The 55,777-nt window shown below is 66.5% G+C and carries 53 protein-coding genes and 1 other RNA gene (2 of these 54 only partly in view); 34 read left to right on the top strand and 20 right to left on the bottom strand.

Annotation, left to right across the window (positions count from 1 at the left end; all coding sequences use genetic code 11):
• Both ACOAPY_RS19835 and pilT read right to left on the bottom strand, forming a co-directional pair.
• Nucleotides 1–491, bottom strand: partial view of a PilT/PilU family type 4a pilus ATPase gene (locus ACOAPY_RS19835; RefSeq protein ID WP_076581171.1) — the start only. The gene continues 655 nt to the left of window position 1, outside the view; 491 of the gene's 1,146 nt are visible here — the first part of the coding sequence; its start codon is at nt 489–491; its stop codon lies off the left edge, out of view.
• A gap of 57 nt (nt 492–548) precedes the next feature.
• Complete coding sequence (gene pilT / locus ACOAPY_RS19840; protein ID WP_076581173.1) at nt 549–1,583, bottom strand: type IV pilus twitching motility protein PilT; 1,035 nt, start codon at nt 1,581–1,583, stop codon at nt 549–551.
• 72 nt (nt 1,584–1,655) lie between these two features.
• Here pilT and ACOAPY_RS19845 point away from each other — a divergent pair, with 72 nt between their 5' ends.
• The 13 genes from ACOAPY_RS19845 to ACOAPY_RS19905 all read left to right on the top strand — a co-directional run bounded on the left by ACOAPY_RS19845 (nt 1,656) and on the right by ACOAPY_RS19905 (nt 11,496).
• The gene (locus tag ACOAPY_RS19845; protein ID WP_465154455.1) at nt 1,656–2,348 is read left to right on the top strand and encodes a YggS family pyridoxal phosphate-dependent enzyme; all 693 of its coding nucleotides are present in this window, start codon (nt 1,656–1,658) and stop codon (nt 2,346–2,348) included.
• 13 nt (nt 2,349–2,361) lie between these two features.
• A complete protein-coding gene (gene proC, locus ACOAPY_RS19850; RefSeq protein WP_465154456.1) occupies nt 2,362–3,180 on the top strand; it encodes a pyrroline-5-carboxylate reductase in 819 nt (272 codons plus the stop codon).
• Nucleotides 3,181–3,189: 9 nt separating this feature from the next.
• Nucleotides 3,190–3,783, top strand: coding sequence for a YggT family protein (locus ACOAPY_RS19855; protein ID WP_076581180.1), 594 nt, complete (start codon nt 3,190–3,192; stop codon nt 3,781–3,783).
• A gap of 1 nt (nt 3,784) precedes the next feature.
• Nucleotides 3,785–4,081 carry a DUF167 domain-containing protein gene (locus tag ACOAPY_RS19860; RefSeq protein WP_076581182.1) on the top strand — a complete coding sequence of 99 codons (297 nt, stop codon included), beginning with the start codon at nt 3,785–3,787 and terminating at the stop codon, nt 4,079–4,081.
• A gap of 146 nt (nt 4,082–4,227) precedes the next feature.
• Entirely contained in the window at nt 4,228–6,216 is a 1,989-nt protein-coding gene (locus ACOAPY_RS19865) for a dynamin family protein (RefSeq protein WP_465154457.1), read from the top strand.
• A 99-nt stretch (nt 6,217–6,315) separates the two neighbouring features.
• On the top strand, nt 6,316–7,455 hold the full coding sequence (metX, locus tag ACOAPY_RS19870; protein ID WP_465154458.1) for a homoserine O-succinyltransferase MetX: 1,140 nt from the start codon (nt 6,316–6,318) through the stop codon (nt 7,453–7,455).
• 1 nt (nt 7,456) lies between these two features.
• A complete protein-coding gene (gene metW, locus ACOAPY_RS19875; RefSeq protein ID WP_465154459.1) occupies nt 7,457–8,077 on the top strand; it encodes a methionine biosynthesis protein MetW in 621 nt (206 codons plus the stop codon).
• Nucleotides 8,078–8,092: 15 nt separating this feature from the next.
• A complete protein-coding gene (locus tag ACOAPY_RS19880) occupies nt 8,093–8,512 on the top strand; it encodes a DUF4426 domain-containing protein (RefSeq protein WP_465154460.1) in 420 nt (139 codons plus the stop codon).
• Complete coding sequence (gene rdgB, locus ACOAPY_RS19885; RefSeq protein ID WP_465154461.1) at nt 8,509–9,105, top strand: RdgB/HAM1 family non-canonical purine NTP pyrophosphatase; 597 nt, start codon at nt 8,509–8,511, stop codon at nt 9,103–9,105. The genes ACOAPY_RS19880 and rdgB overlap by 4 nt, the downstream gene beginning before the upstream one ends.
• Entirely contained in the window at nt 9,102–10,262 is a 1,161-nt protein-coding gene (hemW, locus tag ACOAPY_RS19890) for a radical SAM family heme chaperone HemW (protein WP_465154462.1), read from the top strand. Before rdgB ends, hemW begins: the two co-directional genes overlap by 4 nt.
• An 82-nt stretch (nt 10,263–10,344) precedes the next feature.
• Entirely contained in the window at nt 10,345–10,668 is a 324-nt protein-coding gene (locus tag ACOAPY_RS19895; protein ID WP_021699017.1) for a DUF3392 domain-containing protein, read from the top strand.
• A 33-nt stretch (nt 10,669–10,701) separates the two neighbouring features.
• On the top strand, nt 10,702–10,956 hold the full coding sequence (locus ACOAPY_RS19900; protein ID WP_021699018.1) for a hypothetical protein: 255 nt from the start codon (nt 10,702–10,704) through the stop codon (nt 10,954–10,956).
• Nucleotides 10,957–11,094: 138 nt separating this feature from the next.
• On the top strand, nt 11,095–11,496 hold the full coding sequence (locus ACOAPY_RS19905; protein ID WP_465154463.1) for a hypothetical protein: 402 nt from the start codon (nt 11,095–11,097) through the stop codon (nt 11,494–11,496).
• Between the two features lie 62 nt (nt 11,497–11,558).
• Here ACOAPY_RS19905 and ACOAPY_RS19910 read toward each other — a convergent pair whose 3' ends face one another.
• The 3 genes from ACOAPY_RS19910 to ACOAPY_RS19920 form a co-directional block, all read right to left on the bottom strand.
• Nucleotides 11,559–13,100 (bottom strand): phosphoenolpyruvate carboxykinase, encoded by a 1,542-nt coding sequence (locus tag ACOAPY_RS19910; RefSeq protein WP_076581200.1) that lies wholly within the window; start codon nt 13,098–13,100, stop codon nt 11,559–11,561.
• Between the two features lie 158 nt (nt 13,101–13,258).
• Nucleotides 13,259–14,152, bottom strand: coding sequence for an Hsp33 family molecular chaperone HslO (hslO, locus tag ACOAPY_RS19915; RefSeq protein WP_021699021.1), 894 nt, complete (start codon nt 14,150–14,152; stop codon nt 13,259–13,261).
• A 135-nt stretch (nt 14,153–14,287) separates the two neighbouring features.
• Nucleotides 14,288–14,671 carry an RNA-binding S4 domain-containing protein gene (locus ACOAPY_RS19920; protein ID WP_061905619.1) on the bottom strand — a complete coding sequence of 128 codons (384 nt, stop codon included), beginning with the start codon at nt 14,669–14,671 and terminating at the stop codon, nt 14,288–14,290.
• A gap of 99 nt (nt 14,672–14,770) precedes the next feature.
• Between ACOAPY_RS19920 and rimB the strand changes: the two genes are divergently transcribed.
• Both rimB and rimK read left to right on the top strand, forming a co-directional pair.
• Nucleotides 14,771–15,241 (top strand): retropepsin-like aspartic endopeptidase RimB, encoded by a 471-nt coding sequence (rimB, locus tag ACOAPY_RS19925; RefSeq protein ID WP_465154464.1) that lies wholly within the window; start codon nt 14,771–14,773, stop codon nt 15,239–15,241.
• Nucleotides 15,238–16,143: a 30S ribosomal protein S6--L-glutamate ligase gene (gene rimK, locus ACOAPY_RS19930; RefSeq protein ID WP_076581204.1), complete on the top strand. Its 906-nt coding sequence runs from the start codon at nt 15,238–15,240 to the stop codon at nt 16,141–16,143. The genes rimB and rimK overlap by 4 nt, the downstream gene beginning before the upstream one ends.
• Nucleotides 16,144–16,181: 38 nt before the next feature.
• Here the strand turns inward: rimK and ACOAPY_RS19935 are convergent, their stop codons facing one another.
• Both ACOAPY_RS19935 and ompR read right to left on the bottom strand, forming a co-directional pair.
• Complete coding sequence (locus tag ACOAPY_RS19935; RefSeq protein WP_465154465.1) at nt 16,182–17,495, bottom strand: ATP-binding protein; 1,314 nt, start codon at nt 17,493–17,495, stop codon at nt 16,182–16,184.
• Nucleotides 17,496–17,592: 97 nt separating this feature from the next.
• On the bottom strand, nt 17,593–18,327 hold the full coding sequence (gene ompR, locus ACOAPY_RS19940) for an osmolarity response regulator transcription factor OmpR (protein ID WP_076427357.1): 735 nt from the start codon (nt 18,325–18,327) through the stop codon (nt 17,593–17,595).
• Nucleotides 18,328–18,499: 172 nt separating this feature from the next.
• Here ompR and ACOAPY_RS19945 point away from each other — a divergent pair, with 172 nt between their 5' ends.
• The 4 genes from ACOAPY_RS19945 to rmf all read left to right on the top strand — a co-directional run bounded on the left by ACOAPY_RS19945 (nt 18,500) and on the right by rmf (nt 23,303).
• Nucleotides 18,500–20,815: a Tex family protein gene (locus ACOAPY_RS19945; protein WP_465154466.1), complete on the top strand. Its 2,316-nt coding sequence runs from the start codon at nt 18,500–18,502 to the stop codon at nt 20,813–20,815.
• A 3-nt stretch (nt 20,816–20,818) separates the two neighbouring features.
• Entirely contained in the window at nt 20,819–21,205 is a 387-nt protein-coding gene (locus ACOAPY_RS19950) for a PaaI family thioesterase (protein ID WP_021699029.1), read from the top strand.
• Between the two features lie 170 nt (nt 21,206–21,375).
• Entirely contained in the window at nt 21,376–22,962 is a 1,587-nt protein-coding gene (gene gshA / locus ACOAPY_RS19955) for a glutamate--cysteine ligase (RefSeq protein WP_465154467.1), read from the top strand.
• Nucleotides 22,963–23,105: 143 nt separating this feature from the next.
• A complete protein-coding gene (rmf, locus tag ACOAPY_RS19960; protein WP_076581862.1) occupies nt 23,106–23,303 on the top strand; it encodes a ribosome modulation factor in 198 nt (65 codons plus the stop codon).
• A 79-nt stretch (nt 23,304–23,382) separates the two neighbouring features.
• Here the strand turns inward: rmf and argA are convergent, their stop codons facing one another.
• Nucleotides 23,383–24,681, bottom strand: a complete 1,299-nt coding sequence (gene argA, locus ACOAPY_RS19965) for an amino-acid N-acetyltransferase (RefSeq protein ID WP_076427349.1) — start codon at nt 24,679–24,681, stop codon at nt 23,383–23,385.
• 113 nt (nt 24,682–24,794) lie between these two features.
• Entirely contained in the window at nt 24,795–25,934 is a 1,140-nt protein-coding gene (gene argE, locus ACOAPY_RS19970) for an acetylornithine deacetylase (RefSeq protein WP_465154468.1), read from the bottom strand.
• Nucleotides 25,935–26,101: 167 nt separating this feature from the next.
• On the opposite strand from argE, the gene ACOAPY_RS19975 reads away from it, so the two are divergent.
• The 6 genes from ACOAPY_RS19975 (at nt 26,102) to ACOAPY_RS20000 (ending at nt 33,923) form a co-directional block, all read left to right on the top strand.
• Nucleotides 26,102–27,574, top strand: coding sequence for an inorganic phosphate transporter (locus tag ACOAPY_RS19975; RefSeq protein ID WP_465154469.1), 1,473 nt, complete (start codon nt 26,102–26,104; stop codon nt 27,572–27,574).
• 393 nt (nt 27,575–27,967) lie between these two features.
• A complete protein-coding gene (locus ACOAPY_RS19980) occupies nt 27,968–29,332 on the top strand; it encodes a CYTH domain-containing protein (protein ID WP_465154470.1) in 1,365 nt (454 codons plus the stop codon).
• 91 nt (nt 29,333–29,423) lie between these two features.
• Nucleotides 29,424–31,208 (top strand): type IV pilus assembly ATPase TfpB, encoded by a 1,785-nt coding sequence (gene tfpB / locus ACOAPY_RS19985; protein ID WP_076581225.1) that lies wholly within the window; start codon nt 29,424–29,426, stop codon nt 31,206–31,208.
• 70 nt (nt 31,209–31,278) lie between these two features.
• Nucleotides 31,279–32,205 (top strand): SPFH domain-containing protein, encoded by a 927-nt coding sequence (locus ACOAPY_RS19990; RefSeq protein WP_465154471.1) that lies wholly within the window; start codon nt 31,279–31,281, stop codon nt 32,203–32,205.
• Nucleotides 32,202–32,648, top strand: a complete 447-nt coding sequence (locus tag ACOAPY_RS19995) for an NfeD family protein (protein ID WP_465154472.1) — start codon at nt 32,202–32,204, stop codon at nt 32,646–32,648. The genes ACOAPY_RS19990 and ACOAPY_RS19995 overlap by 4 nt, the downstream gene beginning before the upstream one ends.
• Before the next feature lie 3 nt (nt 32,649–32,651).
• Nucleotides 32,652–33,923, top strand: coding sequence for an esterase/lipase family protein (locus ACOAPY_RS20000; protein ID WP_465154473.1), 1,272 nt, complete (start codon nt 32,652–32,654; stop codon nt 33,921–33,923).
• Nucleotides 33,924–33,978: 55 nt separating this feature from the next.
• On the opposite strand, the gene gcvP is transcribed toward ACOAPY_RS20000, so the two are convergent.
• The 10 genes from gcvP to ACOAPY_RS20050 all read right to left on the bottom strand — a co-directional run bounded on the left by gcvP (nt 33,979) and on the right by ACOAPY_RS20050 (nt 46,308).
• Nucleotides 33,979–36,852 carry an aminomethyl-transferring glycine dehydrogenase gene (gene gcvP / locus ACOAPY_RS20005; RefSeq protein WP_465154474.1) on the bottom strand — a complete coding sequence of 958 codons (2,874 nt, stop codon included), beginning with the start codon at nt 36,850–36,852 and terminating at the stop codon, nt 33,979–33,981.
• Nucleotides 36,853–36,954: 102 nt separating this feature from the next.
• A complete protein-coding gene (gcvH, locus tag ACOAPY_RS20010) occupies nt 36,955–37,344 on the bottom strand; it encodes a glycine cleavage system protein GcvH (protein WP_061903037.1) in 390 nt (129 codons plus the stop codon).
• 83 nt (nt 37,345–37,427) lie between these two features.
• Nucleotides 37,428–38,510: a glycine cleavage system aminomethyltransferase GcvT gene (gcvT, locus tag ACOAPY_RS20015; RefSeq protein ID WP_465154475.1), complete on the bottom strand. Its 1,083-nt coding sequence runs from the start codon at nt 38,508–38,510 to the stop codon at nt 37,428–37,430.
• 104 nt (nt 38,511–38,614) lie between these two features.
• The gene (locus tag ACOAPY_RS20020) at nt 38,615–40,234 is read right to left on the bottom strand and encodes an ABC transporter permease (protein WP_465154476.1); all 1,620 of its coding nucleotides are present in this window, start codon (nt 40,232–40,234) and stop codon (nt 38,615–38,617) included.
• Nucleotides 40,235–40,411: 177 nt separating this feature from the next.
• Entirely contained in the window at nt 40,412–41,413 is a 1,002-nt protein-coding gene (locus ACOAPY_RS20025; RefSeq protein WP_465154477.1) for an extracellular solute-binding protein, read from the bottom strand.
• A gap of 101 nt (nt 41,414–41,514) precedes the next feature.
• The gene (locus ACOAPY_RS20030) at nt 41,515–42,732 is read right to left on the bottom strand and encodes a 2-octaprenyl-3-methyl-6-methoxy-1,4-benzoquinol hydroxylase (protein ID WP_465154478.1); all 1,218 of its coding nucleotides are present in this window, start codon (nt 42,730–42,732) and stop codon (nt 41,515–41,517) included.
• Nucleotides 42,733–42,741: 9 nt separating this feature from the next.
• Nucleotides 42,742–43,224: a DUF4442 domain-containing protein gene (locus tag ACOAPY_RS20035; RefSeq protein ID WP_021699046.1), complete on the bottom strand. Its 483-nt coding sequence runs from the start codon at nt 43,222–43,224 to the stop codon at nt 42,742–42,744.
• Nucleotides 43,221–44,405, bottom strand: coding sequence for a 2-octaprenyl-6-methoxyphenyl hydroxylase (gene ubiH, locus ACOAPY_RS20040; RefSeq protein WP_465154479.1), 1,185 nt, complete (start codon nt 44,403–44,405; stop codon nt 43,221–43,223). The genes ACOAPY_RS20035 and ubiH overlap by 4 nt, the downstream gene beginning before the upstream one ends.
• A 3-nt stretch (nt 44,406–44,408) precedes the next feature.
• Nucleotides 44,409–45,743 (bottom strand): Xaa-Pro aminopeptidase, encoded by a 1,335-nt coding sequence (gene pepP, locus ACOAPY_RS20045; protein WP_465154480.1) that lies wholly within the window; start codon nt 45,741–45,743, stop codon nt 44,409–44,411.
• A gap of 10 nt (nt 45,744–45,753) precedes the next feature.
• On the bottom strand, nt 45,754–46,308 hold the full coding sequence (locus tag ACOAPY_RS20050; protein WP_280001242.1) for a YecA/YgfB family protein: 555 nt from the start codon (nt 46,306–46,308) through the stop codon (nt 45,754–45,756).
• A 133-nt stretch (nt 46,309–46,441) separates the two neighbouring features.
• Here ACOAPY_RS20050 and ACOAPY_RS20055 point away from each other — a divergent pair, with 133 nt between their 5' ends.
• From ACOAPY_RS20055 to ACOAPY_RS20095, 9 genes are all read left to right on the top strand, one after another.
• Nucleotides 46,442–46,651, top strand: a complete 210-nt coding sequence (locus ACOAPY_RS20055) for a TIGR02449 family protein (protein WP_021699050.1) — start codon at nt 46,442–46,444, stop codon at nt 46,649–46,651.
• Nucleotides 46,648–46,962: a cell division protein ZapA gene (locus ACOAPY_RS20060; protein WP_278959019.1), complete on the top strand. Its 315-nt coding sequence runs from the start codon at nt 46,648–46,650 to the stop codon at nt 46,960–46,962. Before ACOAPY_RS20055 ends, ACOAPY_RS20060 begins: the two co-directional genes overlap by 4 nt.
• 34 nt (nt 46,963–46,996) lie before the next feature.
• Nucleotides 46,997–47,175, top strand: a non-coding RNA gene (gene ssrS / locus ACOAPY_RS20065) — 6S RNA.
• A gap of 8 nt (nt 47,176–47,183) precedes the next feature.
• On the top strand, nt 47,184–47,783 hold the full coding sequence (locus ACOAPY_RS20070) for a 5-formyltetrahydrofolate cyclo-ligase (RefSeq protein ID WP_465154481.1): 600 nt from the start codon (nt 47,184–47,186) through the stop codon (nt 47,781–47,783).
• Nucleotides 47,784–48,148: 365 nt separating this feature from the next.
• The gene (locus tag ACOAPY_RS20075; RefSeq protein ID WP_465154483.1) at nt 48,149–48,598 is read left to right on the top strand and encodes an EVE domain-containing protein; all 450 of its coding nucleotides are present in this window, start codon (nt 48,149–48,151) and stop codon (nt 48,596–48,598) included.
• 50 nt (nt 48,599–48,648) lie between these two features.
• Nucleotides 48,649–50,508 (top strand): diguanylate cyclase, encoded by a 1,860-nt coding sequence (locus ACOAPY_RS20080; RefSeq protein WP_465154484.1) that lies wholly within the window; start codon nt 48,649–48,651, stop codon nt 50,506–50,508.
• A 91-nt stretch (nt 50,509–50,599) separates the two neighbouring features.
• A complete protein-coding gene (locus ACOAPY_RS20085; protein ID WP_465156881.1) occupies nt 50,600–51,664 on the top strand; it encodes an HlyD family secretion protein in 1,065 nt (354 codons plus the stop codon).
• A complete protein-coding gene (gene rbbA / locus ACOAPY_RS20090; protein ID WP_465154485.1) occupies nt 51,661–54,363 on the top strand; it encodes a ribosome-associated ATPase/putative transporter RbbA in 2,703 nt (900 codons plus the stop codon). The genes ACOAPY_RS20085 and rbbA overlap by 4 nt, the downstream gene beginning before the upstream one ends.
• Nucleotides 54,363–55,487, top strand: coding sequence for an ABC transporter permease (locus ACOAPY_RS20095; protein WP_465154486.1), 1,125 nt, complete (start codon nt 54,363–54,365; stop codon nt 55,485–55,487). The genes rbbA and ACOAPY_RS20095 overlap by 1 nt, the downstream gene beginning before the upstream one ends.
• A 35-nt stretch (nt 55,488–55,522) precedes the next feature.
• Here ACOAPY_RS20095 and ACOAPY_RS20100 read toward each other — a convergent pair whose 3' ends face one another.
• Nucleotides 55,523–55,777, bottom strand: partial view of a flagellar basal body-associated protein FliL gene (locus ACOAPY_RS20100; RefSeq protein WP_021699058.1) — the 3' portion only. It continues 153 nt past the right edge of the window; the window shows 255 of its 408 coding nt (coding positions 154–408); the start codon falls outside the window, past its right edge; it ends in the stop codon at nt 55,523–55,525.

Here is a 55,777-nt window from a genome sequence, read left to right on the forward strand (position 1 = left end):
TACTCGATCGGGTCTTCGATGGAGATGATATGGCCGCTGGTGTTCTTATTGCGGTAGCCGATCATCGCCGCCAGCGAGGTGGACTTGCCGGTACCGGTGGCACCAACGAACAGCACCAGGCCGCGCTTGGTCAGCGCCAGCTTCTTCAGCACCTCGGGCAGCTTGAGGTCGTCGATGGTCGGAATATTGGTCTCGATACGGCGCAGCACCATGCCAGCCAGGTTGCGCTGGTAGAAGGCGCTGACGCGGAAACGGCCGATACCACGGGCGCTGATGGCGAAGTTGCACTCGTGCTTCTCGGCGAACTCGCGGCGCTGCTGCTCGTTCATCACCGAGTGCACCGTCTCGCGGGTCTGCTCCGGCGACATGGGATTCTTGGTCACCGGCATGATCTTGCCATTGACCTTCATCGAAGGAGGCACGCCGGCGGTGATGAACAGGTCGGAACCACCCTTCTCCACCATCAGACGCAGCAGCTTTTCAAATTCCATCTTTCCCGCCCGTGTGTTTCGTGTGCGGCCGCCGCAAACGCGGCGGCATCGTTGTTGTTAGAAGTTTTCCGGCGTCTTGGCCTTCTCGCGCGCGGACTCGCGGCTGATCAGGCCCTTGCTCAGCAGGTTCTTCAGGCAGGCGTCGAGGGTCTGCATGCCCAGCGAACCGCCGGTCTGGATCGCCGAGTACATCTGCGCCACCTTGTCCTCGCGGATCAGGTTACGGATGGCCGGCGTGCCGATCATGATCTCGTGGGCCGCCACCCGACCACCGCCGACCTTCTTCAGCAGGGTCTGCGAAATCACCGCCTGCAGCGACTCTGACAGCATGGAACGGACCATGGATTTCTCCTCGGCCGGGAACACGTCGACCACGCGGTCGATGGTCTTGGCGGCGGAGGTGGTGTGCAGGGTGCCGAATACCAGGTGGCCGGTTTCCGCGGCGGTCAGCGCCAGGCGGATGGTCTCCAGGTCACGCATCTCGCCGACCAGGATGATGTCCGGGTCTTCCCGCAGTGCCGAGCGCAGGGCTTCGGAGAAGCCGTGGGTATCGCGGTGCACTTCGCGCTGGTTGACCAGGCACTTCTTCGACTCGTGAACGAATTCGATCGGGTCTTCGATGGTGAGGATGTGGTGATACTTGTTGTTGTTCAGGTAGTCGAGCATGGCCGCCAGGGTGGTCGACTTGCCCGAACCGGTCGGACCGGTCACCAGCACCAGGCCGCGCGGCACGTCGGTGATCTTCTTGAACACCTCGCCCATGCCGAGGTCTTCCATGCTCAGGACCTTGGAGGGAATGGTCCGGAACACGGCGCCGGCGCCACGGTTCTGGTTGAAGGCGTTGACCCGGAAGCGCGCCACGCCCGGCACTTCGAAGGAGAAGTCGGTCTCGAGGAACTCTTCGTAATCCTTGCGCTGCTTGTCGTTCATGATGTCGTAGATCAACGCGTGGACCTGTTTGTGGTCCATCGGCGGCAGGTTGATCCGTCGTACGTCACCGTCGACGCGAATCATCGGCGGCAGGCCCGCCGAGAGGTGCAGGTCCGACGCGCCCTGCTTGGCGCTGAAGGCGAGCAGCTCGGTAATATCCATGGGACTCCCCAATCGAATGCAAGCGGGTAGAATGCCGCAGACCCCTGACGGGCGGGCTATAGAGCGCAAGTAATGTCCACCATAGCAGAGAATATTGCAAAGGTTCGCGAGCGTATCCGTGAGGCGGCGCAAGCCTCGCAGCGTGATTCGCAGAGCGTCGGCCTGCTCGCCGTGAGCAAGACCAAACCCGCCGCTGCGGTGCGCGAGGCTCACGCCGCCGGGCAACGCGACTTCGGCGAGAACTACCTGCAGGAAGCCCTGGCCAAGCAGGCCGAGCTGAGCGACCTGGATCTGGTCTGGCACTTCATCGGCCCCATCCAGTCGAACAAGACCAAGCTGATCGCCGAGCATTTCCAGTGGGTGCATTCGGTGGACCGCCTGAAGATCGCCCAGCGCCTGTCCGAGCAACGTCCGGCGCACCTGCCGCCGCTGAACATCTGCCTGCAGGTGAACGTCAGCGGCGAGGCCAGCAAATCCGGCTGCACGCCGGAAGAACTCCCCGCGCTGGCACAGGCGGTTACACAACTGCCCGGGCTGCGCCTGCGCGGATTGATGACAATCCCCGAACCGAGCGATGACCCGCAGGCTCAGCGCGCGCCCCTGGCGCGCCTGCGCCAGCTGCGTGATGAGCTGCACGCCGACCTCGACACACTCTCCATGGGCATGAGCCAAGACCTGGAAGCGGCCATCGCCGAAGGTGCCACCTGGGTCCGCATCGGCACCGCGCTGTTCGGTGCCCGCGACTACGGCTCGCCCTCCCTATAAAGGAAGCATCTGCATGACCCACCCGCGCATCACCTTCATCGGCGCCGGCAACATGGCCACCAGCCTGATCGGCGGCCTGCTCGCCCAGGGCATTCCGGCCAGTCACATTCGCGCCAGCGACCCGGGCGCCGAGCAGCGCGCCAAGGTGACCGCCGAGTTCGGCATCGAACTGTTCGAAAGCAACGCCGAAGCCATTGCCGGCGCCGACGTGGTGGTGCTGGCCACCAAGCCGCAAGTGCTCAAGGGCGTGAGCCAGGCCCTGGCCCCCAGCCTGCAACCGGGCCAGCTGATCGTCTCCATTGCCGCGGGCATCACCTGCGCCAGCCTCGCCAGCTGGCTCGGCGATGTCGCCATCGTGCGCTGCATGCCCAACACCCCGGCGCTGCTGCGCCAGGGCGTCAGCGGCCTGTATGCCAACGCGAAAGTCTCCGCCGCCCAGCGCCTGCAAGCCGAACAGCTGCTGTCTGCCGTCGGCCTGGCGCTGTGGCTGGACGAGGAGCAACTGATCGACGCGGTCACCGCCGTCTCCGGCAGCGGCCCGGCCTACTTCTTCCTGCTGATCGAGGCGATGACCGCCGCCGGCGAGAAGCTCGGCCTGCCGCGCGCCACCGCCGCCCAGCTGACCCTGCAAACCGCGCTGGGCGCCGCGCGCATGGCCACCGAGAGCGACGTGGAAGCCGCCGAGCTGCGCCGCCGCGTCACCTCGCCCAACGGCACCACCGAAGCGGCGATCAAGACATTCCAGGCCGGCGGCTTCGAAGCTCTGGTACAACAGGCACTGGACGCCGCCGCCCGGCGCTCCGCCGAACTCGCCGAACAACTGGGTCAATAAGGAACGTCCATGTCCGGATTCGCTGAAGCCCTCATCTATATCGTGCAGACGCTGGGCAGCCTGTACCTGCTGATCGTCCTGTTGCGCTTCATCCTGCAACTGGTACGCGCCGACTTCTACAACCCGCTCAGCCAGTTCACCGTGAAAGCCACCCAGCCGCTGCTCAAGCCGCTGCGGCGGATCATCCCCGGCTTCGGCGGCCTCGACCTGGCCTCGCTGGCGCTGGCAATCCTGGTACAACTGGTGCTGATGGTGGTGGTCATCCTGATCGCCGGCGCCAACCCGGCCAGCGTCGGCCTGCAGCTGCTGGTGTGGGCGATCATTGCGGTGACCTCGCTGTTCCTGAAGATCTTCTTCTTCGCCATGATCATCAGCGTGATCCTCTCCTGGGTCGCGCCCGGCAGTTACAACCCCGGCGCGCAGCTGGTCAACCAGATCTGCGAACCGCTGCTGGCGCCCTTCCGTCGCCTGCTGCCGAACCTCGGCGGCCTGGATATTTCGCCGATCTTCGCCTTCATCGCACTGAACCTGATCGACCGCTTCGTGATCGGCAACCTGGCCATGATGAGCGGCATGCCGGCCGTGCTCAGTCCCTTCATCTGAGGTGGGCTGGTTCCGCTGGGACGGCGAGGATCTGCTTCTCGACTGCCACCTGCAGCCGAAGGCGAGCAAGGATGAATTCGCCGGCCTGCATGGCGAGCGTCTGAAGATCCGCCTCACCGCGCCGCCGGTCGAAGGCAAGGCCAACGCCCAGCTGCTGGCCTTCCTGGCCGGCGCCTTCGGCGTGGCCAAGAGCCAGGTCAGCCTGGAAAGCGGTGAACTGAACCGGCAGAAGCGGGTGCGCATCCGTGCTCCGCGCCGGCTGCCGGAACTGCCAGGGCTGACCACTCGGTCGCCCTGAGTGACCAGCTGGCCGAAGTTGTGAAGCGCGCCGATTGACGAGCACGCGCCTCACCGCATAATGCAGGCATCTCCGGCAAAGTCATGGGCATTGTCCGGCCAAACACCCCGACCCACGCAGGATGCGCACCCGAGAGGAGAGCCAGGATGAGCATGGAACGTCTCAGCCAGCAGGTAGATGCCTATGTCGCCTGGAAGCGCGAGCTGATGCGCGAGATCACGCGCTATCGCAGCTGGCTGGCGCACAACAGGCTCGGTTCGGACGCGATGGACGCCCGCCTGGAGCGTGCCCTCAAGCTGCTGCGTACCGACCACATCACCCTGGCCTTCGTCGGCGAGTTCTCCAGTGGCAAGACCGAGCTGATCAACAGCCTGTTCTTCTCCGAATACGGCCAGCGCATGCTGCCGTCGCATGCCGGGCGCACCACCATGTGCCCCACCGAGCTGTTCTTCGACCCGCGCTCGGAGCGCTCCTACATCCGCCTGCTACCCATCGAGACGCGCATGACCGACGCCAGCGTGGCGCAGTTCAAGCGTATTCCGCGGCACTGGGTGAACATCCCGCTCGACGCGAGCGACCCGGACAACATGGCCCTGGCCTTCGCCCAGGTGGCCAAGACCAAACCCATGCCGGTGGAACAGGCGATCCAGCTCGGCTTCCTGCCGGACATGCTGGAGCCGGCCGGCAAGCCCGGCCAGGTGCTGGTGCCGGCCTGGCGACATGCCATGGTCAACTTCGATCATCCACTGCTGCGCCAGGGTCTGCGCATCCTCGACACGCCGGGCCTCAACGCGCTGGGCAGCGAGCCCGAGCTGACCCTGTCGATGCTGCCGAGCGCCCAGGCGATCCTCTTCCTGCTGGCCGCCGACACCGGCGTCACCGCCAGCGACATGGCGATCTGGAACGAGCACATTCGCCAACTCGATGACGACACCCAGGCCAGCCTGTTCGCCGTGCTGAACAAGATCGACGTGCTGTGGGACGACCTGGCCGGCGAGGAGTACGTGCAGAAGGCCATCGGCCTGGTGCGCAACAGCACCGCCAAGCAACTCGGCATCCCGGCCGCCAGCGTACTACCGCTGTCGGCCAAGCAGGCACTGATCGCCAAGGTGCGCAAGGACGAGGAACTGCTCGCGCGCAGCCAGCTGGCCGACCTGGAACAGCTGCTGTGCGAGCGCATCGTCGCGCAGAAGGAACGCCTGCTCGAAGAGCGCGTGGTCAACCAGGTGCTGGCCCTGCTCAACAACAGCCAGCATGTGCTCAACCTGCGTCTGGAGAAGGTCCGCGAGCAGCAGGCGCTGCTCAGTCACCACCAGCACGACAACGGCCAGCTGCTGTTCGAGCTGACCGCCAAGACCAAGGAAGACCACGCCCTGCACCACAAGCGCCTGCTGGGCCTGAAGACCAACCAGCGCCTGCTCAAGCGCCAGGGCGACCTGCTGCGCATCGCTGTGCGCCCGGAGCGCCTGGAGGAACACCTGACCCAGGTGCGCCAGGGCCTCAGTGGCAGCTGGACCACCCTCGGCATCAACCAGGCCATCGTACAGTTCTTCCGCAGCGTCGAGCACGACCTCGGCAACCTGGCCCAGGAAGCCGAGATGGCCAACAAGATGGTCGCCGCCATCTACCGCCGGCACAACGAGGAAAATCCGCTGCACGGAGTCGATGCGCCGCAGTTCAACAGCCAGCGCTACCAGCGCGAGCTCAAGCAGCTGCGCAACAAGGCCGACCAGTTCCGCCTGCAGCTCAAGACCCTGCTCACCGAGCAGCGCAGCCTGACCAAGCGCTTCTTCGCCACCCTGGTGCAGGAAGTCATGGGCCTGCACCAGCGTCTGCGCGCCGAGGCCGAGCAGTGGGCGGGCGATGCCCTGATGCCGCTGATGCAGCACACCCTGGAACACAAGCAGATGCTGGAAACCCACATGCTGCGCCTCAAGGCCCTGGCCCAGGAAACCCAGCAGGCGCGCCAGCGCGGCCAACAGCTGGCCGGTTACCTGGCCACGCTGGAAACCCAGCTGGCCCAGGCTGGCGAGATGCTTCGCGTGCTGCGTCGCCCGGCGCCGATCCAGCGCCAGGGCAAGGTGGTCAGCCTGCCAACGGCGGCACGCTCGCAGGGCGGCGCCGATAGCGCCTGAAAGCCTCTGGATTCAGGCACTTGACCACGGCCCCCGCGCTTGCTGCCGGGGGCCGTGCTCTTTAGACTGCTGCACTTTCCTGGATCGAGAGCAGGGTCGATGCCGACTGTTTTCCCCGCCGACTCCGTTGGCCTGGTCACCCCCCAGACCGCCCGCTTCAGCGAACCGCTGGCGCTGGTCTGCGGCCGCAGCCTGGCCGACTACCAGCTGGTCTACGAGACCTACGGCACGCTCAATGCCACAGCCAGCAACGCCGTGCTGATCTGCCATGCACTTTCCGGTCACCACCATGCCGCCGGCTTCCACAGCGTCGACGAGCGCAAGCCCGGCTGGTGGGACAGCTGCATCGGCCCCGGCAAGCCGATCGACACCGACAAGTTCTTCGTCGTCAGCCTCAACAATCTGGGCGGCTGCAACGGCTCCACCGGCCCCTCCAGCCTCAATCCGGCGACCGGCAAACCCTTCGGGGCCGACTTCCCGGTGATGACGGTAGAAGACTGGGTGCACAGCCAGGCGCGCCTGGCCGACCTGCTGGGCATCACCCAGTGGGCCGCCGTGGTGGGCGGCAGCCTCGGTGGCATGCAAGCACTGCAGTGGACCATCAGCTACCCCGAGCGCGTGCGCCACTGCCTGTGCATCGCCTCGGCGCCCAAGCTGTCGGCACAGAACATCGCCTTCAACGAGGTGGCGCGACAGGCCATCCTCACCGACCCGGAGTTCCACGGCGGGCACTTCCAGGAACAGGGCGTGATCCCCAAGCGTGGCCTGATGCTGGCGCGCATGGTCGGCCACATCACCTACCTGTCGGACGACGCCATGGGCGAGAAATTCGGCCGCGAGCTGAAGACCGACAAGCTCAACTACGACTTCCACAGCGTCGAGTTCCAGGTCGAGAGCTACCTGCGCTATCAGGGCGAGGAGTTCTCCGGGCGCTTCGACGCCAACACCTACCTGCTGATGACCAAGGCGCTCGACTACTTCGACCCGGCCGCCGCTCACGAGGGCGACCTGGCCAGGACCCTGAGCACGGCCAAGGCCGACTTCTGCCTGATGTCCTTCACCACCGACTGGCGCTTCTCGCCGGCGCGCTCGCGGGAGATCGTCGATGCGCTATTGGCCGCCAAGAAGAACGTCTGCTACCTGGAGATCGACGCGCCGCAGGGCCACGACGCCTTCCTCATGCCGATCCCGCGCTACCTGCAGGCCTTCGGCGCCTACATGAAACGGATCGAGGTCTGATATGCGAGCGGATCTGGAAATCATCCAGGACTGGATAGCCCCGGGCAGCCGCGTGCTCGACCTCGGCTGCGGCGACGGTGCGCTGCTCGAACACCTGCGTGACCACAAGCAGGTCGGCGGCTACGGCCTGGAGATCGACGCAGAGAAGATCGCCCGCTGCATCGAGCGCGGCGTCAACGTGATCGAGCAGAACCTCGACGAGGGGCTGGGCAACTTTGCCGACAACAGCTTCGACGTGGTGGTGATGACCCAGTCGCTGCAGGCCCTGAAGTACCCGGACAAGGTGCTGGCGGAGATGCTGCGCGTCGGCAAGACCTGCATCATCACCTTCCCCAACTTCGGCCATTGGCGCTGCCGCTGGTACCTCACCACCAAGGGCCGCATGCCGGTTTCCGACTTCCTGCCCTACACCTGGTACAACACGCCGAACATCCACTTCTGCACCTTCGAGGACTTCGAGCGCCTCTGCCACGAACTCGGCGCGCGGGTCGAGGAGCGCCTGGCAGTGGACCACGAACACCGCCACAACCTGGGCAGCCGACTCTGGCCTAATCTGTTGGGTGAGATCGGCATCTATCGTGTCAGCGGGGCCGGCCTGTCCGGCCACCGCGTCGCCATCTAATCCGGAGGTTCCGCCATGCGCCGCTTCGTATCCCTGGTTTTCTGCCTGCTGCTCGCCCTGCCCGCGGTTGCCGAGCGTAAACAGACCTTCGGCGAGCTGGACGTGCACTACAGCGTGTTCAACTCCAGCTTCCTGCAGCCCGATGTGGCCGCCGCCGCCGGGTTGACCCGCAGCAAGACCGTCGGTGTGCTCAACATCGCCGCACTGAGAGACGGCAAGGGCCAGGCCGCCAAGGTCAGCGGCACCCTGAAGAACCTGCTGGGCCAGACCAGCGAGCTGAAGTTCAAACAGGTGCTGGAAAGCGGCGCCGTGTACTACCTCGCCGAGTTCCCGCTGCGCCAGCGCGAGATGCTGACCTTCAGCGTCCAGGTGCAGATCGGCGACGCAGCCCCGCACACCCTTACCTTCAACCAGGAAGTCTTCCCGGACGAATGATGCTGCTCACAGAACTCGTACTCGCCAGCCACAACGCCGGCAAGCTCAAGGAACTCCAGGCCATGCTCGGCGAGCATGTGCGCGTGCGCTCAATCGGCGAATTCTCCAGCGTCGAGCCAGAGGAAACCGGCTTGTCGTTCGTCGAGAACGCCATCCTCAAGGCACGCAATGCCGCTCGCGTCTCCGGCCTGCCGGCGCTGGCCGACGACTCCGGTCTGGCCGTGGACTTCCTCGGCGGCGCCCCCGGCATCTACTCGGCGCGCTATGCCGATGGCCAGGGTGACGCCGCCAACAACGCCAAGCTGCTGGACGCCCTGAAGGATGTCCCGGACGGCGAGCGCGGCGCCCAGTTCGTCTGCGCCCTGGCCCTGGTACGACATGCCGACGACCCACTGCCGATTCTGTGCGAAGGCCTCTGGCATGGCAGCATCCTGCACGAAGCGCGTGGCGAACAGGGCTTCGGTTACGACCCGCTGTTCTGGGTACCGGAGCGCCAGTGTTCCAGCGCCGAACTGGCCAGCGACGAGAAGAACCGCATCAGCCACCGCGCCCGCGCCATGGCCCTGCTCAAACAGCGCCTGGGCCTGCAATGAACGACACCACCGGCGGCGGCTTCGTGCTGCCGCCTCTCGCGCTATACATCCACATTCCCTGGTGCGTGCGCAAATGCCCCTACTGCGATTTCAACTCGCATGCCGCCGGGCCTAGCCTGCCGGAAGAGGAATACGTCGACGCCCTGCTGGCCGACCTCGACCAGGACCTGGGCCACGTGCACGGCCGCGAGCTGACCTCGATCTTCTTCGGCGGCGGCACCCCCAGCCTGTTCTCGGCCAAGGCACTCGGCCGGCTGCTGCAGGGCGTGCAGCAGCGCGTGCCGTTCGCCAGCGATATCGAGATCACCCTGGAAGCCAACCCGGGCACCTTCGAGCAGGCCAAGTTCCGCGACTACCGCAGCCTGGGCATCAACCGCCTGTCGATCGGCGTGCAGAGCTTCCAGGAAGCCAAGCTCAAGGCCCTGGGGCGTATCCACAATGGCGATGAGGCGATCCGCGCCGCCGATATGGCGCGCGCCGCCGGCTTCGACAACTTCAACCTCGACCTGATGCACGGCCTGCCCGAGCAGAGCATCGAGGACGCCCTGTACGACCTGCGCACCGCCATCGCCCAGGGGCCGACGCACCTGTCCTGGTACCAACTGACCATGGAGCCCAACACGGTATTCTGGAGCCAGCCGCCGCAGCTGCCCGAAGACGACCTGCTGTGGGACATCCAGGAAGCCGGCCAGGCCCTGCTGGCCACCGAAGGCTTCGCGCAGTACGAGGTCTCCGCCTATGCCCAGGCTGGCCGCCAGGCGCGGCATAACCTCAACTACTGGACCTTTGGTGACTTCCTCGGCATCGGCGCCGGCGCCCACGCCAAGCTGAGCGCCCCGGACGGGCGCATCGTCCGCACCTGGAAGACCCGCCTGCCCAAGGACTACCTCGACCCGGCCAAGGCTTTCCAGGCCGGCGAGCGCGTGCTGGATGCCGGGGAGCTGCCTTTCGAGTTCCTGATGAACGTGCTGCGCCTGAGCGACGGCGCGCCCGCCGCACTGTTCGAACAACGCACCGGCCTGCCGCTGGCCAGCCTGGAGCAGGCAAGACGCGAGGCCGAGGCGCGCCAGCTGCTGCAGGCCGACCCGCAGCGCCTGGTCGCCACCCGTGAAGGCCAGTTGTTCCTCAACGACCTGCTGCAGCACTTCCTGCCCTGAACCACAGCATGCACCAGCTCTCGGCAGCCCCGTCGACAGACGGTAAACTGCCCGCGCCCGATCATCACAACAAGGACCACCGATGGATCTCGTACTCGACCTGATCGCCACCCTCTCGCGCTGGTGCCGTGGCAACCTGTACGACATCTCCCTGGCCATCATGGCCACGCTCTTCGTCCTGTTCGGGCCCGGCATCAACGCCTGGGTGCAGAAGTCCATCAGCGGCCTCAACTTCGTCCTGCGCACCCTGATCTTCGTGCTGGTCTGCGCCATCGGCTACGGCCTCGCCATCGTCTTCCTCACGCCCTGGCTGGCCAAGGGCCTGGGCTACTTCAACAACTTCACCCTGTCGCCGGTCCTGCTACTAGTCTTCTTCCTGATCGGCGTGCTGGCCGATCGCAGCTAGCGGCGCCCAGCGGGGCGCCCGTCAAGGAGCCCCATGAAGCCACTCAAGCATCTCTATCTGTACTTCCAGGATGGCCAGCGCCTGGCCCTGCGCTTTCCCAAGCAGAGCGAGGACCCGGCCGCCGTCGCCCGTGCCCTGCGCAAACAGCTGGAATCGCCCTTCCTGAGCATCGAGGTGGATGGCGACCTGCTGATGATTCCGCGCGAAAGCATCAAGTACCTGCAGGTCTGCCCGATGCCAGCCGCCCTGCCGGAGCTGACCATCCAGGGCGCCGAGGTCATCGACTAGCGCGCCCGCCGCCAGCCAGCCGAGCGGCCCCGGGACTAAGCCACCCTAAAGCCGCTTGGCTATCGCCAATCAATCTAATGCCCGGAGCCAAACGGGGATTAAATTGAACCTAGGCAAGTGCAGGGAGAAACGTCACCTATGCAGATCAATGGCTACAGCGGCAACCTGCCTCTCTCGACTCAGGTCATCAACAAGTACGGCCCGGCCAATCCCGAACAGGTGAACAAGGCCGTGGACGCTGCTTCCGACCGAGTCGCCGAGCGCCAGGAGAGCCGCGAACTGAGCCAGGCCGCCACGCGCGGCGCCGCCACCCAGATCTACAGCGCCAACACGCAGCAAAGGCAGATCGAAACCTATCTGGCAGTCGCCAGCGAAGGCCAAGTCGATAGCCAGCCGAGCACGTTGGAGACCGCACGCAATCTGAGTGAGGCGCAACAGCGCAACGACCAGGCGCAGAACATCACAGACATCGCCAGCCGCCCCGAGCGGCCTGAGAACGATCCGGCCAGGCCGGAGCCCTACGCTGCAACCTATGCCTGAGCCGCCAGGCGGACAGGCACAAAAAAGCCGCCCTCGGGCGGCTTTTTGCTTTGACCTGCAGCTTACAGCTGCGGGCCGGCGTTGCGGATGGCGTCAGACACATCGAACTTCTTGAAGTTATCGATGAACTGCTGGGCCAAGCCCTTTGCAGCTTCGTCATAGGCGTTCTTGTCCGCCCAGGTGTTACGCGGGTTGAGCAGATTGGTCTCGACGCCCGGAACGGCCTTCGGCACGCTCAGGTTGATGATCGGCAGCTGCTCGGTCTCGGCACCAACCAGAGCGCCGCTCTGGATGGCCGCGATCACGCCACGGGTGGTCGGGATGTTGAAGCGCTTGCCGACACCGTAGCCGCCACCGGTCCAGCCGGTGTTGACCAGGTAAACCTTGGAGTTGAAGCCACGGATGCGCTTGATCAGCAGCTCGGCGTACTCACCGGCCGGACGCGGGAAGAACGGCGCACCAAAGCAGGTGGAGAAGGTCGACTTGATGCCGCCGCCCGAACCCATCTCGGTGGAACCGACCAGTGCGGTGTAGCCGGACAGGAAGTGGTAAGCCGCCTGCTCTTCGCTGAGGATCGACACCGGCGGCAGTACGCCAGTCAGGTCGCAGGTCAGGAAGATCACGGCATTCGGCTCGCCGCCCAGATTCTTCTCGGAACGCTTCTCGACCAGCTCCAGCGGGTAGGCCGCGCGGCTGTTCTGGGTCAGGCTGTCGTCGGCGTAGTCGGGTACACGGTTCTCGTCGAGGACCACGTTCTCCAGCACGGCGCCGAACTGAATGGCTTTCCAGATCACCGGCTCGTTCTTCTCGGACAGGTCGATGCACTTGGCATAGCAACCACCCTCGATGTTGAACACCACGCCCTCACCCCAGCCGTGCTCGTCGTCGCCGATCAGGTAGCGGCTCGGGTCGGCCGACAGGGTGGTCTTGCCAGTGCCGGACAGGCCAAAGAACAGGGTCACGTCGCCTTCTTCGCCGATGTTGGCGGCGCAGTGCATCGGCAGCACGTCGGCTTCCGGCAGCAGGAAGTTCTGCACGGAGAACATGGCCTTCTTCATTTCACCGGCGTAGCGCATGCCGGCCAGCAGAACTTTCTTCTGCGCGAAGTTGATGATCACGCAACCATCGGAGTTGGTGCCATCACGCTCCGGTACGCACTCGAAGTTGGCGACGTTGAGGATCTGCCACTCGGCCTTGGCGCCCGGGTTGTAGGTTTCCGGGTTGATGAACAGGCAGCGGCCGAACAGGTTCTGCCAGGCGGTCTGGGTGGTCATCTTCACCGGCAGGTAGTGCTCGGCGGCGGAGCCGACATGGACGTACGAAACGAAGTGGTCCTGAGCGGCGTTGAACGCCTCGACGCGATCCCACAGGGCATCGAACTTGTCCGCGGGGAACGGACGGTTGATGTTGCCCCAGGCGATCTTGGACTCGGTGCTCGGCTCCTGGACGATGAAGCGGTCAGCAGGAGAACGGCCGGTACGGTGGCCGGTGCGAACTACCAGAGAGCCATTGGCGGCCAGCTCGCCTTCGCCACGGCGAATGGCCTCTTCGACCAGTTGGGCAGCGCTGATGTCGGTGTAAACGGCGGTGTTGGCTTGCGTCATGAGGGTCCCCGTCGGCCGTGGCCGAGTCTTCCGAACGTTGTGTAGTGGGCTGTGAACTCCACTACATCGATAAAAAAGTCGCGGGAGTATGCCAGAAAAGCACACTCCTTGGCAGCCTCTTGTCCACTATACCCTTCAATAGAGTGCGGCTATCGCACTCAATGGCGAGTTGCCGAGGGTTCCTGGCTGTCTCCGGTGACGAACAGCTGAGCCACGTCGCTGGCATCGAAGAAGTAGCGCTGATTGCAGAACTGGCAGTCGATTTCCACCTGACCACCGCTTTCCTCCAGCAGTGCCTCGGCATCCGCCTGACCGATGCTGATCAGCGCGCGTGCCGAGCGCTCGCGCGAACAGCTGCAACGAAACTGCAGCGGGCTTGGCTCGAACAGGCGCACGGCTTCCTGGTGATAGAGGCGGTGCAGCACGGTCGGGTTGTCCAGCCCCAGCAGCTCCTCGGCGGTCAGGGTATCGGCCAGGGTCAGCAGGTGGTTCCAGCTTTCCTGACGTTCCTCGGCCTCGGTCTGGTGGTGCGGCGGCAGTTGCTGCAGCAGCAGGCCGCGCGCGCGCTGCCCGTCGGCACGCAGCCAGAAGCGGGTCGGCAGCTGTTCGGAGGTAGCGAAGTAGGCGGTCAGGCTGTCGGCCAGGCTGTCGCCTTCCAGCTCGACAATGCCCTGGTAGCGCTGGCCCTTGGCCGGATCGATGGTCAGCGCCAGCACGCCGTCCGGCATCAGGTCGCGCAGACCCGCGCCGGCGTCCACGGCCTCGGCGTCGTAGCGGGCGATGCCGCGCACTTCGCGCTCGCTGGAGCATTCGATCATCACCAGCGGCACCGGACCGGAGGAGCGCGCCTGCAGGATCAGCAGGCCCTCGAACTTCAGGGTTCCGACCAGCAGGGCAGCCGCGGCGAGCATTTCGCCGAGCAACTGGGCCACCGGCTGCGGGTAGGGATGCTTGGCCAGCACGTGCTGGTAGCTCTCGGCGAGACTGACCATCTCGCCGCGAACGTCGTTGTCGTCGAACAGAAAGCGCTGGGTATGATCGAGGTCGTGCATGGGTACCGCCTGCGAAAAAGGATGACGGGCCGCCGACGCCTCCAACGGATGCGCCGCGCTCTAAGCCCCAGGGAATGACTCGGATTTTAGGGACAAATGCCGGCACATCCAAGCCGCGCAGGATGGCCGGCGTACTCAGCCGCGCAGGCCGAGAATCTGCCGGCGCTGCTTCTTGTTCGGTCGTCCATCGGTCTGCACCCCCAGCGCGCCAGCCTTGCGCAGGGCCGCCGCTTCCTCGCGACGGGCGATGCTGTCGGCGGTTTCTTCATACAGCAGCTGCGCCTCGGGCGCGCCACGACGCACCATGGACAGTGCGCGCACGACCACGGTGCGCTCGTCGAAACCGGCACGGATGACATATTCGTCCCCCACTTTCGGCTCCTTGCCCGGCTTGCAGCGCTCGCCTCGGCAATGCACCTTGCCACCTTCTATAGCGTCCTTGGCCAGGGAGCGGGTCTTGTAGAAACGCGCTGCCCACAACCACTTGTCCAGGCGCACCTTGTCGTCTTTGTCACTCATGCTCAGGTCCACATCACTGCATCACAGGTCCGAATCTTGCCTGATGCCGTTGTCACATGGCACAGCTAAACTCCTGCCAATTTCCGGGGAAAGCCTGCATTGAAGACTTTCGACCAACTGTCGGTGATCGGTCTGCGCGAATGGATCAACCTGCCCGAACTGGGCATGGTCGGCCTGCGCGCCAAGATCGATACCGGCGCCAGCACCTCGACCCTGCATGCCAGCGACATCGTGCCGTTTGAACGCGACGGCACGCGCTGGGTGCGCTTCACCGCGCACCTCGGCACCCTGGTGCAACGCCGCCACGCCAACTGCGAAGCCCCGCTGGTCACGGTCAAGACCATCAAGAGCTCGAATGGCCAGGCACAGACCCGCTACGTGATCCGCACCCAGCTGGCCCTGGGCGATCGCCTGTGGTCGGTGGACTTCACCCTCGCCTGTCGCAAGACCATGCGCTACCGGGTGCTGCTCGGTGCCAAGGCCCTGATCGACGGCCAACTGGTGGTCAACCCGGCGCTCAGCTACGTACAAGACAAACCCCAGCTTCCTTCACCTACCGGTGCCCAATGAAGATCGCCATCCTGTCGCGCAATCCGCGCCTGTACTCGACCCGTCGCCTGGTGGAAGCCGGCCAGCAACGCGGTCACGAGATGCAGGTGATCGATACCCTGCGCGCCTACATGAACATCGCCAGTCACAAGCCACAGATCCACTACCGCGGCCATCCGCTGGAGGGCTTCGACGCCGTGATCCCGCGCATCGGCGCCTCGGTGACCTTTTATGGCTGTGCGGTATTGCGCCAGTTCGAGATGCAGGGCGTGTTCCCGCTCAACGAGTCGGTGGCCATCAGCCGCTCGCGCGACAAGCTGCGCTCGCTGCAGCTGCTGTCACGCAAGGGTATCGGCCTGCCGGTGACCGGCTTTGCCCACTCGCCGGACGACATTCCCGACCTGATCCAGATGGTCAACGGCGCGCCGCTGGTGATCAAGGTGCTGGAAGGCACTCAGGGTATCGGTGTGGTGCTGTGCGAAACGGAGAAAGCAGCAGAGTCGGTGATCGAGGCCTTCATGGGCCTGAAGCAGAACATCATGGTGCAGGAATACATCAAGGAAGCCGGCGGTGCCGACATCCGCTGCTTCGTGGTCGGCGACAAGGTGATTGCCGCGATGAAACGCCAGGCCAAGCCCGGCGAGTTCCGCTCCAACCTGCACCGCGGAGGCGTAGCCAGCCTGATCAAGATCACCCCGGAGGAACGCTCCACCGCCATTCGTGCGGCCAAAGTGATGGGCCTGTCGGTAGCCGGGGTGGACATCCTGCGCTCCCACCATGGGCCGCTGGTGATGGAGGTGAACTCCTCGCCTGGCCTGGAAGGTATCGAAACCACCACCGGCAAGGACGTCGCCAGCATCATCATCGACTACCTGGAAAAGAATGCCATGCCCGGCCAGACCCGAACCAAAGGCCGGGGCTAGAGTGACGCCGACGGACTCGGCAGTGGCGCGCGCCGCGCTCAGCTGGCGTCGCGCGGCAACAGCAAGCCCAGGGGCAGACAGATGCGCGCCTCCAGGCCCCCGCCGGAGCGGTTGCGCAGCTCCACGCTGCCGCCGTGCAGCGCGGCGATGCGCTTGACGATGGCCAGCCCAAGCCCCGTGCCCTTGCCACCACGCGCGCGGTCACCGCGAATGAAGGGGTTGAAGATCTCGCCCATTTCCGCTGGCGCAATGCCCGGCCCGCGGTCCAGCACGCTGAGGACGACATAGGGGGCACTCTCATCGCCCGCCAGACTGGTCACCACCTCGACATTCTGCCCGCCGTAACGCAGCGCATTGTCCAGCAGGTTGACCAGCAGACGCTTCAGCGAGACGCGCCGCAACGGAAATGCGGGCACCCGCTCCAGACACAGGCGAACTCGGTCTTCCTTCTGGTTGTAGGGAGCCACCGTCTCGCGCACCAACTCGTCGAGCAGCAGCGGCTCGGGTTTCTCGTCACGACCGTCGCGAATGAAGGCCAGGAACTGGTCGAGAATGGCGTCCATGTGCTCGATGTCGCGGATCATGTCCTCGCTCATCTCGGCATCGCCCCCCAGCATCTCCAGCGACAGGCGCAGGCGTGTCAGCGGCGTGCGCAAGTCATGCGAGACGCCGGCCAGCATCAGCTCGCGCTCACGCGCGCCCTGCTCGATGTCCTCGGCCATCTGGTTGAAGGCCCGATACACCTCGGCCATCTCGCTGGGCGTATCACTGACCGGCAGGCGCACGCTGCGCCCCTGGCCGAATTGGCGCGCGGCGAACACCAGGCGCTTGAGCGGGGCGCTGAGCTGGCGCACGAAGATCCAGGCGGCGGCGGTGGACAGCAGGCCGATGCCGAGGAACCAGCCGAGCACGCTCCAGATCTTCTGCCCGCGCAGCGGGTGCGGGTAGAGCGGCACCTTGAGCCAGTCCGGCCCCAGGCTGGGCGCCCTGACCCAGAGCGCGGGCGGGCTTTGCACCCGCACCCGCACCTCGGTGTCCGGGCCCAGCTCGGCCTGCATCTGACGCAGGAATATCTCCGAGTAGGGCCAGTGCTGCTCGGTAGCAGGCACGTTCTCGTGCGGCACCTGGCTGAGGGTGGCGGCCTGCGCGATATGCGGCCGGTCCTCCGGCTCCGCGGCCCAGTAGGCGCGCAGGGTCAACGCCGCGCCATGGCTGTACTGGCGGTCAACCAGCATGTCTTCGTTCATCATCAGGTAAACCAGGGTCAGCGCCTTGGAAAACAGCACGACGATGAGCACCAGCCACAGGGTGCGGGCGAAGAAGCTTTGCGGGAACCAGACGGGGGTTTTCATGCTTGGCTCGGGGCAGGGTGGAAAACAGCCTCAGGCTTTAACCACCTGACGGGCACAACGGTGGACAAGCCGCCAGCGGCGTTATCCACCCTACTTGTCAGGATTTGCTGCCATCCGGCACGAACACGTAACCCACACCCCAAACGGTCTGGATATAGCGCGGCTTGGACGGGTCCGGCTCGATCAGCCGGCGCAGGCGGGAAATCTGCACGTCGATGGAGCGCTCCAGGGCATCCCACTCGCGACCGCGCGCCAGGTTCATCAGCTTGTCGCGGGTCAGCGGCTCACGGGCATGCTGCACCAGGGCCTTGAGCACAGCGAATTCACCAGTGGTGAGCATGTGCACTTCGTCGCCCTTCTTCAGCTCGCGGGTGGCCAGCGACAGCTCGTACTCGCCGAAGCTCACCGTTTCATCCTCGCTGGCTGGCGCACCCGGCACCACCGGCGCCTGGCGGCGCAGCACGGCTTTGATCCGTGCCAGCAGCTCGCGAGGGTTGAACGGCTTGGCCAGGTAGTCGTCGGCGCCGCCTTCCAGGCCCTGGATGCGGCTGGCCTCGTCGCCCTTGGCGGTGAGCATGATGATCGGCATCTGGTTGTTCGCCTCGCGCAGACGACGGCAGGCGGACAGGCCGTCCTCGCCCGGCAGCATGAGGTCGAGCACCAGCAGCTGGAACAGCTCACGGGCCAGCAGGCGATCCATCTGCTCGACGTTCTCCACCGCGCGCACGCGGTAGCCCTGCTCGCTGAGGAAGCGCTCCAGCAGACGGCGCAGGCCTGGATCATCGTCGACTATCAGGATTTTTTCGCCTTCCGGCGCGGCAGCGGTACTCATGCAATTTCCCCTTTGACTGTGGCCGCATTATGGCCGAAGGCCGCCCAGGCCCGGCTGCGGCCATTGTTAGCAGATTTTTCCCACGAACGGTTCCCATGCCCTTCCGGGGCGGTGTTTATAATGCGGCGCTTTCGCGTCGGCCTCGGCGTGGTAATTCTGTCAGGTAGGTTTCATGGATAGCATCAACAAGCGTATCGCCGCCGAGCTCGGCGTCCTCCCGCAACAGGTGGCCGCCGCCGTGGCGCTGCTCGATGAAGGCTCCACCGTGCCCTTTATCGCCCGTTACCGGAAGGAAGTCACCGGCAGCCTGGACGACACCCAGTTGCGCCACCTGGAAGAGCGCCTGCGTTACCTGCGTGAACTGGACGAGCGCCGTGCCGCCATCCTCGCCAGCATCGAGGAACAGGGCAAGCTGACCCCCGAACTGACCCGCGAAATCAACGAGGCCGACACCAAGACGCGTCTCGAAGACTTGTATCTGCCGTACAAGCAGAAACGCCGCACCAAGGGCCAGATCGCCCTGGAAGCCGGCCTCGGCGAGCTGGCCGACGGCCTGTTCAATGACCCGAGCCTCAACCCGGAAGCCGAGGCTGCGCGTTTCGTCGATGCCGACAAGGGCTTCGCCGATGTGAAGGCCGTGCTGGAAGGCGCCAAGTACATCCTGATGGAGCGCTTCGCCGAGGACGCCAGCCTGCTCGACAAGCTGCGCTCCTTCCTGAAGCACGAAGCCACTCTCAGCGCCCGCGTGGTCGCCGGCAAGGAAGCCGAAGGCGCCAAGTTCAGTGATTACTTCGAGCACGACGAGCCGCTGAAGAACGTACCGTCGCACCGCGCCCTGGCGATCTTCCGCGGGCGCAACGAAGGCATCCTCGGCGCCAGCCTCAAGGTCGGCGACGAAGCCCCCGGCACGATGCACCCGTGCGAACTGATGATCGCCGAGCGCTTCGGCATCGAACAGCGCGGCCGCGCCGCCGACAAGTGGCTGGGCGAGGTGGTGCGCTGGACCTGGAAGGTCAAGCTCTACACCCACCTGGAAACCGACCTGCTCGGCGAGCTGCGCGAGAAGGCCGAGGACGAGGCGATCACCGTGTTCGCCCGCAACCTGCACGACCTGCTGCTGGCCGCCCCGGCCGGCCCGCGCGCCACCCTGGCGCTGGACCCGGGCCTGCGCACCGGCTGCAAGGTGGCGGTGGTCGACGCCACCGGCAAGGTGCTGGAAACCACCACCGTCTACCCGCACGCACCGCGCAACGACTGGGACGGCACCCTGGCCATCCTCGCCAAGCTGTGCGCCAAGCATGCGGTGGACCTGATCTCGATCGGCAACGGCACCGCCAGCCGCGAGACCGACAAGCTGGCCGCCGACCTGATCAAGAAGCTGCCGGCGCTCAAGCTGACCAAGGTGATGGTCTCCGAGGCCGGCGCCTCGGTTTACTCCGCCTCCGAGCTGGCCGCGCGCGAGTTCCCCGACATGGACGTGTCGCTGCGTGGCGCCGTCTCCATCGCCCGCCGCCTGCAGGACCCGCTGGCCGAGCTGGTGAAGATCGACCCGAAATCCATCGGCGTCGGCCAGTACCAGCACGACGTGTCGCAGCTGAAGTTGGCGCGCTCGCTGGATGCGGTGGTCGAGGACTGCGTGAACGCCGTCGGCGTGGACGTCAACACCGCCTCCGCCGCCCTGCTGGCGCGCATCTCCGGCCTCAACAGCACCCTGGCGCAGAACATCGTGCAGTTCCGCGATGCCAACGGCGCGTTCAAGAGCCGCAACGAGCTGAAGAAGGTGCCGCGCCTGGGCGACAAGACCTTCGAGCAGGCCGCCGGCTTCCTCCGCGTAATGAACGGCGACAACCCGCTGGACGCCTCCGCCGTGCACCCGGAAACCTATCCGCTGGTGCAACGCATCGCCGCCGACACCGGCCGCGACATCCGCTCGCTGATCGGTGACTCCAGCTTCCTGCGCAGCCTCGATCCCAAGCGCTTCACCGACGAGAGCTTCGGTCTGCCGACCGTCACCGACATCCTCAAGGAACTGGACAAGCCGGGGCGAGACCCGCGTCCGGAGTTCAAGACCGCCGAGTTCCAGGACGGCGTCGAGAGCCTCAAGGACCTGCAGCCGGGCATGATCCTCGAAGGCGTGGTGACCAACGTCACCAACTTCGGCGCCTTCGTCGACATCGGCGTGCACCAGGACGGCCTGGTACACATCTCGGCACTGTCGGAAAAGTTCGTCAAAGACCCCTATGAGGTGGTCAAGGCGGGCGATATCGTCAAAGTGAAAGTCATGGAAGTGGACATCCCGCGCAACCGTGTCGGCCTGTCCATGCGCATGAGCGATACCCCGGGGCAGAAGACCGAGGGCCCGCGTGGTGGCCAGAACCGCGGCGGCAACTCGCCGCGCAGCGAGCGCCACTCCAGCCAGGACAAGCCGGCCCCAGCCAACGCGGCCATGGCCTCGTTGTTCGCCAACGCCAAGCAGCTGAGGAAGTAACCCATGAGTGACGCATCGCCCGTCGGCAAAGACAGCAACTTCAGCCGCCTGCTCGGCATCCGCATCCTGCGCGCCGAGAACGGCGAGGCCGAGCTGCGCATGGCCATGCAGGAGCAGATGCTCAACCTGCACGGGCGCATGCACGGCGGCGCGCTCTACTCACTGATCGACACCGCCCTCGGCCAGGCCAGCCACAGCCTGTTCGGCGGCGAGGCCGGCAGCATGACCCTGGAGTGCAAGGTCAACTACATCCGCGGCGTCGAGGCCGGCGAAGTGGTCTGCCACGCCCGCGTGCTCAATGCCGGACGCAAGGTGCATGTACTGGAAGCGCGGGTGGAACAGGGCGACAAGCTGATCGCCACCGCCCAGGCCACCTTTATCTGTAAGTGATCCGACTCCCCTCTCCCTCCGGGAGAGGGGAGTCGCAGGCATTGCGCCGATCCCGGCTATCAGCGCATCCTCCCCTTCCGGTCAGGCGACAGCGCCGGTCCGCATCCGACTTGCAGTGTGGCGGCTCCACCCCCATATAGGGGCGACCGTCGAGTGAAGGAACAAGAATCTTGAGCGATCTCCTCAACCGCCGCCTGGCTCTGCTCGGCGAGGCCGACCACCTGTCCCTGCTGACCCGCTGCCTGCACGGCATCGAGCGCGAGACCCTGCGCGTCACCGCCAACGGTGAGCTGGCGCAGACGCCGCATCCGGTCGCGCTGGGCTCGGCGCTGACCCATGCACAGATCACCACCGACTATTCCGAGGCCCTGCTGGAGTTCATCACCCCGGCCGAGCCCGACCCGGCCGACACCCTGGCCGACCTCGAACGTATCCACCGTTTCGCCGCCAGCCGCCTGGACGGCGAGTACCTGTGGAGCCCGTCGATGCCCGGCCGGCTGCCGGAGGAAGCGGACATCCCGATCGCCCGCTATGGCAGCTCCAATATCGGCCGCCTCAAATACGTCTACCGTCAGGGCCTGGCCCTGCGCTACGGCAAGACCATGCAGTGCATCGCCGGCATCCACTACAACTTCAGCCTGGCCGAGGGCATCTGGCCGTTGCTGCAGCAGCTCGACGGCGACACGCAGAGTGCGCGCGACTACCAGTCCGCCGCTTACATCGCGCTGATCCGCAATTTCCGCCGCTACAGCTGGCTGCTGATGTACCTGTTCGGCGCCTCGCCGGCGCTGGACGCCAGCTTCCTGCGCGGTCGCCCGCACCAGCTGCAGCAGCTGGATGCCGACACCCTCTATCTGCCGTACGCCACCAGCCTGCGCATGAGCGACCTGGGCTACCAGAGCAGCGCCCAGTCGGGCCTGACGCCCTGCTACAACGACCTCGCCAGCTACACCGAGAGCCTGCGCAGCGCCGTGGCGACGCCCTACCCGGCCTATGCCGAGATCGGCACCAAGGATGCCAACGGCGAGTGGCTGCAGCTCAACACCAACATCATCCAGATCGAGAACGAGTACTACTCGAGCATCCGCCCCAAGCGCGTCACCTACTCCGGCGAGCGTCCGATCCAGGCCCTGATGAGCCGCGGCGTGCAGTACGTAGAAGTGCGTTGCCTGGACATCAACCCCTACCTGCCGCTGGGTATCGACCTCGACCAGGCGCGCTTCCTCGACGCCTTCATCCTGTTCTGCGCCCTGCAGGACAGCCCGCTGCTCGCCAGCGGCGTATGCCGCGCCAGCACCGAGAACTTCCTCAAGACGGTCAAGGAGGGACGCCGCCCGGGCCTGCACCTGCAACGCGACGGTGAGCAGATCGAACTGCAGGCCTGGGCCGGCGAGCTGCTCGACGCCTTCGCGCCCATCGCCGCGCTGCTCGACCGCGCCTACGGTGGCGACGCCTACCGCAATGCCGTGCAGCTGCAGCGGCGCAAGGTCGAGGACGCCAGCCTGACGCCGTCGGCCCAGGTGCTGACCGAACTGCAGGCGCGTGGCGAACGTTTCCGCGACTTCGCCCTGCGCCAGAGCAAGGCGCATGCCGCCACCTTCCGCAGCCAGCCGCTGACGGCGAGCGAAGAAGCCGCCTTCGAACGCATGGCGCGCCAGTCACTGGCCGAGCAGGCCGAACTGGAAGCGGCGCCAACCGGCGATTTCGACACCTTCGTCGCCGCCTACCAGGCCAGCATCCTCGGCATTGGCGTTTGAAATCAGGCACCTGGGTGACGGACTGACGCAGCCAGCGGTAGTCCGTCACAAATCCGCCACGTCGACCGTTCGGTTCTGACCAGCGGCACGCCGCGGCCTCCGAGTCAGGCTAGCCTGTGGGGAAACCCGCATTGGCCACTGCCATGACGCCCGCTGAAGACAACCACGACTGGAGCCTGGAAAGCCTCAACAAGGCCTACCAGCAAGGCTACATGGCCGGACTCACCGGCCAGCCGCAACAGGCCCAACCGCACCCCGTGGAAGTGCTGGCCGCCGCCTGGGAAGCCGGCTGGGACGATGGCAACGAACAGTACGCCCTGCATCAGCGACGCAGCGCCTGAGCCGAATCACCTGAAAAAAGGGCCGCACTCGCGGCCCTTTTTCTTGCCTGACGCCCTACGCCCCATGCGCAACAGGTGTTCAGAGCGCCTTTTCGAAGATCTTCGAGTTGCGCTGATAGTTGTACAGCGAGGCGCGCGCCGCCGGCAGGCGCTCCACCGCGCTGGGCTCGAAGCCACGCTCCTGGAACCAGTGCGCGGTACGGGTGGTGAGTACGTAGAGCGTCTTCAGCCCGAGTGCGCGGGCGCGTTCCTCGATGCGCTCCAGCAGCTCGTCACCGCGCCCACCGTGGCGATACTCCGGGTTGACCGCCAGGCAGGCCAGCTCGCCGGCATCCGAGTCGGCGATCGGGTAGAGCGCGGCACAGGCGATGATCAGACCATCGCGCTCGACGATGCTGAACTGGCCGATCTCGCGCTCCAGCACCTCGCGCGAGCGGCGTACCAGGATGCCCTGGTCCTCCAGCGGGGTGATCAGCTCGATCAGGCCGCCGACGTCCTCGATGGTCGCCTCGCGCAGCGATTCGAACTGCTCCTGGTCGACCAGGGTTCCGCCGCCGTCGCGGGTGAACAGCTCGGTGAGCAGCGAGCCGTCTTCCATGTAGCTGACGATATGACTGCGCTTGACCCCGCCGCGGCAGGCCTGGGCGGCGGCGTCGAGCAGCTCGGCCTGGTAGCAGCTGCCGAGGCGCGCCAGGTGCGCCGGCACCTGCTGCGGACGCAGCTCGCGCACCAGCTTGCCGGCCTCGTCGATCAGACCCCGCTCGGCGGAGTACAGCAGCAGCTTGTCGGCCTGCAGGTCAATGGCGGCACGGGTGGCGACGTCCTCGCAGGCCAGGTTGAAGATTTCCCCGGTGGGCGAATAGCCAAGCGCAGAGAGCAGCACGATGCTGCGCTCGTCGAGCAGGCGACTGATGCCCTTGCGGTCGACCCGGCGCACTTCGCCGGTGTGGTGATAGTCGATGCCATCGACCACGCCAATCGGCCGCGCGGTGACGAAGTTGCCGCCAGACACGCGCAGGCGCGAGCCCTGCATCGGCGAGGCAGCCATATCCATCGACAGGCGTGCCTCGATGGCGATGCGCAGGCGCCCGACAGCGTCGATGACGCAGTCCAGGGTCGGCCCATCGGTGATGCGCAGGTCGCGGTGGTAACGCGGCGTCAGACCGCGCTCGACCAGGCGCGCCTCGATCTGCGGGCGCGAGCCGTGTACCAGCACCAGGCGCACGCCCAGGCTGTGCAGTAGCACCAGGTCGTGAACGATGTTGCCGAAATTCGGATGCTCCACACCCTCGCCCGGCAGCATGACCACGAAGGTGCAGTCGCGGTGGGCGTTGATATAGGGCGAAGCGTGGCGGAGCCAGTTGACGTAGTCGTGCATGTAAAGCCTGTGAGCAAGGACGGACGAACGAGGTTGTGCCTGCCCCGGTGCGGAGCAGCAAAGGTCGGTCTAGCGTCGTCGCAACATCGGCACGCCTCGCAGGGGTGAACGGGTCATAGGCAATAGTGCTGGATCAGCTGGCGCAGCAGCGCCACGGTCGGTTCGATGCGCGCCAGTTCGAGAAACTCCCCCGGCTGATGAGCACAGGCGATATCGCCTGGGCCGAGCACGATGGTCTCGCAGCCAAGTTGCTGAAGATACGGCGCTTCGGTGCCGAATGCCACCGCCTGCGCGGCATGCCCGGTGAGCTTTTCCGCAACGCGCACCAGTTCGCTGTCGGCGCTCTGCTCGAAGGGCGGCACGTTGGCGAACAACGGTGCATAGTCGATCTGCACCCGATGCCTTTCGGCCAGCGGTTGCAGCTTGCCACGGATGGCCGCACGCAGCTGCTCAGGGTCCATGCCGGGCAGCGGGCGCAGGTCGAACTCCAGGGCACACTGGCCGCAGATGCGGTTGGGGTTGTCGCCACCGTGGATGCAACCGAAGTTCAGCGTCGGCTGCGGTACGCCGAACTGCGGATTGTTGAACTCGCGCTGCCACTGTGCGCGCAGCTGGCGCAACTCGCCCATGACGTCCTGCATGGCCTCCAGGGCGCTGTGACCGAGGCTCGGGTCGGACGAATGACCGCTCTGGCCGAGGATGTCGATGCGCTCCATCATCACGCCCTTGTGCAGACGGATCGGCTTCAGGCCGGTCGGTTCGCCGATCACCGCCGCACGCCCCAGCGGGCGTCCGGCAGCGGCCAGGGCACGGGCGCCGGCCATCGAGCTTTCCTCGTCACAGGTGGCCAGCACCAGCAGTGGCTGCCGGAACGGCTGGTCGAGCAGACCGCGTACCGCCTCGATCACCAGCGGGAAGAAACCCTTCATGTCGCACACGCCGAGACCCACCCAGCGATCCCCCTGCTCGGTCAACCTGAGCGGGTCGCTGTGCCACAGCGCGGCATCGAAAGGCACCGTATCGCTGTGGCCGGCCAGCACCAGGCCGCCGGGACCGCTGCCGAGCGTGGCCAGCAGGTTGGCCTTGCCCGGCGCCACCTCCTGAATCTCGAAGGCGAAGCCGAGTTCAGCCAGCCAGCCGGCCAGCAGCTCGATGACAGTACGATTGGATTGATCCCAGTGCGGCTGGGTACAGCTCACCGAAGGGGCGGCGATCAGCGCGGCAAACTGGTCCTTCAGGGAGGGAAGCGACATGGGGATTCTCCGTGGTCTGGGCCCATGATAGAGAGGCCGGAGCCCGCTGCCTATGCGGCACCGAAACGACCTTTCGTCCGACCCCACGCACTCGAAATCGAGGCCACGCGCAGAAATCTCCTCCATCTGGCATACTTCGCGCCCCTTTTTTCGGTCACAAAAACGTCATGTTCGAGATATTCAGCGGGCTCGATGCCTGGGTCGCCATCAGCCTGGTCCTGGCCCTCGCCTTTGTCCTGACCTTCGAATTCATCAACGGTTTCCATGACACCGCCAACGCGGTGGCCACGGTCATCTACACCAAGGCGATGCCGCCGCACCTCGCAGTAGTCGCCTCGGGCATCTTCAACTTCCTCGGCGTGGTGCTCGGTGGTATCGGCGTGGCCTACGCCATCGTCCACCTGCTGCCGGTGGAGCTGCTGATCAACGTCAACACGGCCCACGGTCTGGTGATGGTGTTCTCCCTGCTGACCGCAGCCATCGCCTGGAACCTGGGTACCTGGTACTTCGGCATCCCGGCCTCCAGCTCGCACACCCTGATCGGCTCGATCCTGGGTGTCGGCCTGGCCAACGCCCTGCTCACCCAGGTGTCGCTGGCCGAGGGAGTGAACTGGCAGAAAGCGATCGATATTGGTCTTTCTCTGCTGCTGTCGCCGCTGGCTGGCTTCGCCGTGGCCGCGCTGATCCTGATCGCCCTGCGTCGCGCCTTCGCCGGTTCGAAGATGCACGAGACTCCGGAAAGTCGCATGGAGGTCAAGGGCAAGAAGAAGCCACCGTTCTGGAACCGCCTGGTACTGATCGTTTCGGCCATGGGTGTCAGCTTCGTGCACGGCTCCAACGACGGCCAGAAGGGTATCGGCCTGATCATGCTGGTACTGATCGGCATCGTCCCCGCCAAGTTCGTCCTGGATCTCAACAGCACCACCTACCAGATCGAGCGTACCCGCGACGCGGCCCAGCATCTGCAACAGTTCTACGAGCGCAACCATGACTCGCTGAGCGAGTACCTGGCTCTCGGCAAGAACGGCACCACCGAAATGCCGAAGAAGTTCCGTTGCGACGCCAAGCTGACCGAACCGACCATCGCCGCCCTGCTGCAGAGCCTCGAGGGCATCACCAACTACAACCAGATGGACCAGGAAAAACGCACCCAGGTGCGTCGTTACCTGCTGTGCCTGGACGATACCGCGAAGAAAGTCGGCAAACTCGACGGCCTGGCCAAGCGCGAAAAGGCGGACCTGGAGAAGCTACGTAAGGATCTCACCGCCACCACCGAGTACGCGCCCCTCTGGGTGATCTTCGCCGTGGCCCTGGCGCTGGGTATCGGCACCATGATCGGCTGGAAGCGCGTAGTACTCACCGTCGGCGAGAAGATCGGCAAGCAGGGCATGACCTACGCCCAGGGCATGAGTGCACAGATCACCGCATCGATCGCCATCGGCCTAGCCAACGTCTACAGCCTGCCCGTCTCCACGACCCACGTGCTGTCCTCGGGCGTCGCCGGCACCATGGTCGCCAACAAGAGCGGCCTGCAATTCGGTACGGTGCGTAACATTCTGATGGCGTGGGTGCTGACATTGCCGGCTACCATTCTGCTGTCCGCGAGTCTGTTCTGGCTCGGCGTGAAGCTGTTCGTCTGACGTACCCGTCCATCGCCCGCAAGGCCGCCCGAGGGCGGCCTTGTCGTTACACCGCCTGGGCTGCGGGCCACTGCAGGCAATCAACAGAATCGCCCTGCCCTGAATTACGATGCGCACAGACAGCCCGGTGGACGCAGCACATGGCAGTCGAGCAGTTCAAGCGCTACTGGCCCCAGGACACGCGGGCGGTTCTCACGCGTACACTACCCGGCAGCACTCGGGTCATAACCATCGTCAGTACTCGCGCGACCGTTCACTGCTCTGGCTGTACCTCATCCAGTCGCCGCCCGACAGTGGCGTCTCTGCACGGCAGATCGCACTGCCACGGCATCGCTCGCCGAGCACCACCCGGCATACTCGCCAGAAGAAACAACCTCAAAGGGCCGCTTTCGCATGAACAAAGAAACCGAGATCAAGCTGCGCGTCAGCCGCGAAACCCTCGCCGCCCTGCGTGACCACCCGCTGCTGAAAAAGCGCAACAAGTCCGGCTGGCAGCGCTGTGAGCTGTTCAACCAGTACTTCGACACCCCATCCCGCGACCTGGCCGGTGCGCGCGTCGCGCTGCGCCTGCGGCGTGATGGCGAGCAGATCATCCAGACCCTGAAAAGTCGTGGTCAGAGCGTCGCCGGCCTGTCCGAGCGCAACGAGTGGGACTGGTACCTGAAAAAAGCCAAGCTGGACACCAAGCTGCTCAGCGACGACTGCTGGCCGGCCAGCCTGGCCGAGCTGGACAAGAAAAGTCTGCAGCCGATCTTCACCACCGACTTCGTCCGTGAGAAAGCCGAAATCGCCTGGGGTCGCGGCAAGGCCAAGACCGTGATCGAGGCGGCGCTCGACCTGGGCAAGGTGATTGCCGGCGAGGGCGAGGAAGAGATCTGCGAACTGGAACTGGAGCTGCGTGAAGGCGACCCGGCGGCCCTGCTGGAACTGGCCTGCGAACTGGCCGCCGACCTGCCGCTGATGCCCTGCGACATCAGCAAGGCCGAACGCGGTTACCGTCTGTTCGACTCCGGCAGCTATGGCCTGGCCCTGCCGCCACCGGCGCTGACCGCCGAGATGACGCTGGACGACGCCATCACCGCCATCGCCTGGCATCTGCTCGGCAGCAGCCAGCGCCTGGCCGAGCAGTACCGCTGGAACGGCCACTGGAAACTGCTGGAGCAATGGCTGCAGCAGCTGATCGATCTGCGCGCCCTGCTCGGCAGCCTCGGTCAGGCCGCACCGCGCGCCTCCAGCCGCGAGCTGCGCGAGGCGCTCGACGCCCTGCTGACCGACTGGCGCCCGCGCCTGGCCGCAGGCCGTGACGACGAGGCACTGCGGCATAACGCCCCGGCCATGTTCGCCGGCGAACTGCAGGGCAATCGCTGGGGCCTGCTGTCCCTGCAGCTGTCGCGCTGGCTGCTGCAACGTACCTGGACCGTTGGCCGCAACGCGCGCGGCGAGCGCCAGGGCAAGGCCGCGCTGGGCAACTGGCTGCCGACCCTACTGGCCGAAGAAGCCGAAGGACTGCGCCTGAAACACTACCAGCAGTTCCCCGAAGCCCTGGCCGAACAGCTGCCGCGCATCGAACGCCTGTTGGCCTGGCTGCGCATGGCTCGGCAGGTACCGGAGCTGCCAGAGCTGGATCGCCTGTATGGCGAACTGGCCAAGCTGGAGGCACTGGCCACCTGCGCCAACGACGCCGAAGTGCTGGTCGCTCGCCAGGCACAGGCCCATACTGTGGCGACGCTCAAACCCTGGAAGCTGCTGCTGAAATAAGCTATGCAGCACCGGTCGGAGTCCCGCCTGCAGCAGGCGTGGCGGGCTCCGGACAGGTTCTCAGCCTCGTCGTCACATGAAAGGGAGCTCCATGTCCGCCCTCGCCTCGCCCACCCAGGATCGCTGGCTCGACCTCAACGACATCCTCCGCGAACTGGTGGCCCAGGGTCGCGTGGCCCAGGAGCAGGCCGAGCAGTGCATGGTACTGCGCCGCGCCTCGGCCAATGCCCAGCTGCACCCCCTGGAGTTCCTCGCGGCGCAGCAGGTCGACGACCTGCAACGCCCCGGACGCAAGCACGACCTGGAGGGTTTGACCGTATGGCTGGCCAACTTCGCCGGCCAGCCCTACCTGCGCATCGACCCGCTGAAGATCGATGTTGCCGCCGTCACGCCGCTGATGTCCTACGCCTTCGCCCAGCGCCACAAGATTCTCGCCGTGGCGGTGGACAGCGAGGCGGTGACCATCGCCAGCGCGCAACCCTTCGTGCATGGCTGGGAAAGCAACCTGACCCATGTGCTCAAGCGGCCGATCAAGCGCGTAGTGGCCAACCCGGCGGACATCCAGCGCTTCACCACCGAGTTCTACCGCCTGGCCCGCTCAGTCAGCGGCGCCACCGCCGTCGACCAGAAGATCAGCGGCGTCGGCAACTTCGAGCAACTGCTCAGCCTCGGTGCCAGCGACCAGGAGCCGGACGCCAACGATGCGCATATCGTCAATATCGTCGACTGGCTGTTCCAGTACGCCTACCAGCAGCGCGCCAGCGACATCCACATCGAGCCGCGCCGCGAGGCCGGCACCGTGCGCTTTCGCATCGACGGCGTGCTGCACAACGTCTACCAGTTCCCGCCGCAGGTCACCATGGCCGTCGTCAGCCGCCTGAAAAGCCTGGGGCGGATGAACGTGGCGGAGAAGCGCAAGCCGCAGGACGGCCGGATCAAGACCAAGACCCCGGACGGCGGCGAGGTGGAACTGCGCCTGTCGACCCTGCCCACCGCCTTCGGCGAGAAGATGGTGATGCGTATCTTCGACCCCGAGGTGCTGCTCAAGAGCCCGGACCAGCTGGGCTTCTCCCCCGACGATCTGCGCCGCTGGGAGAGCATGACCTGCCAGCCCAACGGCATCATCCTGGTCACCGGCCCTACCGGCTCGGGCAAGACCACCACGCTCTACACCACGCTCAAACAGCTGGCGACCGAGGAGGTCAACGTCTGCACCATCGAGGACCCGATCGAGATGATCGAGACCTCCTTCAACCAGATGCAGGTGCAGCACAACATCGACCTGACCTTCGCCAGCGGCGTACGCGCACTGATGCGCCAGGACCCGGACATCATCATGATCGGCGAGATCCGTGACCTGGAAACCGCCGAGATGGCCATCCAGGCGGCGCTCACCGGACACCTGGTGCTGTCCACCCTGCACACCAACGACGCACCCAGCGCCATCAGCCGCCTGCTCGAGCTGGGCGTACCGCACTACCTGCTCAAGGCCACTGTGCTGGGGGTCATGGCTCAGCGCCTGGTGCGGACCCTGTGCCCGCATTGCAAGGCACCGGTGACAATGGAAGAGGAGAGCTGGCAGGAGCTGACGCGCCCCTGGAGCGCACCGCTACCGACCGGCGCCCACCGTGCCGTGGGCTGCCTGGAGTGCCGCGAAACCGGCTACCGCGGGCGTGCCGGGGTATACGAGATCATGCTGCTCAACGATGGCATCAAGCCGCTGATCACCGCCGACACCGACCTCATCGCCCTGCGCCGCGCGGCCTTCAAGGACGGCATGCGCAGCCTGCGCCTGTCCGGCGCGCAGAAGGTCGCCGCCGGCCTGACCACCATCGAGGAAGTCCTGCGCGTCACCCCGCAGAGCGAGCAGAAGTAACGACGCCCAGCAGTCACGTGGCCGTGCAATACTTGCTCTCCCCGAACAAGCATCAGCAGGAGGCAACAGCATGGGTATCGGTGGCGTCGTCTTTCTCTTCGTCGGTCTGGCCGTGGCCATCGTGTTCATGGGCTTCAAGGTGGTGCCCCAGGGCTACGAATGGACGGTGGAGCGCTTTGGGCGCTACACCAACACCCTCAAGCCCGGCCTCAACATCATCGTCCCGGTGATGGACCGGGTCGACCGCAAGCTCAACGTCATGGAAAGCGTGCTGGATATTCCGCCGCAGGAGGCGATCAGCGCCGACAACGCCATCGTCACCATCGATGCCGTGTGTTTCTTCCAGGTGATCAACGCCGCCCAGGCCGCCTACGAGGTCAACAACCTCGAACACGCGATCCGCAACCTGGTGATGACCAATATCCGCACCGTGCTCGGCTCCATGGAACTGGATGCCATGCTCAGCCAGCGCGACGCGATCAACGAACGCCTGCTGCGTACCGTCGATGAGGCCACCGCGCCCTGGGGCATCAAGGTCACCCGCATCGAGATCAAGGACATCAGCCCGCCCGCCGACCTGGTCGAGGCCATGGCCAGCCAGATGAAGGCAGAGCGTCTCAAGCGTGCGCAGATTCTTGAAGCCGAGGGCAAGCGCCAGGCCGAGATCCTCACCGCCGAGGGCGAGAAGCAGGCGCAGATCCTCAAGGCCGAGGGCGAACGCCAGGCCGCCTTCCTCGAAGCCGAGGCCCGCGAGCGCGCCGCCCAGGCTGAAGCCGAGGCCACCCGCGTGGTGTCCGAGGCGATTGCCGGCGGCAATGTACAGGCGGTGAACTACTTCGTCGCGCAGAAGTATGTCGAGGCCCTGGGCAAGCTCGCATCAGCCAACAACAGCAAGGTGGTGCTGATGCCGCTGGAGGCCAGCCAAGTGATCGGCGCCGTCGGCGGTATCGGCGAAATCGTGCGCGCCACCTTCGATAGCAGGGACGGCAAGAAGTGATGGAGTACCTGCAGCACCTGTCGTTCTGGGACTGGCTGGCCTTCGGCACCATCCTGCTGATCCTCGAAGTATTCGGCGCTGGCGGCTACCTGCTGTGGATCGGCCTGGCCGCCGCCGCGGTCGGCCTGCTCACCTACCTGCTGCCGGACCTGCCCTGGGCCTGGCAGTTCTTCGCCTTCGCCCTGCTCTCGCTGCTCACTGCGGTGTTCTGGTGGCGCCGCCAGCGCAGCGCCGCCAAGCCTTCCGACGTACCGGGCCTGAATCGCCGTGGCAGCGAATTCATTGGCCGCACCTTCGTGCTGCATGAAGCCATCGTCGGTGGACGCGGCAAGATCAGGGCCGGCGACACCCTGTGGCTGGTCACCGGCCCCGAGCTGCCGGTCGGGCACGAGGTCCGGGTCATCGGTCAGGATGGCGTACTGCTGAAGGTGGAGGCGCTCTAGTTGATGCGGCGAAGTCGCTGGCTTCTGCTGGCGCTGCTCATGCCGCTCAGCGCCTGCAACCTGCTGCATCTGGGCAAACAGATGCAGCAGGTTGAGCGCGACTTGATGCTGGTTCCCGGGCGCCTGCACAGCGACCAGACGGCACTGGTGGTGCTGCTCGACGAGCGCGGCGAAGCGCTCGGCTACAGGGTGGTAGCGCCCGGCGCGCTGTTCTACTTCAGCGTTGAACGCGGCGACTATCAGCTGCTGGCCTTCATCGACAGCAACATCAACTTCCGCCTCGATCCGGGCGAACCCAGACACTGGCGCGCTCCGGCCCAGACTGTCGCCATGCGTCTGCAGCCGAGCGCCGAGCAGCGTGCCGCATTCACCGAACACAACGTCCTGAGCCCGCAACCTGACACCGGCGTAGAGGTTCCCGCAGCGGACCTCAGCCTGGGGCGGCTGTATCGGGAGCACCCGCGCCTGCGCCACAATTACCTGCAGGTCGTCGACTTCGACGATCCGCGCTTCGACCAGACGCGAATCCAGCAGGGCGCCTGGCGGCCATTGGATTTCATCCGCGAGATCGGCTACGGGCTCTATCTGCTGCGCCCGTGGCAGGATGATCTGGAGCCCGTGATCCTCATTCACGGCATCAACGACTCGCCACGCAGCTGGCGCGAGCTGGCCGCCGCCATCGATCCGCAGCGCTTTCAGGTGCTGCTCTACCAGTATCCCAGCGGCTCTCCGCTGAACAACAATGCCTACCTGCTCAGCGAGGCGCTGCGCGACCTGCAACTGCGCTACGCCCCCAAACGCCTGCATCTGGTCGCCCACAGCATGGGCGGCCTGGTGGCAAGGCGCACCGCGCAGCTGCTGCGCCCCGGTGCAGGCGACCAGAGGCTGTGCCTGCTCTTAACCCTGGCTGCCCCTTGGGGCGGTCACCCCTCGGCAGCCACCGGTGCGGCGCGCGTACCGGTGGACGTTCCGGTATGGCGGGATATGGCACCCGGCAGCCCGTTTCTGCGGGAGCTCTTCGCCGATCCCCTGCCCGCACACATCCGCCAGTGGCAACTGGTTGCCTATGCCGGCAACAACCGGATGCTCGTCGAGCCCAACGACGGCAGCGTACCGCTGGCCAGCCAGCTGCTGCCGGCGGCGCAGGACGAGACGGATCGCCTGTATCTGCTCGAGGAGAACCACACCGGCATCATGCGCAGCGCACGCAGCCAGGCGTTGCTGCGCCGGGCCCTGGCCAGCCTGCCCGAGACAGGCTGCGCCAGCGGGCAATAGCCGCCGGAAAACAAGAGGCCGCCCAATGGGCGGCCTCTTGGTCACGACGTTCGACTCACTCGCGGTAGTCGTCCATCGGCACGCAGGCGCAGAACAGGTTGCGGTCGCCGTAGACGTTGTCCACGCGGTTCACCGCCGGCCAGTACTTGTGCGCCAGGGTGTGGGCAGACGGCGTCACCGCCTCGGCGATGCTGTACGGACGATCCCACACGCCGGTGACGTCGGCCAGGGTGTGCGGCGCATGCTTGAGCGGGTTGTTGTCCGCTGGCCACTCACCGCTGGCAACCTTGGCGATCTCGGCGCGGATGCTCAGCATCGCCTCGATGAAGCGATCCAGCTCTTCCTTCGACTCGCTCTCGGTCGGCTCGATCATCAGCGTGCCCGGCACCGGGAAGCTCATGGTCGGCGCGTGGAAGCCGTAGTCCATCAGGCGCTTGGCCACGTCCTCCTCGCTGATGCCGGTCTCCGCCTTGAGCGGACGCAAATCCAAGATGCACTCGTGCGCGACGCGGTCGTTACGGCCGCTGTAGAGCACCGGGAAGGCGCCCTTGAGCTGGCTGGCCAGGTAGTTGGCGTTGAGGATCGCGGTCTCGGTGGCGGTGGCCAGCTGCGGGCCCATCATGGCGATGTACATCCAGCTGATCGGCAGGATGCTGGCGCTGCCCCAGGGCGCGGCGCTGACCGCGGTGTTCTGCGGGTTCGGACCCTGCAGCTCGACCACCGGGTGGTTGGCAACGAAGGGCGCCAGGTGCGCACGCACGCCGATCGGGCCCATGCCCGGGCCGCCACCGCCGTGGGGGATGCAGAAGGTCTTGTGCAGGTTCATGTGCGACACGTCGGCGCCGATGTCGGCCGGACGGGCCAGGCCGACCTGGGCGTTGAGGTTGGCGCCGTCCATGTACACCTGGCCGCCGAAGCTGTGGACCACCTCGCAGATCTCGCGGATGCCTTCCTCATACACGCCGTGGGTCGAGGGGTAGGTGATCATCAGGCAGGACAGCTTGTCGCCGGCCTCGGCCGCCTTGGCCTTGAGGTCGGCCATGTCGACGTTGCCGGCGGCGTCGCACTCGACCACCACCACGCGCATGTTGAGCATCTGCGCCGAGGCCGGGTTGGTGCCGTGAGCCGAGGCCGGGATCAGGCAGATGTCGCGATGACCTTCGTTGCGGCTCTCATGGTACTTGCGGATCGCCAGCAGGCCGGCGTACTCGCCCTGGGCGCCGGAGTTGGGCTGCATGCAGATGGCGTCGAAACCGGTGATGGCGCGCAGCCAGGCTTCCAGCTCGTCGATCATCAGCTTGTAGCCCACGGCCTGGTCAGCCGGCACGAAGGGGTGCAGGGCACCGAACTCGGGCCAGGTCACCGGGATCATCTCGCTGGTGGCGTTCAGCTTCATGGTGCAGGAACCGAGCGGGATCATGGCCTGGTTCAGCGCCAGGTCCTTGTTCTCCAGGCGCTTGAGGTAGCGCAGCATGTCGGTTTCGCTGTGGTGGCTGTTGAACACCGGGTGGGTCAGGTAGCTGGAGGTACGCTGCAGCGCGGCCGGAATGCCATCGTTGACCAGGCTCGCATCCAGCTCGGCGACGGACAGGCCGTGGTCGGCGCCGAGGAAGATGCACAGTAGCTGCTCGACGGTCTGCGCCGTGCAGGTCTCGTCCAGGCTCACGCCCAGCTTGCCGCGGCCGAGGATGCGCAGGTTGATGCGCGCGGCCTTGGCCGACTCGATGATGGCGGTCTGCATGCCGCCGACATCCAGGGTCAGGGTGTCGAAGAAGAACTGGTTGTCACGCTTGACGCCCTTCTGCTCCAGGCCGGCGGCCAGCACGGCGGTCAGGCGATGCACACGCTGGGCAATGCGCTTGAGGCCCTGCGGGCCGTGGTAGACGGCATAGCAGCTGGCCATGTTGGCCAGCAGCACCTGCGAGGTGCAGATGTTGGAGTTGGCCTTCTCGCGGCGGATATGCTGCTCGCGGGTCTGCAGGGCCATGCGCAGCGCGGTGTTGCCACGGGCGTCCTTGGACACGCCGATGATCCGGCCGGGCATGGCGCGCTTGAACGCGTCGCGGGTGGCGAAAAAGGCCGCGTGCGGGCCGCCGTAGCCCATCGGCACGCCGAAGCGCTGCGCCGAGCCGAACACCACGTCGGCGCCCAGCTCACCCGGCGGGGTCAGCAGCAGCAGGCTGAGCAGGTCGGTGGCCACGCAGGCCAGGGCGTTCTGCGCATGCAGCTGCTCGATCAGCGGCTTGATGTCACGAATCTCGCCGTGGGTGTCCGGGTACTGCAGCAGGGCGCCGAACACTTCCAGGCCAGCCAGTTCGTCCAGCGCGCCGACCTTGACCTCGATACCGAAGCCTTCGGCACGGGTCTGCACCACCGAGATGGTCTGCGGGTGGCTGTTCTCGTCGACGAAGAACAGGTTGCTCTTGCTCTTCGCCACGCGCTTGGCCAGAGCCATGGCCTCACCGGCGGCAGTGGCTTCGTCGAGCAGCGAGGCGCTGGCCAGGTCCAGGCCGGTCAGGTCGATGGTCAGTTGCTGGAAGTTCAGCAGCGACTCCAGACGACCCTGGGCGATTTCCGGCTGATAGGGGGTGTAGGCGGTGTACCAGCCCGGGTTCTCCAGCAGGTTGCGCAGGATCACCGTGGGGGTGATGGTGCCGTGGTAGCCCATGCCGATCAGGCTGGTCCACAGCTGGTTCTGCTCGGCGTAGCCCTTGAGCTTGGCCAGGGCGCCCTGCTCGTCCAGCGCCGCGGGCAGGTCCAGTTCGCGGCCCAGGCGGATGGCCGGTGGCACGGTCTGCACGATCAGCTCGTCGCGGCTGCTCAGCCCGAGGGCGTCGAGCATGGCCTGTTCTTCACGGGCATCCGGACCGAGGTGGCGACGGAGGAAGGCATCGGGCTGTTGCAGTTGGTCGAGACGGGGCGTGGACATGGCGGGGCTCTCGGAAAATGACAGAGCCCCGACGGATCGAGGCTCGACAGCGGGAATCGTGATTCTGGGCAGCAGGCCGCGCGTTAGACGCGGCCAGGCACCTTAGGCATCGGCGGAGCAGACGGCCTGGTAGCCGGCGGCATCGAGCAGCGCTTCCAGCTCGGCCGGGTTGCTCGGCTGCAGCTTGAAGAACCAAGCGGCGTAGGGCTCGCCGTTGACCTGCTCGGGCGCGTCGGCCAGGGCCTCGTTGACCGCCAGCACTTCACCGGAGATCGGTGCGTAGATGTCCGAGGCGGCCTTCACCGACTCGACCACACCGGCTTCCTGGCCGCTGGCCAGCTGCTTGCCGACTTCCGGCAGCTCGACGTAGACCACGTCACCCAGGGCTTCCTGGGCATGGTCGGTGATGCCCACGGTGACCGAACCATCGGCCTCCAGGCGGATCCACTCGTGGCTGGCGACGTAACGCAGATCGGCGGGAATGTTGCTCATGTCGTACTCCTCGAAATCGCTGGGCGGATCGGCCGCCCGGAAAATTTAGCAGCTGGCGCGGGCTCTGCCCCGCGCCAGGCGAATCAGATGACGGCCTTGCCGTTGCGCACGAAGTTCGCTTGCACGACGCGTACCGGATACCACTTGCCACGGATCTCCACCTCGGCGCGGTCGCCGGTGGCGGCCGGCACGCGGGCCAGGGCGATCGACTTGTTCAGGGTCGGCGAGAAGCTGCCGCTGGTGATCTCGCCCTCGCCCACGCCTTCCACCCGTACCACCTGGTGGGCGCGCAGCACGCCGCGCTCTTCCAGCACTAGGCCGACCAGCTTGGGATGATTGCCGGCGGCACGCTGGCTTTCCAGGGCGCTGCGGCCGACGAACTGGCGCTCGGCCGGCTCCCAGGCGATGGTCCAGGCCATGTTGGCGGCCAGCGGCGAGGTGTCTTCGTCCATGTCCTGGCCGTACAGGTTCATGCCGGCTTCCAGGCGCAGGGTGTCGCGCGCGCCCAGGCCGATCGGGGCGATTCCGGCGCCGACCAGCTCGGTGAGGAAATCGGCAGCCTGCTCGGCCGGCAGCATGATTTCCAGGCCGTCCTCGCCGGTGTAGCCGGTACGGGCGATGAACCAGTCGCCTTCCGGCAGGCCCTGGAACACCTTGAGCTCATGGATCAGCGCAGCGCGCGCCGGCGATACCAGCTCGGCGGTCTTGGCGCGGGCGTTGGGGCCCTGGATGGCGAGCATGGCCAGTTCGGCGCGCTCGTTCAGCGCGACGTCGAAACCGGCGGTCTGCGCCTGCATCCAGGCCAAGTCCTTGTCACGGGTGGCGGCGTTGACCACCACGCGGTAGCCCCAGTCGGTGAGGTAGACGATGAGGTCATCGATCACCCCGCCACGCTCGTTGAGCATGCCGCTGTAGAGGGCCTTGCCGGGGGTCTTCAGACGCTCGACGTCGTTGGCCAGCAGGTGCTGCAGCCAGGCCTTGGCCTGGGCACCGGTGACATCGACCACGGTCATGTGGGAGACGTCGAACACGCCGCAGTCGCGGCGCACCTGATGGTGCTCCTCGACCTGGGAACCGTAATGCAGCGGCATGTCCCAGCCGCCGAAATCGACCATCTTGGCGCCGAGCGCCAGATGCTGTTCATACAGGGGTGTACGCTGTCCCATGGATAACTCCTTAAACGGGCCCTGCCTGAGGGCGGGCTCATGGACGGCTGCGTCAGCAGGCGCGCATTGTAGCCCCGCGCAAAGAAACTGGACACTCCGTGTGGTCAATGCCCCGGCTGGCGGGCCGAGCGACGGATCAGGCCGATCACCGGCAGCAGGCCGACCAGCACCAAGGTCAAGGCCGGCAGGGCAGCACGCGCCCATTCACCCTCGCTGGTCATCTCGAAGATACGCACCGACAGGGTGTCCCAGCCGAAGGGGCGCATCAGCAGGGTGGCCGGCATTTCCTTGAGCACATCGACGAATACCAGCAGCGCCGCCGACAGCGCACCCGGCACCAGCAGCGGCAGGTACACGCGGAAGAACAGCGCCGGCCCGCCCACACCCAGGCTGCGCGCGGCCTGCGGCAAAGACGGGCGGATGCGCGCCAGGCTGTTCTCCAGCGGCCCGTAAGCCACCGCCATGAAGCGCACCAGATAAGCCAGCAGCAAGGCGAACAGACTGCCCAGCAGCAGCGGCTTGCCGGCGCCACCGAACCAGCCGGACAGCGGGATCACCAACTCGCGGTCGAGCCAGCTGAAGGCCAGCATGATCGCCACCGCCAGCACCGAGCCGGGCAGCGCGTAGCCCAGGTTGCCGGTGCTGACCAGTGCGCGCATCGGCCGGGTCGGCGCCTGACGCCGAGCGAAGGCCAGCAGCAAAGCCACGCTCACCGTGAGCAGCGCCGCGATGCCGCCCAGCCAGAGGGTGTGCAGGATCAGGCCGATGTAGCGCTCGTCGAGGTCGAAGCGGCCGCGCTGCCAGAACCACACCAGCAACTGCAGCATGGGCACGACAAAGGCGCAGGCGAACACCAGGCCGCACCAGCTGCTGGCGGCGAACGCCTGCCAGCCGTGCAGACGGTACAGCGGCTTGCCACGCGGCCGCTCGCTGGCCGGGCGACTGGCGCCACGGGCACGGCGCTCGCCGTAGAGCACCAGCAGCACGGCGAGCAGCAGCAGGCTGGCCAGCTGGGTGGCGCTGGACAGGCTGTAGAAGCTGTACCAGGTCTTGTAGATGGCGGTGGTGAAGGTGTCGAAGTTGAATACCGAGACGGCGCCGAAGTCGGCCAGGGTCTCCATGATCGCCAGGGCCAGGCCGGCGCCGATGGCCGGTCGCGCCATCGGCAGGGCGACCCGCCAGAACGCCTGCCAGGGCGACAGGCCAAGCACCCGCGCCGCCTCCATCAGGCCCTTGCCCTGGGCCAGGAAGGCGCCGCGCGCGAGCAGGTAGACATAGGGATAGAACACCAGTACCAGCACCAGGATCACCCCGCCGCTGGAACGCACCCGCGGGAAGCGGATGCCGCTGCCGAACCACTCGCGGGCCAGAGTCTGCAGCGGCCCGGCGAAATCCAGCAGGCCGACGAAGACGAAGGCCAGCACATAAGCCGGAATGGCGAAGGGCAGCATCAGTGCCCAGTCCAGCCAGCGCCGCCCGGGGAACTCGCAGAGGCTGGTCAGCCAGGCCAGGCTGACGCCGAGCAGCACCACGCCGAAGCTCACCCCACTGACCAGCAGCAGGGTGTTGCCCAACAGGCGCGGCATCTGGGTGTCCCACAGGTGCGCCCAGATCTCGCCATCGACCTCATGCCAGGACAGCAGCAAGACCGACAGCGGCAGCAGCACCAGGGCGGCGATGGCGAAGGCAATGGGATACCAGCGGCGCTGTACGGGATGGCTCACGCGGACTCCTGGCAGGCGGAAACGAAACGCCCCGGACAAGCCGGGGCGTCGAGTATAACGGCAGCGGATGCACGACGTGGATGCTCCCTCTCCCGTTCACGGGAGAGGGCTGGGGAGAGGGCTGCCATCACCCGCCCCCAACTCCTCTCCTAACAGTGGGAGAGGGGAGCACAGGCATCAGTTCCAGCCGGCGCGGTCCATCAGCTTGGTCGCCTCGGCCTGGCGCTTGCCAGCCACTTCGACCGGCACGCTGTCGGCCTTGAACGTGCCCCAGGCGGCTACTTCGGCAGACGGCTTGACCGCCGGATTGGCCGGGTACTCCTGGTTGACGTCGGCGAACAGGCTCTGCGCTTCCGGCGAGGTCATCCACTCCAGCAGCTGCTGGGCCGCCTCGGCGTGCGGGGCGTGCTGGGTCACGCCGGCGCCGGAGAGGTTGACGTGCACGCCACGGTCGGCCTGGTTCGGCCAGAACGGCTTGACCTTCAGGCCGGGCTGCTGCTTGGCCAGACGACCGTAGTAATAGGTGTTGGTGATGCCCACATCGCACTGGCCGGCATCAATGGCCTGCAGCAGGGCGGTATCGTCGGCGAACACGTCGGTGGCCAGGTTGTTCACCCAGCCCTTGACGATCTCCTCGGTCTTGGCCGCGCCATGGGCCTCGATCAGGGTGGCGGTCAGCGACTGGTTATAGACCTTCTTGCTGGTGCGCAGGCACAGGCGGCCTTCCCAGTTCTTGTCGGCCAGGGCCTCGTAGGTCGACAGCTCTTCCGGCTTCACCCGCTCGGTGGAGTAGAAGATGGTGCGCGCGCGCAGCGAAAGGCCAGTCCAGGCGCCGGTGCTGGAGCGGTACTGGGCCGGGATGTTGGCTTCGATAACGGAGGACTTGAGCGGCTTGAGCACACCCTCCTGCTCGGCCTGCCAGAGGTTGCCGGCGTCGACGGTGATCAGCAGGTCGGCCGGGGTGTTCTCGCCCTCAGCCTTGAGGCGCGCCAGCAGCGGAGCTTCCTTGTCGGTGATGAACTTGATCGGGGTTCCGGTCTTGGCGGTGTAGGCGTCGAATACCGGCTTGATCAGCTCGTCGATACGCGCGGAGTAGACGACGATTTCATCGGCGGCCTGGGCGGTGCCAGCCAGGGCAGAAAGGGCCAGGGTGGCCAGGAAACCGGAACGGAGCTGCATGGGTGCTGCCTCTTATTTGGGTCGAGAGAGCGAATAGTAGTGAATGCTATTTAGCTTCTCAACGTGACCCTAGGCCGCAGCGTTACCGGATATTGCAGCCCTCAGCGCTGCGCCAGGGCCGGCAGGTCGCCGGCCAGACCCAGGGCACGGCGCACGAACAGGGCCTTGGCGTCCGGCAGATCGTCGACCCAGTTGAGGCCGCTGTTGCGCAGCAGGCGCAGCGGCAGCGGGTCGGCCTGGAACAGGCGCTCGAAGCCCTCCATGGCCGCCATCATCGCCAGGTTGTGCGGCATGCGCCGGCGCTCATAGCGGCTGAGCACACGCACATCATTGGGCTGCTCGCCGCGCTGCAGCGCGTGCAGCAGCACTTCGGCCAGCACCGCGGCGTCGAGGAAGCCGAGGTTGACGCCCTGCCCGGCCAGCGGATGGATGCTGTGCGCGGCGTCACCGATCAGCGCCAGGCCGCTCTCCACGTAGCGTTTGGCGTGGCGCTGGCGCAGCGGGATGCAGAGGCGCGGGTCGACCGCCGTGACCTGGCCCAGGCGCCACTCGAAGGCCTTGCCCAGCTCATGGCGGAAAGCATCGTCGCCCAGCGCCATCAGGCGCTCGGCCTCGGCCGGCACGGTCGACCAGACGATTGAGCACCAGTGTTCATCGCCCTGGCGCGCCAGCGGCAGGAAGGCCAGCGGGCCGTCGTCGGTGAAGCGCTGCCAGGCCGTGGCCTGGTGCGGGCGCTCGCAACGCACGCTGGTGACGATGGCGTGGTGCAGGTAATCCCACTCGCGGGTGGCGCAGCCGGCCAGGCGGCGCACCGCCGAGTTGGCGCCGTCGGCGGCCACCAGCAGCGGCGCGCGCAGCTCGCGGCCGTCAGCCAGGGTCAGCAACCAGCCGTCGCCGGAGCGGCGCAGCTGCTCCAGGCGGGCGCTGCCGAGCAGACCGATCTGGCTGTCGTGCAGGCGATCGAGCAGGGCATCCTGCACCGCGCGGTTCTCGACGATATGACCGAGCACCTCGGCATGCACGCTGGCGGCGGAGAAATGCACGCTGCCGGTACCGGAGCCATCCCACACGCGCATGTCGCGGTAGGGCGAGACGCGCCGCGCGACAATGCCATCCCACACACCGAGGCGCTCGAGGATGCGCTGGCTGGCGGCGGACAGCGCGCTGACCCGCGGCTCGAAGGCGCCCTCGGCAGCGAACGGTCTGACACTGAGCGGGCCGCCGTCGACCACCAGGATCTCCAGGCCGCTGTGTTCCAGGGCCAGGGCCAGCGCGCTGCCGACCATGCCGGCGCCAACGATGATCAGGTCCGCTTGCATGCTGTTTCCTTAGGCTGTCTGCCGCGCACGCGGCTTGAGGCGGATGTACAGGGTCTTGTGCACGATGGCGACCAGGGTGCCCTCGTCGTCACGCACCTCCACGCGCAGCTCGGGCAGGTACTTGTCGCCGTCGGCGGTGTGCTGGCGAATCTGTGCCAGCAGCTCGTCGTCGACGCGGAACTCGGCATGCACCGGGCCCTTGCCGGGGCTGATGAAGTCGATGCTGGCGGCCTTGTCCCAGACGATGTAGTCGCGCCCCAGCAGCTGCATCAGCATGAGCATGAAGAAGGGGTCGGTCATGCTGTACAGCGAGCCGCCGAACTGGGTGCGCACATAGTTGCGGTTGTACCAGCCGAGGCCCATGCGCACCCGCACGCGGCGGAAGTCCGGGCTGATCTCGCGCACGCGGATCCCCGCGCCGAGATAGGGCGGATAAAGGTTCAGTCCCAGGCGCAGCAAACGGGACATGCGGGCCAGCTTGCGCTCACTCATAGGCTGCGGGTGCCCAGGCCCATGGCCTGGCGGGCGAACCAGCGCTTGGCCGGCGGCAGCAGGTCGAGGCCGAGCAGGCCGAGGGTACGCCCGGCCACCAGCAGCGACTCGTCGCGGCCGAACAGGCGGGTGACGCGGTCGGAGAAGCCGACGGTCATCGCCTGGTCCTGGCTCTGGCGCTGCAGGTAGTGCTGCAGGGTGGCGAAGTCGCCAGGCACCTGCGGCCCGGCCAGCAGGCACTCGGCCAGGGTCTGCGCATCGCGCAGCGACAGGTTGAAGCCCTGCCCGGCCACCGGGTGCAGGCTGTGCGCGGCATTGCCCAGCAGCACCAGGTGCGGGCGCACCTGTTCGCGGGCCTCGACCAGTGCCAGCGGGTACAAATGCCGCGCGCCGACCTGGCGCAGGCTGCCGAGGCGATAGCCGAAGGCCTGCTGCAGCTCGCCGAGGAAGGCGCGCTCGGGCAGCTGGTGCAAACGTTCGGCATCCACCGGCGGGCGGGTCCAGACCAGCGCGCAGCGATTGTCGGACAGCGGCAGCAAGGCCAGCGGACCCTGCTCGGTGAAGCGCTCGAAGGCCTGGCCGCCGTGCGGCTCGGCGGGGGTGACGTTGGCGATCAGCGCACACTGGTCGTAGGGCGTGTGGCGCACGGCGATGCCAAGCTGCTCGCGCAGGCCGGAACGGCCGCCATCGGCCAGCACCGCGAGGTCGCAATCGAGGCTGGCGTCGTCGTTCAGGTGCAGGCGGTAACCGTCGCCCAGCGCCTCCAGGCGGATGACTTCCGCCGGGCAGCGCCATTCGACCACCGCCGGGTCCAGCGCCTTCCACAGGCAGTGGCCCATCCAGGCGTTCTCCAGCACGTAGCCGAGCGCCGGCACGCCCTCGTCCGCCGCGCTCAGGCGGGTGGCGCCGAAACGACCCTGGTCAGAGACCTGGATCTGCGTGATGGCCTCGGCGCGCTCGGCCAGCTGCGGCCACACACCGAGGCGCTCGAAGATCAGCCGACTGCCCTGCGACAGTGCGCTGGAACGGGCATCGTAGCTCGGCTGGTAGTCATTGCCGGGGGCGAAGGGCTCGACCAGCAGGATGCGCCAGCCGCGCGCCCGCGCGCCGGCCTGCAGGGCCAGGGCCAGGCTCGCGCCGACCAGGCCACCACCGATGATCGCCAGCTGCACGCGGCTCATGACTCAGGCCGCCTGCTCACGCGCGGCGGCCATCAGCGCCTCGATCTCGGCCACGGTCTTGGGCACGCCGCCGGTGATGATCTCGCAACCGGTCTTGGTCACCAGCACGTCATCCTCGATGCGCACGCCGATGCCGCGCCATTTCTTGGCGACCTTCTCGTTGTCCACGGCGATGTAGATGCCCGGCTCGACCGTCATCGCCATGCCCGGCTCGAGTACGCGCCACTCGCCGCCGACCTTGTAGTCACCGACGTCGTGCACGTCCATGCCCAACCAGTGGCCGGCACGGTGCATGTAGAAAGGCTTGTAGGCCTCGGCAGCGATCAGTTCATCGACCGCGCCTTCGAGCAGGCCCAGCTCGACCAGGCCGGCGGTGATCACCCGCACGGTGGCCTCGTGCGCCTCGTTCCAGTGCTTGCCCGGGGCGATTTCCTTGAAGGCGGCCTCCTGGGCGGCCAGCACCAGCTCGTAGATGGCCTTCTGCTCTGGCGAGAACTTGCCGCTGACCGGGAAGGTGCGGGTGATGTCGCTGGCGTAGCAGTCGATCTCGCAGCCGGCGTCGATCAGCACCAGATCGCCGTCGCGCAGCAGCGCGTCGTTCTCGCGGTAATGCAGGATGCAGGCGTTGCGCCCGGCGGCGACAATCGAGCCGTAGGCCGGCATCTTCGCCCCGCCCTTGCGGAACTCGTAGTCCAGCTCGGCTTCCAGGTGGTACTCGCAGAGGCCGGCGCGGCTGACCTGCATGGCGCGCACGTGGGCACGCGCGCTGATCTCCGCGGCCTCGCGCATGACCTTGGCCTCGGCCGCGCTCTTGTACAGGCGCATGTCGTGCAACAGGTGGTCGAGGGCAACGAATTCGTTGGGCGGAATCGCGCCCTGGCGCGCCTTGGAGCGGATCACATTGATCCACTCCATCAGCCGGTGATCGAACTTCTCGTTGGTGCCGATCGCGTAGTACACGCGCTCGCGGCCCTCGATCAGGCCGGGCAGGATGTCGTCGATATCGCCGATGGGGAAGGCATCGTCGGCGCCGTACTGTGCCACCGCGCCGTCCTGACCGGCGCGCAGGCCGTCCCACAGCTCGCGCTCGGGGTCGCGCTCGCGGCAGAACAGCACGTACTCGCCGTGCTCGCGGCCGGGGATCAGCACCATCACCGCCTCCGGCTCGGGGAAGCCGGTGAGGTACTGGAAGTCGCTGTCCTGGCGGTAGACGTGCTCGACGTCGCGGTTGCGGATGTAGACCGGCGCCGCCGGCAGGATGGCGATGCTGTTGGGCTCCATCTGCTCCATCAGCGACTTGCGCCGGCGGGCGTACTCTGCACGGGGAATGCTGACCATGAGCTCGACCTTAATGCAGGGAAGGTTTCGGGGCCGGCGCGGCGGGCTTGCCACACTCGGCGAACAGCAGCAGCGGCGCGACGCGCAGGTACTCCATCACCTCCATGTAGTCGCTCTCGCCATCCTCGGACTCCTCCAGGCCGCTCTGCACCTGGGCGATGGCGGAGAGGTCCTGCAGCACTTCCATGGCCTCGGCACTCAGCGGTGCATTGCCGACCACCATGCCGAAGCCGTCGAGGAAGCCCTGACACCATTGGCCCAGGGCCTTGGCCCGCTCGGCCAGCGGTGCATCATCGGCGGGCAGCAGCAGAACCAGGGTAATGTCGCTGCCGGACAGCTCGCCCTTGACCATCTCCTGCAGGCCGACCAGCGCCTGGCGCACGTTGTCGGCCGGCTCGCCACCGAGCAGCTCGCAGGCATCGGCGATCCAGGGCTCGGCCTCGAAGCCGGCACCGGCGCAGCTGCGCCCGAGCAGCAGACCATGCAGTTCGGCAGGGGAAACGGGTTTGCCAGTGCTCGCCAGCAGGGCGGCGAAGGCGGCGTAGGGGGAATTCGAAGTGGACATGGCAACTAGGCGCTGAACCGCGCGATCTCTAGAATGGAGGCTCCGTATCCTAGCACCGGCAGGCGCACGCGGGCCATCGCACCGCCGCCGCGCATCCTTTATAGTGCAGCCACTCACAGCCCTGGTAGAGCCGATGGAAGACGCCGAACTGCAAGCCCTCTCGCGCAAGCTGGAACTCTTGATTCAGCGCGTCGAGCAGCTCAAGTCGCAGAACCGCGCCCTGCTGGCCAGTGAGAAGGCCTGGCGCGAGGAACGCGCCCATCTGATCGAAAAGAACGAAATGGCCCGGCTCAAGGTCGAAGCGATGATTTCGCGCCTGAAGGCCCTGGAGCAGGACTCATGACCCAGCCGAACACCGTTACCGTACATATCCTCGACAAGGAATACTGCATCGCCTGCCCGGCAGACGAGCGCGCCAACCTGGAGAGCGCGGCCCGCTACCTGGACGGCAAGATGCGCGAGATCCGCTCCGGCGGCAAAGTCATCGGTGCCGACCGCATCGCCGTGATGGCCGCGCTGAACATCACCCATGACCTGCTGCACAAGCAGCAGCGCCTGGACCAGGAAGCCGACTCCACCCGCGCCAAGGTGCGCGACCTGCTCGAGCGCGTCGACGGTGCACTGGCCGCCGATCCGGATGATCGATTGCTCTGATGCCAGAGCGGCGCGATGGGGTATACTGCCGACCAGCTCCCTGGAGTGTTGGCCAGTCGGTGATGTCCCTGAGCCGATACGCACAACCACGGGGGTTGCCAGTGGGGCCGGTGTGCATGTCCGCCTGACGGAAAGCCTTAACGCCTCCTGCAATCTCCACCTTGAACTTTCGGGTTCAAGGGCTAACCCGACAGCGGCACGCCCGGGGAGTCCTGATTCTCATGCTTGAAGCCGGCCATCTGTCCCGCCCGGCCCTGCGCCGCCAGCTGCGCCAGGCGCGCCGCACGCTCTCTCCGCAACAGCAGAAACGCGCCGCCCGCGACCTCTATCGCCAACTGGCGCAGCACCCGCTGTTCCGCCGCTGCTGCCATATCGCCCTGTACCTGCCCAACGACGGCGAGATCGACCCGCGCCCGCTGCTGCGCGAGGCCCAGCGCCGCGGCAAGGCTACCTACCTGCCGGTACTCAAGCGCTGGCCACGCACCAAAATGAGTTTCCAGCGCGTGCATCCGCACGAAAGCATGACCCGCAACCGCTTCCGCATTGCCGAGCCGCAGGACCTACCCACCCGCCAGCGCAAAGTCTGGACCCTCGATCTGGTGCTGCTGCCGCTGGTGGGCTTCGATGAACAGGGCGGACGCCTGGGCATGGGCGGCGGCTTCTACGACCGCAGCCTGGCCTACCGGCAATTGCGCAAAAATTGGCACAAGCCGACGCTGCTGGGCCTGGCCCATGAATGTCAGAAGGTGGATCGCCTGGCGCTGGCCAGCTGGGATGTGCGTCTCGGTGCGGTGGTGACCGACCGGCGCTGGTATTGCTGAGGTCGCCGCGCTCCCTGCGGCAACGTCAACGGTGGGTCATTGCCCCTGGGTAACCGCCGGCGGATTGCCCTGACGATCCCAGAGACCCTGGGTGTAACCTGTGGTAACCATCCCCAGGCTGAACAGAATGACCAGGACCCACAACATATCTGGCTTGCGTTTCATCGAGTTGCCTCCCCCTTTCGGCACACTGCTTGGCTTTACCGGTGGCGGTGTTGTTATTGGCCGTAAACGGCGGCGCCTAGCCTGAGCCATCGACCCGCAAGAAGCGGTGAAGACCCACACATTTTTTGACGCCATCCGGCAGTCATTGACGGGAACGATTTTCACTCCCGCGCAAAGACCGGCAAACAGGAGCAAAGTTCATGCCTTATTGGCTGATGAAATCGGAACCCGACGAACTGTCCATCCAGCACCTGCAGAAGCTCGGTCGGGCGCGCTGGGACGGTGTGCGCAACTACCAGGCGCGCAACTTCCTGCGCAGCATGCAAACGGGCGAGCTGTTCTTCTTCTATCACTCCAGCTGCCCGGAACCGGGCATCGCCGGCATTGCGCGGATCGCCGGGCCGATCTACCCCGACCCCACCGCCCTCGACCCGCATAGCCATTACTTCGACGCCAAGGCCAGCAGCGAGAAGAATCCCTGGAGCGCACTGGATGTGGAGTTCGTCGAAGCCTTCCCGCGCGTGCTGCCACTGGCACGCCTGCGCGACAACCCCGCACTGGCGGAACTGGCCCTGGTACAGCGCGGCAGCCGGTTGTCGGTGATGCCGGTGAGCGAGGCGCAATGGCACGCCGTACTGGCCATGCGTTGAGCCGCCCGCGGCACTGTGCTATCACCAAGGCATAGCCCACGGAGCCGACGATGCGCGCACAACACGCCTGGCCAGCGCGTCTGGCCCTGGTTCTGCTTTTCCTGCTACTGAGTGCGGCCAGCCTGATGATCTGGCGCCAACTGGAGCAGGACCAGCGCAGACGCCTGGATGATCGCCTCGACTACCAGGCTCGCAGCCTGGCACGTCAGCTGGAAAACACCCTGCACACCGAAGTGGAGAGCCTGAGCCGTATCGCGCGACTGTGGAACAACCTGGGTCGCTTCTCGCGGGAGGATTGGGAAACCGAAGCAACGGCGGCACTCACCGATTTCCCGGCCTACCAATCGGTGCAGTGGGTGGGTGCCGACCTGCAGATGCGCTGGCTGTTGCCCTTGCATGGCAATGAGGCGGCGCGCGACTTCCGCCTGGTCCCGAGCCACCCCAACTACGCACTGGCCATGCAGGCCAGACAGACGGGTGAGCAACGCTTCTCCAACAGTTTTGCGCTGGTCCAGGGCGGTCGGGGTTTCGTCCTCTACACCCCGCTTTATCTCCGGGATGCTCAAGGCCAGCGGCAGTTCGACGGCTTCCTGCAGGGCGTTTTCCGCGTCGAGCCGCTGATGGACCAGTTGCTCGCCCTGCTCGACAACGACAGTTTCAGCCTGCGCCTACTGGAAAACGGCCAGAGCCTGTATAGCCACGAACGCCCCGACACGCTGAGCCAGCGTGCCATCGAAGTGCCCCTGCGCCTGCTCAACAATGACAGTTTCAGCCTGCAACTGAGCCCGACCGAGCACCTGCTGCAGCAGATGTCCAACCCCCTGCCACAGGTCGTCCTGGGTGGTGGCCTGGCCATCAGCCTGCTGCTGGTGGCCGCACTGAGCCTGGCCCTGGAGAACGCCCGCCGCGCCGGCGCCATGCAGCGGATCAACCGCGATCTTCAGTCCGAAGCCGCACGCCGCGAGGAAACCGAGCGTGAACTGCGCGACAGCCGCGAGCGCCTGCAACTGGTGCTCGACCTGACCGACTCCAGTCGGGACAGCCTGTTTATCTTCGACACCGAGAGCCGCAGGCTGCTGCACATGAACCAGGCCACCTATGCCGACCTCGGCTACCGGCCGGAGCAGTTCGCCCAGCTGCTGCGCGACGAACCCGAGAAGCTGCTGCCGGGCTTCTACGCCTGGCTGGACCTCGTTCGTCATGCCCAGAAGGACAACCAGTCGCGGATCTTCCAGCGCGAGTTGATCCGCCGCGACGGCAGTCGCCAGCCAGCCGAGATCAACACCCAGCTGGTGCAGCAGGGCGGACGCGAGTACCTGATCGCGGTGTCCCGCAACAACCGCGAGCGCCTGGAGCTGGAAGCAGGCCTGCAGCGTCTGTCGCAGTTGGACGGCCTCACCGGCCTGTACAACCGGCGTTTCTTTGACCAGCAGCTGCAGAGCGAATGGCGGCGCCTACGGCGCCTCGGTGTTCCGCTGGCGCTGCTGATGCTGGATATCGACTACTTCAAAGCCTACAACGACAGCCTCGGCCACTTGGCCGGCGATGACACCCTGCGCCAGGTCGCCGGCGCATTGCAGGGCAGTCTGCAGCGCGAGGGCGATGTGGTGTGTCGTTATGGCGGTGAGGAATTCGCCATCATCCTTGCCAACACCGACCTGGAGGGGGGCGAGCACGTCGCCGCCAGAGTTCACGAGTTGATCGCCGGCCTCGGCATCGCTCACCCCGCCAGCCCAGACGGTCGCCTGACCCTGAGCATCGGCCTGGCGGTGGCCGACCCGGTGGCCGAGGAGCAGCCGGGCGGGCTGGTCGCTCGCAGCGACCAGGCGCTCTACCAGGCCAAGCACGCCGGACGCAACCGCACCTGTGTCTGGAACGCCGACGGCGCGGCGCTTGACCCACCCGCTTGACCTGTATCAAGCCGCGCAGGCGACGAACGGCAGAATATGGAAGCCTGCTAACCATAGCCCCGAAGGGGGCCGCTGAAGGGAAGCCCTGATGATGAACGCGCAACGCCCCCTGCCCTACCTGATCGCCGCCGGCCTTGCCCTGCTGGCGGCGGCCGCCTGGTGGCAGCTGCGCCCGGACGAGCTAGGCGAAGGCTTCGCCAGCGGCAACGGGCGTATCGAAGCCACCGAGGTGGATGTCGCCACCAAGCTGGCCGGGCGCATCGCCAGCATCGCCGTGGACGAGGGCGACTTTGTCCAGCCCGGCCAGCTGCTCGCGCAGATGGACACCCAGGTACTCGACGCCCAGCTGGCCCAGGCCCGCGCCCAGCTCAAGCAGGCCGAGAATGGCGAAGTCACCGCGGCCAGCCAGATCACCCTGCGCGAGAGCGAGAAACTCGCCGCCGAGGCCGTGGTGCGCCAGCGCCAGGCCGAACTGGAGGCCGCCCGCAAGCGCCACACCCGCAGTGCCAAGCTGGTCGAGCGCAACGCCATGGCCCAGCAGCAGCTGGACGACGACCTGGCCCGCCTGCAGAGCGCCGAGGCCGCGCTGGCGGCAGCGCGCGCCCAGGTCAGCTCGGCCGCGGCCGGCATCGCCGCCGCGCAGTCGCAGGCGATCGAGGCGCAGTCCGCCAGCGAAGCGGCACGCGCCATGGTCGCGCGCCTGCAGGCGGACATCGACGACAGTCAGCTCAAGGCGCCGCGCGCCGGGCGCGTGCAGTACCGCGTAACCCAGCCGGGCGAAGTGCTCGGCGCCGGCGGCAAGGTGCTCAACCTGGTCGACCTCACCGACGTCTACATGACCTTCTTCCTGCCCGAACGCCAGGCCGGCCGTGTCGCCCTCGGCAGCGAAGTGCGCCTGGTGATCGATGCCGCGCCGCAGTACGTGATTTCCGCTAAGGTCAGCTACGTGGCCAGCGTCGCCCAGTTCACCCCGAAGACCGTGGAAACCGCGAGCGAGCGCGAGAAGCTGATGTTCCGGGTCAAGGCGCGCATCGATCCAGAGCTGCTGAGCAAGCACCTGCAGCAGGTGAAGACCGGCGTGCCCGGCATGGCCTACCTGCGCCTTGATCCCGAGGCCGAGTGGCCGGCACACCTGGCGATCAAGGTTCCGCAATGAACCCGGCGGTCGCCCGCCTCAGCGGCGTCGGCCTGCGCTATGGCGCAACCCGCGCCCTCGAGGCCATCGACCTGGAGCTGCCGGCGCAGCGCATGGTCGGCCTGATCGGCCCGGACGGCGTCGGCAAGTCCAGCCTGCTGGCGCTGATCGCCGGGGCGCGGCGGCTCCAGGCCGGCAGCGTCGAGGTACTCGACGGCGATATGGCCGACGCGCGCCACCGCCGCCGCGTCTGCCCGCATATCGCCTACATGCCGCAGGGCCTGGGCAAGAACCTCTACCCCACGCTGTCGGTGTTCGAGAACCTCGACTTCTTCGGCCGCCTGTTCGGCCAGGACGCCGCCGAACGCGAGCGCCGCATCGACGACCTGCTGCGCAGCACCGGCCTGTCGGCGTTCCGCGAACGCCCGGCGGGCAAGCTGTCCGGCGGCATGAAGCAGAAACTCGGGCTGTGCTGCGCGCTGATCCATGACCCTGACCTGCTGATCCTCGACGAGCCGACCACCGGCGTCGACCCGCTGTCACGCAACCAGTTCTGGGAGCTGATCGCGCGTATCCGCGCGCAGCGCCCGCAGATGAGCGTGCTGGTGGCCACCGCGTACATGGAGGAAGCCGAGCGCTTCGACCACCTGGTGGCAATGGACGCCGGCCGCGTACTGGCCGAGGGCAGCCCGGCGGAGCTGCGCACGCGCACCGGCTGCGCCAGCCTGGAGCAGGCCTTCATTGCCCTGCTGCCGGAGGAAAAGCGCCGCGGCCACCGCGAGGTGGTGATCCAGCCCCTGCAGGACAACAGCGAGATCGCCATCGAGGCCAAGGGCCTGACCATGCGCTTCGGCGACTTCGTCGCGGTCGACGCAGTGTCGTTCCGCATCCGTCGTGGCGAGATCTTCGGCTTCCTCGGCTCCAACGGCTGCGGCAAGAGCACCACCATGAAGATGCTCACCGGCCTGCTGCCGGCCAGCTCCGGCGAAGCCCTGCTGTTCGGCCAGACGGTGGACCCGCGCGACATGGCCACGCGCCGGCGGGTCGGCTACATGTCACAGGCCTTCTCTCTCTACAGCGAGCTGACGGTAAGGCAAAACCTGGAACTGCACGCCCGCCTGTTCCATGTGCCGGCCGCACAGATCGACGATCGCGTCGCCGCGATGGCGCGCCGCTTCGACCTCGGCGCAGTCATGGACATGCTCCCCGAGCGCCTGCCGCTGGGTATTCGCCAACGCCTGTCGCTGGCTGTGGCGGTGATCCACCAGCCGGAGATCCTGATCCTCGACGAGCCCACCTCGGGCGTCGATCCGGTGGCGCGCGACGGTTTCTGGCAGCTGATGCTCGACCTGTCGCGCCAGGACGGCGTGACCATCTTCATCTCCACCCACTTCATGAACGAGGCGCAGCGCTGCGACCGCATCTCGCTGATGCACGCCGGCAAGGTGCTGGACAGCGACACGCCGCAGGGGCTGATGGCCAAGCGCGGCCTGGACAGCCTGGAAGCGACCTTCATCGCCTACCTGCAGGAGGCGGTCGGCGAGCAACCGGCAAACGCCGCGCCGCCGCTGGAACAGGCGCCGCCGCAGCGCCAGCGCTTCAGCCTGCGCCGCCTGTTCAGCTACGCCCGCCGCGAGGCGCTGGAGCTGCGTCGCGACCCGATCCGCGGCGGCATGGCCCTGCTCGGCACGGTATTGCTGCTGTTCATCATCGGCTACGGCATCAGCCTGGATGTCGAGGACCTGACCTTCGCCGTGCTCGACCGCGACCAGACCACCACCAGCCAGGAGTACCACCGCAACCTCTCCGGCTCGCGCTACTTCCTGGAGAAGCCGGCGCTGCGCGACTACGCCGACCTGGAGCGGCGCCTGCGCAATGGCGACATCAGCCTGGCCGTGGAGATCCCGCCCCACTTCGGCCGCGACCTCAAGCGCGGCGCCAGCCCGCAGATCGGCATGTGGATCGACGGCGCCATGCCGACCCGTGCCGAGACCATCAAGGGCTACGTCGCCGGCCTGCACCAGCACTACCTGGCCGAGCTGGCGCGGCGCTCGCCGCAGCCGCTGGCCGCCAGCGCCGCTGGCCTGGAGGTGCGCTACCGCTACAACCCGGACGTGGAGAGCCTCAAGGCCATGGTGCCGGCGGTGATCCCGCTGCTGCTGATGCTGATCCCGGCCATGCTCACGGCCCTCGGCGTGGTGCGCGAGAAGGAGCTGGGCTCGATCATCAACCTCTACGTCACCCCGGTCACGCGCCTGGAATTCCTCATCGGCAAGCAGCTGCCCTACATCGCCCTCGGCCTGTTCAACTGCGCCCTGCTGGTGCTGCTGGCGGTGACGGTGTTCGACGTGCCGCTGAAAGGCAGCGCGTTCACCCTCGGCCTCGGCGCGCTGCTCTATGTCGCCTGCGCCACCGGCCTGGGGCTGCTGATGTCGACCTTCACCAACAGCCAGATCGCCGCCGTGTTCGGCACCGCCATCGCCACCCTGCTGCCAGCCATCCAGTTCTCCGGGCTGATCTACCCGGTCGCCTCGCTGGAAGGCTTCGGTGCCCTGGTCGGCCAGCTGTACCCGACCTCGCAGTTCCTGGTGATCAGCCGCGGGGTGTTCTCCAAGGCACTGGAGCTGCACGACCTGCTCGGCTATTTCGTCGCCCTGGCGCTGACCGTGCCGCTGCTCACCCTGCTCAGCGCCAGCCTGCTGCGCAAACAGGAGGTGTGATGGAACGCCTGGCCAACATCCTCCACCTCGGCATCAAGGAACTGCGCAGCCTGCAGCATGACCTGGCGCTGGTGCTGCTGATCCTCTGGGCCTTCAGCCTGGGCGTGTACTCTTCGGCCACCAGCATGCCGGAGAGCCTGCACAACGCCGCCATCGCCGTGGTCGACGAAGACCAGTCGCAGCTCTCCGAGCGCCTGGTCCAGGCCTTCCAGGCGCCCTACTTCCGCACCCCGGAACGCATCGACCTGGGCCAGATGGACCAGGGCATGGACTCCGGGCGCTACACCTTCACCCTGAATATCCCGCCGAACTTCCAGCGCGACGTACTGGCCGGGCGCAGCCCGGCGATCCAGCTCAACGTCGATGCCACCCAGGTGAGCATGGCCTTCACCGGCGCCGGCTATATCCAGAGCATCGGCGCCAGCGAGGTGGCCGAGTTCGTCCGCCACTACCGTGGCGAACTGCCGCAAGCGGTGGAGCTGGCGGTGCGCGTGCAGTTCAACCCGAACCTGACGCGCAGCTGGTTCGGCTCGGTGATGGAGGTGATCAACCAGATCACCATGCTGTCGATCATCCTCACCGGCGCCGCGCTGATCCGTGAGCGCGAACACGGCACCGTGGAGCACCTGCTGGTGATGCCGGTGACGCCGCTGGAGATCATGCTGGCCAAGGTCTGGTCGATGGGATTGGTGGTGCTGACGGCGGCAGCACTGTCGCTGCTGCTGGTGGTACAGGGCTGGCTGCAGGTGCCGATCGAAGGCTCGCTGGCGCTGTTCCTCGGCGGCGCGGCGCTGCACCTGTTCGCCACCACCTCGATGGGCATCTTCTTCGGCACCGTGGCGCGCTCGATGCCGCAGCTGGGCCTGCTGATCATCCTGGTGCTACTGCCGCTACAGATCCTTTCCGGCGGCACCACACCGCGCGAAAGCATGCCGGAGCTGGTACAGCAGATCATGCTGGCGGCACCGACCACCCACTTTGTCGATCTGGCCCAGGCCATTCTCTACCGCGGCGCCGGGCTGTCCATCGTCTGGCCGCAGCTGCTGGCCATCGCCGGCATCGGCACGCTGTTCTTCATCGCGGCGCTGACGCGCTTTCGCAAGACCCTGGCGCAGATGGCCTAGCCCCGCTGGCGAAGCGGACGCGGGCTGTGCCCGCGTTACTGGATGATCAGATTGTTGAATAACAGGTCCTCGACGATGGGCTTGCCCTCTTCCTGGGTGAGCACATCCTGCACCTGCTTCAGCGCTTCCTGGCGCAGCTTCTCCTTCGCCGCCTCGTCGGCCATGCTGGCGTCGCTCTGCTGGGAGAACAGCATCACCAGCTGGTTGCGGATCAGCGGTTCGTGGTGCTCGACCTTCTCCTCCGCTTCGGTTCCGGTCACGCGCAGGGCGATGTCAGCCTTGTAGAACTT

This window comes from Pseudomonas stagnisoli (genome assembly GCF_048595745.1).
Lineage (GTDB): Bacteria > Pseudomonadota > Gammaproteobacteria > Pseudomonadales > Pseudomonadaceae > Aquipseudomonas > Aquipseudomonas alcaligenes_A.

What these genes read in the sequence shown, in the direction of transcription:
- tfpB (WP_076581225.1), top strand. Translation starts at nt 29,424, where the DNA reads ATGTCCGCCCTCGCCTCGCCCACCCAGGATCGCTGGCTCGACCTCAAC.
- ACOAPY_RS19950 (WP_021699029.1), top strand. Translation starts at nt 20,819, where the DNA reads ATGAGTGACGCATCGCCCGTCGGCAAAGACAGCAACTTCAGCCGCCTG.
- metW (WP_465154459.1), top strand. Translation starts at nt 7,457, where the DNA reads ATGCGAGCGGATCTGGAAATCATCCAGGACTGGATAGCCCCGGGCAGC.
- rmf (WP_076581862.1), top strand. Translation starts at nt 23,106, where the DNA reads ATGACGCCCGCTGAAGACAACCACGACTGGAGCCTGGAAAGCCTCAAC.
- argE (WP_465154468.1), bottom strand. Translation starts at nt 25,934, where the DNA reads ATGTCGCTTCCCTCCCTGAAGGACCAGTTTGCCGCGCTGATCGCCGCC.
- ACOAPY_RS20080 (WP_465154484.1), top strand. Translation starts at nt 48,649, where the DNA reads ATGCGCGCACAACACGCCTGGCCAGCGCGTCTGGCCCTGGTTCTGCTT.
- rimK (WP_076581204.1), top strand. Translation starts at nt 15,238, where the DNA reads ATGAAGATCGCCATCCTGTCGCGCAATCCGCGCCTGTACTCGACCCGT.
- ubiH (WP_465154479.1), bottom strand. Translation starts at nt 44,405, where the DNA reads ATGAGCCGCGTGCAGCTGGCGATCATCGGTGGTGGCCTGGTCGGCGCG.
- ACOAPY_RS20030 (WP_465154478.1), bottom strand. Translation starts at nt 42,732, where the DNA reads ATGCAAGCGGACCTGATCATCGTTGGCGCCGGCATGGTCGGCAGCGCG.
- rbbA (WP_465154485.1), top strand. Translation starts at nt 51,661, where the DNA reads ATGAACCCGGCGGTCGCCCGCCTCAGCGGCGTCGGCCTGCGCTATGGC.
- ACOAPY_RS19990 (WP_465154471.1), top strand. Translation starts at nt 31,279, where the DNA reads ATGGGTATCGGTGGCGTCGTCTTTCTCTTCGTCGGTCTGGCCGTGGCC.
- argA (WP_076427349.1), bottom strand. Translation starts at nt 24,681, where the DNA reads ATGCACGACTACGTCAACTGGCTCCGCCACGCTTCGCCCTATATCAAC.
- ACOAPY_RS20075 (WP_465154483.1), top strand. Translation starts at nt 48,149, where the DNA reads ATGCCTTATTGGCTGATGAAATCGGAACCCGACGAACTGTCCATCCAG.
- ACOAPY_RS19905 (WP_465154463.1), top strand. Translation starts at nt 11,095, where the DNA reads ATGCAGATCAATGGCTACAGCGGCAACCTGCCTCTCTCGACTCAGGTC.
- ACOAPY_RS20085 (WP_465156881.1), top strand. Translation starts at nt 50,600, where the DNA reads ATGAACGCGCAACGCCCCCTGCCCTACCTGATCGCCGCCGGCCTTGCC.
- ACOAPY_RS20055 (WP_021699050.1), top strand. Translation starts at nt 46,442, where the DNA reads ATGGAAGACGCCGAACTGCAAGCCCTCTCGCGCAAGCTGGAACTCTTG.
- ACOAPY_RS20095 (WP_465154486.1), top strand. Translation starts at nt 54,363, where the DNA reads ATGGAACGCCTGGCCAACATCCTCCACCTCGGCATCAAGGAACTGCGC.
- ACOAPY_RS19935 (WP_465154465.1), bottom strand. Translation starts at nt 17,495, where the DNA reads ATGAAAACCCCCGTCTGGTTCCCGCAAAGCTTCTTCGCCCGCACCCTG.
- ACOAPY_RS20070 (WP_465154481.1), top strand. Translation starts at nt 47,184, where the DNA reads ATGCTTGAAGCCGGCCATCTGTCCCGCCCGGCCCTGCGCCGCCAGCTG.
- ACOAPY_RS19920 (WP_061905619.1), bottom strand. Translation starts at nt 14,671, where the DNA reads ATGAGTGACAAAGACGACAAGGTGCGCCTGGACAAGTGGTTGTGGGCA.
- ACOAPY_RS19895 (WP_021699017.1), top strand. Translation starts at nt 10,345, where the DNA reads ATGGATCTCGTACTCGACCTGATCGCCACCCTCTCGCGCTGGTGCCGT.
- hslO (WP_021699021.1), bottom strand. Translation starts at nt 14,152, where the DNA reads ATGCACGACCTCGATCATACCCAGCGCTTTCTGTTCGACGACAACGAC.
- ACOAPY_RS19900 (WP_021699018.1), top strand. Translation starts at nt 10,702, where the DNA reads ATGAAGCCACTCAAGCATCTCTATCTGTACTTCCAGGATGGCCAGCGC.
- ACOAPY_RS19975 (WP_465154469.1), top strand. Translation starts at nt 26,102, where the DNA reads ATGTTCGAGATATTCAGCGGGCTCGATGCCTGGGTCGCCATCAGCCTG.
- gcvT (WP_465154475.1), bottom strand. Translation starts at nt 38,510, where the DNA reads ATGGGACAGCGTACACCCCTGTATGAACAGCATCTGGCGCTCGGCGCC.
- ACOAPY_RS20035 (WP_021699046.1), bottom strand. Translation starts at nt 43,224, where the DNA reads ATGAGTGAGCGCAAGCTGGCCCGCATGTCCCGTTTGCTGCGCCTGGGA.
- ACOAPY_RS19865 (WP_465154457.1), top strand. Translation starts at nt 4,228, where the DNA reads ATGAGCATGGAACGTCTCAGCCAGCAGGTAGATGCCTATGTCGCCTGG.
- ompR (WP_076427357.1), bottom strand. Translation starts at nt 18,327, where the DNA reads ATGAGTACCGCTGCCGCGCCGGAAGGCGAAAAAATCCTGATAGTCGAC.
- hemW (WP_465154462.1), top strand. Translation starts at nt 9,102, where the DNA reads ATGAACGACACCACCGGCGGCGGCTTCGTGCTGCCGCCTCTCGCGCTA.
- pepP (WP_465154480.1), bottom strand. Translation starts at nt 45,743, where the DNA reads ATGGTCAGCATTCCCCGTGCAGAGTACGCCCGCCGGCGCAAGTCGCTG.
- ACOAPY_RS20060 (WP_278959019.1), top strand. Translation starts at nt 46,648, where the DNA reads ATGACCCAGCCGAACACCGTTACCGTACATATCCTCGACAAGGAATAC.
- gcvH (WP_061903037.1), bottom strand. Translation starts at nt 37,344, where the DNA reads ATGAGCAACATTCCCGCCGATCTGCGTTACGTCGCCAGCCACGAGTGG.
- rdgB (WP_465154461.1), top strand. Translation starts at nt 8,509, where the DNA reads ATGATGCTGCTCACAGAACTCGTACTCGCCAGCCACAACGCCGGCAAG.
- ACOAPY_RS19910 (WP_076581200.1), bottom strand. Translation starts at nt 13,100, where the DNA reads ATGACGCAAGCCAACACCGCCGTTTACACCGACATCAGCGCTGCCCAA.
- ACOAPY_RS20000 (WP_465154473.1), top strand. Translation starts at nt 32,652, where the DNA reads ATGCGGCGAAGTCGCTGGCTTCTGCTGGCGCTGCTCATGCCGCTCAGC.
- ACOAPY_RS20050 (WP_280001242.1), bottom strand. Translation starts at nt 46,308, where the DNA reads ATGTCCACTTCGAATTCCCCCTACGCCGCCTTCGCCGCCCTGCTGGCG.
- ACOAPY_RS19945 (WP_465154466.1), top strand. Translation starts at nt 18,500, where the DNA reads ATGGATAGCATCAACAAGCGTATCGCCGCCGAGCTCGGCGTCCTCCCG.
- ACOAPY_RS19980 (WP_465154470.1), top strand. Translation starts at nt 27,968, where the DNA reads ATGAACAAAGAAACCGAGATCAAGCTGCGCGTCAGCCGCGAAACCCTC.
- metX (WP_465154458.1), top strand. Translation starts at nt 6,316, where the DNA reads ATGCCGACTGTTTTCCCCGCCGACTCCGTTGGCCTGGTCACCCCCCAG.
- pilT (WP_076581173.1), bottom strand. Translation starts at nt 1,583, where the DNA reads ATGGATATTACCGAGCTGCTCGCCTTCAGCGCCAAGCAGGGCGCGTCG.
- ACOAPY_RS19880 (WP_465154460.1), top strand. Translation starts at nt 8,093, where the DNA reads ATGCGCCGCTTCGTATCCCTGGTTTTCTGCCTGCTGCTCGCCCTGCCC.
- ACOAPY_RS19845 (WP_465154455.1), top strand. Translation starts at nt 1,656, where the DNA reads ATGTCCACCATAGCAGAGAATATTGCAAAGGTTCGCGAGCGTATCCGT.
- proC (WP_465154456.1), top strand. Translation starts at nt 2,362, where the DNA reads ATGACCCACCCGCGCATCACCTTCATCGGCGCCGGCAACATGGCCACC.
- ACOAPY_RS20025 (WP_465154477.1), bottom strand. Translation starts at nt 41,413, where the DNA reads ATGCAGCTCCGTTCCGGTTTCCTGGCCACCCTGGCCCTTTCTGCCCTG.
- gcvP (WP_465154474.1), bottom strand. Translation starts at nt 36,852, where the DNA reads ATGTCCACGCCCCGTCTCGACCAACTGCAACAGCCCGATGCCTTCCTC.
- ACOAPY_RS19855 (WP_076581180.1), top strand. Translation starts at nt 3,190, where the DNA reads ATGTCCGGATTCGCTGAAGCCCTCATCTATATCGTGCAGACGCTGGGC.